Here is a 57,671-nt window from a genome sequence, read left to right as displayed (position 1 = left end):
TATCTGACAGACCGGGTGATGCTCCTGCTGCAAGTCAAGGAAAGGGCCCTGTTCGGAACGGATGCGGGTAATTTCCATACGCAGGTAGGATTGGGAGTCCGCCTTATTATCAACTAATGAAAAGAGAAAGGAGAAACTTAAAAATGAAAAATGTACTATATATATGTATAGGCGCACTCTTTGCGGTGCTGGCCTTCGGTTCCTGCAACGATGATATAGACATCCGGCAGGATTATGATTTCAGCCTCTCGTCATGGTATCTGCAAGAACAGATTGAAACGGGTGAAACGGTGGAGATACGCTTTTATCTTGACCGTGAAGGGGACTATGAAAAGGCGGAGTATGAAATTGGTTACATCCAGATGGAAGGCAAGGGAGAGGTGACGGACAGTGAAGGCGTAAGACTCGTCAACCGGGAAGTGAGACCGTTGGCGGAAGTGCCGGAACTGGATAGGGAAAATCCGGTCAGGCAGGTATTCACCCTCTTTTACCGTTCGACAAGTGCCAGACGCTCGGAACTGAAATTCTTTGTCCGGGACAATTTCGGACAGGAAAGGGAACTGGCAGTAACATTTGACACTGCGAATGATACGGCTGGAGAATAGCCGTTGTCAGGCCGGTCAGGAAAAACGGTGGGGTATCCCGCCGTTCTTGATTTTATGAAATTTGCTTAATGAAAACAAAGGAATGAGTAATTGTTTCCTATTGCACGGAATTTGTTTCTATATTTAGCCGGAAGTTAATTAATCAATCAGATACGTATGAAAACAACACTCAGGATATTCCGCATTTTATTCAAATTGCTTCTGCTCTCTTATGTGGCGGTGGTAAACATTATTTTTATATCGGCCTTTTATGTCCTGCTGCTGGCTGTCGTGGAATGGGTGTTCCCTTCCTTCCTGCCGGGATTGTTTGCCCGATACGGCTTTGCGCATCATCTGGTCTGTTCATTGCCTTTCTATATGGTCTTGCTTTATATTCTGTACAGCCTTTCACCGCTGAACGTATGGCTGATGCGGATGAAAGAGGGTTACAGACCGCTGGGCGGTGAGGAACGGGTACGGCTGGAACGCCTGCTTTCGGAAATGGGGATGGAGAGGAAGCTGAATATCTACTGCAACAGGGACGCACGCACGAATGCCGTGACTTTCGGATTCCATACAATCGGGCTGACAGGCGGTATTCTTCAGACGGCATCGGACGAGGAACTCAAAGGGGTAATCAGCCATGAGGTGGGACACATCTCGCATTATGATTTTGTCTATCAGGTGCTTCTTTTCTCTATGCAGTCGCTGGGCTACCGCTGCCTGTACGGGCTGTTCCTGATTCCGGCCCTGTTTTTCGGATTGGCAGGCAATCTGGTAATCGCCGTGGTCCCGGCTGTCCGTTTCGCCGCGGTGGGGATGGCCAGACTCTGGTGGAGCCTTTATAAACTGTTACATCATACGATTTACGGTATCAGTCGGATAGCAGACGTGAATATCAACAAATATGCCGAATACCGTTGCGACACGTATGCGGTACGTTACGGTTGCGGGGAGGGCCTGCTCTCGTTCCTGCGTCGGCTGGAGGTGGCGGAAACGGGTGGGGAGCGGCCTTCGTTCACCGAATATATCATGAGCACGCATCCATCAACCGAAAAACGGATTGTCCGGCTGGAAAAGTTGTTGTAACCTGCGATAAAGAATAGATGCCTATATCATTTTGCGGATATTGGTACAAGGAGTGGCGGACATGCGTATCCGCTGCATTTCCAAAGAAAAGTCCTCATAATAACAGATGATATGGCCTGCGGCAAGCGCACCGGTGAGGCTGTCTTTCTCTGAAAGCGTCTCCTTGCTGTCCGCCTTCTTTATCAGGTCATCATATAAGGCGCAATACACTTTGTCGGTATCTGCCGGATAGCGTGTGCCGGTGATGACGGCTGAAAGATGTATCTCCGGGCATTTGTCCGCTTCACGGAGCATGATGGCCGTATCTGCCGCCAACAGCCCGATATAGGTATTCAGATTGCAGGAGAACATGCGGTATCCTTCATCATAAAGTGCAAGGATAATACGATAGAGTTCCATACGGATATTGTCTCCCCTGAACCGGTCGTACCGGGTTGTCTTTTCAATGGTACTGCCGGTAATGGCTACATTCCTGTCATACATATTTCCATGAGTTTTTTGTTAATGCCTTGTCCGTAATTACTGTTAAGTGCCGAAAAAAAGCACGGAACTTAACAGGTTCTACTCTCCGGTACGACCAAGCACCCATGCAGGAAACGAGTTAAGACCGTGCCATTAGTGTATGACAAGGACTCCGCCCGTTTATTCTCCTGCTTTGAATTTGGTCGTTTCGAGAGTAAGAACAAACAGCTAAAAGCTATTCTAATATGTTATCATTCAAATTCTTTAATCTTATAACCTTCTTTTTTGATTCGTAAGTATTCGATAAACTCCCCCTTTCATTCTAAAAATGTGATGTTACTTTTGTAGCCAAAGTAAAAAAGCTCAATCGTTATGTCACATCAATGGACCATGGAAGATTTTGAATCTATTTATGCCCGTTTCAAGTCGAGCGGACTTTCAGTTATAGATTTTTGTTCGAATGAATGTATTCGTCCCAAACGTTTCTACGAGTGGCGTTCCAAGCTGTTGCGCAAAGGCGGCTTTATCCCGGTCAAGGTAAACAGTAAGGGGCAGGTCAGTCTTCCCCATAAGGAGAAATCCCTGCTGTCTGCACCTCCGGTCAGCCCGTCGCCAATTCCCCAGCCGCTATGTGAGATCTCCTATCCCAATGGCGTCACAGTCCGCTTGAACAGCCCTTTGTCACCGGAGGTATTGCAAACCCTGATATTTTTGAATTCAAACCGTTAGCCTATGTTTTCTTTGAATGAATCCAACAGATATTATCTTTACCCGTATCCGACAGACATGCGTAAGAGCTTTTATACGCTTAGCGGCATCGTGACCAACCAGATGGGAAAGAATGTACGGGACGGTGACGCTTTCATTTTTATCAATGCGAACTGTACCTGTATGAAAATCCTCCATATGGAATATGGTGGTCTGGTGATATACCACATGAAACTGGAACAGGGGCACTTCCATCTGCCGGTCATAAATACGGAGGAAGGTCGGATTAAAGCGATTGAAACCTTCTGGAATGACCTTGTGATGATGGTCCAGGGAATGGACGGCAGCAAGGTCAGGCGTTATAAAAGAAGTGGTTTCCATGGGTTGTAGTTGTAACAAATTATAACATATACAATGTCGTATTCCGGCTGTTTTTTAGTATCTTGGCATCATAATTAAACGATTATGCCAACCGATAAGGAATTACTGATAAAGGATCTCATGCACAAATGCGACTGTCTGTATAGAGAAAACAGCCGGTTGAAGGAGATGGTGTCCACGCAGCCCCTTGAAGCTGCGGACAAAGAGGCGTATGAGGCTTTATTGTCTGACAAGGATGCCATAATCGCCCAAAAGGAAGCAAAAATCAACAGTCTGGAACAACGTGTATCCTATCTTGAACGGCAGTTGTACGGGAAGAAGGCGGAAAAGTTCATAAAGCCTGACGCCCAGGACCGCTGGCTGGATTTTGAAGGCTTCGACATGCTTCCCCGGGAGGCTGAAGCCGCAGAGGAAGCGGAAAAGGAGCTGAAGGCTACCAGAGAAGCGATCATCGCCCGTAAAAAAGCGAGGAGGCAACATCCTACGAGAAAATCCCTTCCGGAAAATCTTGCGCGTGAGGAGGTTCATATATATCCCGAAGGGTATAATCCGGAGGAGTGGACGCTCCTTCCCGGAGAGGAAGTGACCGAGATCCTTATGCACGAGCCCGAGAAGTTCTATATCCGCAGGATAGTGCGCCATACAGCCAAACGGAAGGGGACGGACGAGTTCAGGACCGGCCCGCTTCCCGTCATGCCGATAGCAAAGAGCTATGCCTCCGCCTCATTGCTGGCAGACATGATGATAGGGAAATATGTGGATCACATACCGTTCCACAGACAACTGGAACAGTTCAAGCGTGTGGGGGTACACCTCCCCGCGTCAACGGTCAACGACTGGTTCAAGGATGTGGCGGATCTGCTAAGACCCCTGTACTTCCGATTATGGGATCTGGTGATGCAGACTGACTACATACAGTCGGATGAGACGACAATCCCCGTGATGAATGACGAGAGACACAAGACGGTCAAAGGTTATATCTGGCTTGTGCGCAGCGTCATGACCGGACGTCAGTTCTTTTACTATGACAAGGGTTCCCGAAGTGGAAAGGTGGTGCTGAAACTCTTCGGCAAGTTCCGGGGAGCCATACAGACGGACGGGTACGAAAGGTACGAGATGCTGGACGCCAAGAAAGGCATTATCCTTCTTGGCTGCTGGGCCCATGCGCGCAGATATTTTTGGGAGGCAAGAAAGAATGACACGCAGCGTGCCGACTATGCGCTCGAACAGATACAGCTGCTTTATGACGTGGAGCGCAAGGCTGACGATGAACGCCTGACCTATGAACAGAGGGCTGAACTTAGGACACGTCTTGCATATCCCATACTTGTGCGCTTCGAGAAATGGCTGGTCAATGAATATCCCAAAGTGATGAAAGGCAGTCCTATCGGAAAAGCCATAAAATATACATACGGAAGGTTCGACAAACTCTCCAGATACCATCTTGACGGTCGCTACAGACCGGATAATAACGAGATAGAAAATAAAGTGCGGCCTGTCGCGTGCGGCAGACGTAATTACCTGTTCTGTGGCAATAATGATGCCGCTGAAGATGCGGCGGTGCTCTACTCGTTCTTCGGCTGCTGCAAGGCTGCCGGGGCTGACTTCCGCACGTGGCTGATCTACTTCCTTGAACATGTACATGATTATGACGATGACTACTCGATGGATCTGGCCGAATTATTACCTGACAATCTGTTATCCGGTGGCAAGATATTATCCGTTACGCCACCGGAATCTCCCAAGAAAGACTCCTGATACCTTCATAAATCCCGCCTAAACACGGGAAAACTACCGTTTTATACCAATCAAGACGGGAAAATAGGGAATAAAGTGCCGTTTTTATCTTCATTATCCCCGATAAATAGGGAAAATAAGGGAAAGAATACCCTTTTATACCAATTATGGCGGGAAAGCAGGGATAAAAATACCGCTTTATCCCATTTATCACAGGAAAATAAGGGAAAAGGGGGGAAACTCCCTTTTATCCGCTCCATTAGTAGGAAAAATATCAACTTCTATAGAACCCTGCACATCTTTTGGTTGAATTGATGTAACAATAAATCATAGAACGATAAAATGAATAAACGATATTATGAACATACGTTACCCATTATACGAGGGAGTTTATCGAATACTTACTTTGATTCAACCCTGCAAAAATAGAAAAAAGCCGGGCAACCGCATAGGGATTGCCCGACTTTTTTGAGAGGAAGTATTCAGGTGTGGGGTGTGGCAGGTCATTCCACCGGCTCGCCGCCATAGCGAAGGCAGCAGATTTCCTTGTGGATTTCACACATGATATGCAGCTGCATCCGCTTGCTGATATGGCGGCTTTGGGAACGCATGAACAGACGGTTTTCTATCAGGCTGCAAAACTTCGTGCCCTCCCTGCTTACAATGCAGACAATCTGATTTTCAAGGAAAAAATCCCTGTCGGTGGAATACTCCACGTCCGGGAACATTCTTATATATTTCATTCGCTGATATTTTAAAAGGTTTTACGGTGGCGATGTGGGTGGGGTCGTCCGGCCCTGCCCTCTGTTCTCTTGGGGCGGTGAAAAAGATGTGCCGGATGTTGTTTCCGGCACATGCTTTCCGCTTGGTGTCAGGCGGCTTTTCCGCTTTCGGGCTTCTCTGTTTTCGGGGCGGTGGTCTTCTTTTCCGTCTTTTCTGCCGTCTGCTGTTTTTCGGCTTCCCTGGCAGCTTTCTTTTCCGCTTTCTTCATTTCCTTTATCCTTTCCTCCAAACGTTCATGCCGTTTCTGATATTCTTCCTCGTGGGTGGCTTTGACAAGTCCGTATTGGTCGGGGAAGTGCATGTTTGCGAAGTCCCTCAGCAGCTTGGATGCGTTGTTGTCTCCGTGGCCGTTCTCACAAAGGAAGTGGCTGATGAAGTCCCGTTTGATTACCGTTTTTTGTGCGTCCGTCAGTTTGGCAACGATTTTCATCCGCTGTTTCTCGTCCAATGCGAAAGGCTGGTCCTTGATGCCGAAAAGCGGGAAATGTCTCCTTTGAAGTTGGGCAAGCATGGCGAAATAAACCATACCGTCTTCGTACTGCGTGAACGGGCTTTCGGGATAGTCGTTCTCACGGACAATCTTTTTCGTATCGGCAACGGTCTTTTCGATGGAAAGCTGTTTGAAACGCTTGTCCCTTTCCTGCAATGTCCCGATAGTGACGGGGGCGGTTTCTTTCTTATTTATCTCCACGTAGCAGAGTTCGGGTTCCGTCTGCCCTACTTTCACGTAGGTCTTTATCCTGCCTTCCTCTTTCTTGCGGTTAAGTTCTTCCACCTTTCGGGCATATTCCTCGTTTCTGCGCTCAAATGTCTGCACCGCTTGTTCGTATTCTTTCGGCTGGGTATATTGCTCTTTCTTAGGTGCTTCGGGGGCTTTGGGGAATTCCCTAGCCGATACGTTGTAGTCGAGTTCCTTGATTTCATGCCCTTTCCTGTCCAACTTTTGGAGTGCCGTTTCGTTACGGCTTCCGTAATAGGGGCGTGCAATAACCAGCTTCGGATCGGATTTCAAAAGTTTCTCCGTCTCTTTTGCCACATGGGCTGCGTTCTTGGCTTCCAGACATTTGCGGTTGGTGCAGTGTCCGCACCCGTTATGCTCGGCAAAAAGGTTGTAATTGGCTGCGTTGTGTACGCATGTATTGCATTCCGTCTTGTCGAACTTGTATTGCCCAAGGTCGGTGGTATAGTATTTTTCAAAGTACCTTTTGAAGAGGTTCAATGTATATCCCGTCCAATCCTCACCGTTCCCCTCTTTGAGGTGCTTCTCGTACACGTCCTTTTGTATATCGGGCTCATAGGTGCTTATCTCCTCGGCTACGCTGACGGTGATTGTTTCATTGTCCAACAGTTCACCGATAGGCGCATAGAGTTCGTTCAGTTTCAATCGGGTATAGATATATTTCTCGCTCCGTCCGAAACGGGCGGTCAGTGAATACATGTCATATCTGCCCTTTTCAAGCAACCGCTTGAACGCTTTTGCTTCTTCAGTGGGGCGTACCTGCTCACGCTGCAAGTTCTCGCTTAACGACATGTCTTCCGCTTCATCGTCCGTCACATTGTTATATATGGTTGCCTTTATGGTCTTTGCTCCTGCAAGCAATGAGGCACGGTAACGGCGTTCACCGTATATGATTTCATAACCGCCTTCCGTGCGTGGGCGTACTGCAATGGCCTGCAAGATTCCCACTTCCCGAATGCTTTCCGCAAGTTCCTGCAATGATGCGTCATTGAACGTCTTGCGGTGGTTGTCCGTGCTTGGGTGTACGGTGGTGATGTCAAGGTCTGTTTCGGCTGTGGCCGTTGCAAGCGGTGTCTTGAACGTGGCCTGCTGCGGTGCTTCTTCCGTAACGGTGGGAACGGTTGCCGTTTCGGGTGCTTCTGTCACTTCGGTAGCCGTGGGCACGTCCTGCGGTGTGAGTAGTGTAATCGGTTTCGGGATGATTGCCAAAGCGGTCACCTTTACTGCATTTTCTTTCTCTGATTTCTGTACGCTGTTCGTCTGTACTTTCTTGTTCGTTTTCATAATGATAAGTTTTAAATGTTGATAATTAATTGAATGGTTTTCCGTCTGAAAGGTATTCCCAACCGTTGGCGTTGCTTTCTTCCGTGAAGTATTCCAAAGTCCGGGTGCTTTCCATATCATCCCGACAAGCACGGAAAAAACTGTCGAGACATTCGTTCATAAGGCTGTCAAACGTGATATTTTCGGTGGGGGATTTCAAGAACTGATAAATCGGATCAAGAATACGGTTATCTATATAAAAGCCCGTAAGGGGACAACAGGCATCTACAAATATCCTGCTTTTTCGTCCTTTCGTCCCTTTCCAAAAATATTTTGGCGTGTACAGGTCGTTCCAATGGTTGTTCATCAGGTAGGTTGCCAACCGCCAACCGCTTAGGCTGTCTATGCAGTCTTCCTGCCTGCTCCGGTAATCATAGCTATAATTACATGCGTCATATCTCCAATTACGGCACACAATGCCGAAGCGTTCACAAAAGGTGTCAAGGGTCTGGCGGTTCTCGTTCGTCCAACCGTAAAAGTATCCATTGCATAACCACTGGTTATACGCCTTTTCTTTGGCTTCCTCGGATAACTCGGTTATCCGATAGAGGGTGTATGTTCTTGTTTCTGTTCTCATGTCGTTACTTTTTTATGGGTTCATTGATAGGTGGGCGGATTGTTCCGCCCTGCCGTTCATGCTGTCATACACGGATGCACGTGGCGAGTGCTTCCCTTACTTTCGTTTCCTGCTTCTTGGAATATATCCACCCTGCACGCCTTTCGCCCTTATAGGTGAGGTTCGCACGGAACAGACCGTTCAAGTCTTTCAGAATGTCCTTTATCGGCCTGGTGTCACCGAATACGGCAATCGCCTTCTCGCTGTATTCCACGATTTCAAGACTGAGGGTTGAAAGGTCTGCGGTTGCTGTGGATTGTTCTGCCATATCGCTGTTTCTCTGCGGTGCTTTCATACAAAGGTTGGCTTCATCCCCTGCGGTGTGCGCATACCGTTCTATGAATTTTTCAAGGTCGTGGATAGGCTCTTTCTCAACCGTCCAACCGCTGTACTTGTTCCTGCCCAGATACATACCGTCTCCCATGCTGTAATTTTCACGGTGTTCGTAATCTGCGTTATATTCCGCCAAATAGGCTGTTCCCTCAAAATTGGCGGCATGCTTGCGCATTTCTGAAAAGAGGTTGCGTGTATGTTTGGAAAAGCCTAAAATGACGGTTCTTGCTATACTGTAGTCGTAATAGTCCGTATAGCTGTCGCACTCGTTTACCCGTAACGTGCCGATAATGACCGCCTTTGCATCCGTCGGGACAAGGGGGCGCAAACGCTCCGCACCGATTTTGGCGATACGTCCGTATTCCTCTCTTGTTTCCTTCGCTTTCTTTTCTTCTTCGGCTTTCTTCTCTTTTGCCTTGGTGAGTAAAGCGGCTGTTTCCAACGGATCTAAAAACCTGGGGTTCGCATCATCGTAATAGATTCCTATTCCGAATTTTTCCGATAACGGCCGGATAAGGTCGGATGTATGAAACTCGTGTGTCCGCAAATTGACAAGATGATAGGTTATTCCCCACCCGTTGCGGCTTACTTCATACACAACATAGCTGTAGCCTTCCAATACTACCACTTGATTGACTGAAACGGTCTGAACGTCTCTGTCATAACTTCTGTTAGCTCCCAATAAATGTACTTTGTTCATAATGATTTGATTTTAAAATGATTTATATTCTGTCAGAGTATCACGCAAAGAACAAGGATGAAAAGAGCGGGCACGCAAAGGATACGCCACACGGCACGGATGAGGAAAACCACCACCGCCAAAACTGCCGACATGGGCAGCATACCACCCAAAAAGGCACATACGAAACGCACCGCCACATAGACCACGAAACCGACCGGCGACCACTTCACCAAATTTTTAATGCCGGTTGGAGCGGAGCCGAAGCCTCGTTTCAAATCCTGCTGTATTTCAATTCTCTTTTTCATAACATTGACTTTTTTTTTATGCCTTGTCGGTGGCTTCACCTTGCTCGTTTCAGGGGGCAGATACGGACGGGGAGAAAATATGCAAGGCTTTTGGTGAAAAATTTTCAACCGCCCGGCTGGACGGATTGAAAAATTTTCGCCAAAACCCGCAGGGCGCGAAGCGGCCTTGCAGATTTTTAGGGGCCCCGTCCGTAGCTTCGCATCCTGAACCCGGCAAGGTGGAGCTACTGACGGGATAAATAAAAACGGGAAAATCGTTATATGGGAAAAAGAGAATTGAAATGCGGCAGGATTCAAGGGCTGTTTAAACAAGCATAACTATCGTATTTATCACAGCTCAATATAATTTTTGGAAAATACATTTATTGTCAGAGTGAAACATATTAATAATTCTATGTTATAAGTTTAGCAGATATGGCTTTGGTAATAAATTGTTAAATAAAGCCATCGCAATACGCAATAGTATTATTTTTAAGGTTAAATAATGTGTGAACATATACTGTATGAATATTAAAATAATTCATATAAAGTAGATAAATTCTTTTGTATTTTAGTTACTTTTGCGTAAAGACTTTCAAATATGAAGTTTTTGATTGATATGTTAAGCTATGAAAAGTATAGTTGTATTTTGGTGTTTTTGTATCGTTGGCATATGTTATGTTTATGCTATAGACAGCAACCGAGTCGATTCTTTATTGCTGAAATTAGATCAGTCAATAAAGGAACGCCCTATATATATGGAACAAAAAGAGTTGAGATTGGCAAAACTGAAAAATCAGTTGCTTCAGTCCATATCAGAGGAAGAACATTTTGCCATTCTTAGTGCGTTATTGGATGAATATCGTTCATTCAATACGGATTCTGCATTTTATGTTGCCGAGGAGAGGGAACAGATAGCTATGCGTCTTGGAAACCGAGAATATATAGATAATGCCCGTATGAATAAAGCTGATGTCTTAGGAATGGCAGGCATGTATAAGGAAGCAATGGATTTGATGCGAAATATTCATATTGAACGGTTGTCGAAAAACCTCCGTCCCTATTATTATCATATCTATCGCACAATCTATGGACTTATGGCTGACTATGCAATTACAAAGTATGAAAGAAAACTTTATACGGAACTTACGGACAAATATCGTGATTCATTGCTACTGGTCAATAAGGATAACCTTTTGATACATACCTTAGTTCAGTCCGACCAATATAATGTACGCAACGAATACGATAAAGCCATTTGCTTACTGACAGATTATTTAGCCCAGCAGAAGGAATATGAACATAATGTTGCAATTTGCGCCTATACTTTATCAGAGTCCTATCGTCTGAAAGGGGATAAAGAAAAAGAAAAAGAATTTCTGATTGTTTCTGCCATAGCAGATATGAAAACTGCTGTCCGGGAATACATCTCTTTGCGTAAGCTGGCTATATTGCTTTATCAAGAGGGGGATATTGAGCGTGCTTATTCTTATGTAAAGATATGCATGGAAGATGCCGCAGTTTGTAATGCTCGGTTGCGCAAATTGGAGATTCTGGAGATATTTCCAATCATCAACGATGCTTACCAACAAAAGACGGAAAAACAGCAGGAACAAATGAAATGGGCATTGGTATCTATCAGCATGCTTTCATTTTTTCTGTTGCTTGCCATATTTTATGTATATAAACAAATGAAGAAGCTGGCTGTCGCTCGCAAGGAAGTAATTGATAGCAATAAACGGTTGAAAGAACTGAATGAAGAACTTCATCTTTCGATGCACAAGCTTAAGGAGGCTAACCACAGTATTGCTGAGAATTCTTATCTGAAGGAGGAGTATATTGGTCGATATATGGATCAATGTTCGGTATATTTGGAGAAGATGGACAATTACCGCCGGTCATTAGGTAAGATTGCTGCTACTGGGAATGTGGAAGAACTCTACAAGAACATCAAGTCTTCCAAATTTATAGAGGTGGAATTGAAGGAATTCTATACGAACTTTGACAATACTTTCCTGCAAATGTTCCCTACTTTTGTGGAGGATTTCAATGCCTTGCTTACCAATGATGAGCGAATATCTTTGAAAACTGGTGAACGGATGAATACAGAGTTACGCATCTTTGCACTGATACGCTTGGGCATTAGTGACAGCGTGAAGATTGCTCAGTTTCTACGCTATTCTGTAACCACCATTTATAATTACCGTACGAAAGTTCGAAATAAAGCCGCTGGTGACCGTAACCTACTAGAACAAGAGGTAATGAAAATTGGAAAATCAAAAGATTAATAGAAGTTTACGATTCAGAATATTCTTATTTTACACTTATATTTTTACTACTTTTTTTAGTTTTACTATATTCTTTTATATTTCTAATATACAGTGATTTACGTGTTTTTTCATTGATATAAATCACTACTTTTTCACTCTTTGATTCATAATTAGTATTTCTTATCTGATATTTTTGCGTTGTCTCTTTTCCCAAGAAAGAGATAGTTTATAATTTATACTTTTTTATCAACTTTAAAATCTTATATTATGTATGCAAAAGAACAATTTAATTAGGAAACAAAGGGTAATAATTCGAATAGCCAACAAGTATCCAGACCCGCGATATGTCGTTCTGCTTAATAGGCTGTTATATTGTAATCAATGACGTTAATCTTTTAATTTTAAAAACTATGAAAGTAAAAACTACTATTCTGGCGCCACTATTTTTGTGGATAGGATTCTTTCCAGTTTATGCTGATGAGTCTATAGCAGAAAGTATTATTGTCCAACAGCAAGTAAAAGGTATTCGAATTAGTGGAACCATACTTGATAAAGAGAAATCTCCACTTCCAGGTGTTAATGTGACAGTCAAAAATGAGTCAGGAGGGGCTATAACTGATGTGGATGGTCACTTCTATATTGAGGTACCGAATAAACAGAGTGTATTAAATATAACTTACATAGGTTTCAAGTCTAAAGAAATCGTGGTTGGAAATGAAATCAACTTCAATATTATACTAGAAGAAGATGTAGAAGCTTTGGATGAGGTTGTGGTAGTAGGTTATGGTAATCAAAAGAAACTTTCAGTTATTGGTTCGGTACAGACTATAGAACCTACCAAGTTGCAAGTCGGGTCCTCCCGTTCACTCAGTAACAATTTAGCCGGACAGTTAGCAGGTGTGATTGCAGTACAGCCATCTGGCGAACCCGGATATGATAACTCAAATTTCTGGATTCGAGGCATTGCTTCTTTCAGTGGAAATACTTCTCCATTAGTATTGGTAGATGGTGTAGAACGTAGCTTAAATGATCTTGATCCTGCTGAAATTGAATCTTTTTCTGTTTTGAAAGATGCTTCAGCCAGTGCTATGTATGGCGTACGTGGAGCGAATGGAGTCATTATTATCAATACAAAACGCGGAACTATAGCCGCTCCTTCTGTTAATGTACGTGTAGAGCAGTCCATTCAGGCTCCCACCAAACTTCCTGAGTTTATTGGAGCTGCTGAATATATGAGCCTGCTCAATACCTTGCAGAGCGACCCCTCGAAACGAATGTTTACCAAAGATCAGATTCTGAAAACATACTACGGTTATGATAAGGACTTATATCCGGATGTAGACTGGATTGACGCTATCACCAAAGATTATGCCAGCTCTACGCGTGCCAACCTTACCGTAAGTGGCGGTACCGAGATTCTTCGATATTCTTTGACGGCATCTATGTATCACGAAAACGGAATTATGGCTGTTGACAAGACATTGCCCTATGATACCTCAAGCAAGTTGAACCGCTATAATATACGTGCCAATGTGGACCTCGACTTGACTAAAACGACATTGGTCCGTTTCAATGTAGGCGGTTATCTGCAAAATCTGCGTAAAAGCCGTAGTGGTACAGACGAAGTGTTTAGTGCGGCTTTCGAGACTCCTCCTTTCGTGCATCCGGCAATCTACTCCGACGGCACCATCCCCGTAGCAAGTACCAATCGTAAGAATCCTTGGGCCATCAGCACACAGAACGGATATTATCATAGCGGACGAAGCAAACTCGAATCACTTTTTTCCGTAGAACAGAACCTGAAAATGATTACTCCGGGACTGAAAGCGAAAGTGACATTTGCATTCGACACATATAGCGAAAACTTTGTGACACGCGGTAAAGAACCCGATTACTATAGTGTAGCCAAAAAACGTGATGACGAAGGTGAATTGGTACATAATATTCTAAAATACGGCAGTGAGTTTTTGGATCATTCCAGCAATGCCAATTATGGCAACCAAAGTGTGTATCTGGAAGCGGCAATCACATACAACCGTACTTTTGCCAACAAGCATGCGGTAGACGCGCTGTTCTTGTACAACCAACGCAGTTATGACTGGGGAGATATCCAACCTAATCGTACGCAAGGTATCGCTGGCCGTCTGTCGTACACATATGACCGACGTTACATTTCAGAATTTAACTTTGGCTACAACGGTTCGGAAAACTTTGCCAAAGGCAAGCGCTTCGGCTTTTTCCCTTCATTGGCATTGGGATGGCTGGTAAGTGAAGAACATTTCATGGAACCTGTACGCGATACACTAAGCAAGTTGAAGCTTCGTGCTTCCATCGGTTCGGTAGGAAACGACAACATTGGTGGACGGCGTTTTGCCTATATCACTACAATCAATTCCAATGCAAACGGATACAACTGGGGATACACTGCCGATACCTATCGTCAAGGTGTGCAAGAAGGAGAAGTGGGTGTGGAAAACCTGACATGGGAAAAAGCACTCAAGGCGAATGTAGGTTTGGAAATCGGACTTTGGGACGAATTGGACTTTCAAGTGGACCTCTTCAAAGAGCGGCGTACCAGCATTTTTATGCAACGAGCCACTATCCCGACACAAGTAGGATTCATTAATAATCCGTATGCCAACTACGGAAAAGTCGACAACAAAGGTGTAGACCTCTCTTTGAATTACAATAAGCGCATCAATAAAGACTGGAATATCAGTCTTCGAGGAACCTTTACATATGCTAAGAATGAAATCATCGAGCGAGATGAACCCGAATCTGTCAAAGGTACTTATCGTTCCATTACCGGACAATCCATTAACACATTGTGGGGATTGCAGGCTGAAGGCCTTTTCACAGAAGACGATTTTGTTGATGGAAAACTGAAAGAGGGAATCCCTGTACCGCAATTAGGCGCGGATGTACGTCCGGGAGACATCAAATATCGCGACATGAACAACGATGGTTACATCACCAACGCCGATGAAGGCTACATCGGCAATACGACAGATCCACGCTTGGTATATGGTTTCGGCGGTAACCTGAACTTCCGTCAGTGGGATTTCAGTTTCTTCTTTCAAGGCACAGGAGATACATATCGCATCATTGGCGGTTCTGACAACTTCATTCCGGGCAGCGGGCAAGGTGTGCTTGGCAATGTCTATACCAACTACACCGACTGCTGGACAGCAGACAATCCGTCGCAAGATGTGTTCTGGCCGCGTCTGTCGGAATCGACCAATAATAACAATAACCGTGCTTCCACATTCTGGAAGAAAGACATGAGCTTCCTCCGACTGAAAACAATAGAATTGGGTTATAGCCTTCCTCAGCGCATCACAAATAAAATCTGCGCCAAAAACATTCGTTTCTTTGCCAGTGGGAATAACTTGTTCTATATTTCCAAGTTCAAATTATGGGATCCGGAACTGGCCACCTCTGATGGTTTAAAATATCCGTCCATGCGTTCTTTGATGTTGGGGGTAGAAGTAAATTTTTAATGTAGAATGAACTAAAGAAAAAGAACAATGAAATTTATAAAAAATATTCTTATAGGATTTATAGTCACAGCTTCATTGATGTCTTGTGTTGACTATCTTGACAAAGAAACTGATACAGAATTAACTCTTTCTTTGGTCTTTGAAGACAAAACTCGTATTGAGGGTTGGCTTGCCAATATCTACTCGGCTATACCTGATCCTTATTGGGATTATACTAACACATTGGGTTGGGAAATCCTTGCTGATGATCAGACTCCGTCTGAACGTTGGCGTCAGTGGGGGTGGAAAGTCATTCCTTATATATTGGGTGAATGGACACCTAACAGTGATTGGGAGGGGAATTATTGGAAACTTCTTCCACAATGTATTCGGGAGGCTAATATTTTCCTTGAGAACATACATCCACTACCGGCACAGGGTATAAGTACAAAAGAAGTAGAATATATGAAAACGGAGTGTAAATTCATGAAAGCCTATTATTATTACTTGCTTGCCAATACTTATGGAGCTGTTCCGTTTGATCCTGATTATATCGCTCCAACTGATTTTGTACTGTCAGACTTGATGAAAGGACAGGCTCCTTATTACACTGTAATAGACTGGGCTGACAAGGAAATGCTTGAGGCTTCTAAGATATTGCCACCTAAATATACTGAAGCACGAAAGTATGGGCGTGTTACCAGTATTATGTGTTTGGCAGTTCGTGCACGTATGTTGCTTTTTGCCGCTAGCCCGTTGGTGAACGGAAACGGTGACTATGCCAACTTCACCAACGATAAAGGTGAAAATATTTTCAGCACTTCCTACGACCCGCAGCGTTGGGTTAAAGCTGTAGAAGCATGTAAATTGCTGATTGATGAGGCAGAAAAGTCCGGTTATAAACTCTACGTAGAGAAAAACGAAGATGGTACCATCGACCCGTTTATGTCATATCAAAATCTGTTCTTGAAGCGTTTTGACGAAGGAAACACTGAAATTCTGTTTGCACGTCCCAGCTGTGACTATGGTTCATACGAAAAGCATGCTACTCCGGCTGCCAGTGGCGGTAGTGGTGGATTGGGTGTCACTCAGTCTTTGGTTGACGCATTTTTCATGCAAAACGGATTGCCCATCGACAATCCGCAAGGAGGTTATCAGGCCGACGGCTTTTCTACGGCCAATGTTTCGCTTGACAACACCATTTGGGATGAAGAGGTGAATGGAGGGGCTGTCACGTATGCCAATACCTATAATATGTATTGCAAGCGCGAACCGCGTTTCTACGTGTCGGTAGCATTCAACAACTCTTATTTCACAACAGAAAAGCGTCTGTTCAACTTCTTCAATGGTTCTGTTGACAACCCGCATACACACGATGCCCCGCAAAACGGATACCTCATCCGCAAACGTGTATCGCCCAAGACAAATGTGAAAGAGGACAATTTTCAATATCGTCCGGGAATTATCTATCGGTTGGGAGAGGCTTACTTGAACTACGCGGAAGCGCTGAACGAATGCGAAGACAGCCATGCCAACCGTCAAGAGGCGTTGGAATATGTCAATAAAATCCGCGAGCGAGCAGGTATCCGACAATACACGTTGGAGGCTGTTGATCCTGTTTTTGCTGATGAAATCCAAGTGGACGATACACAAGAAGCAGTGCGTAAGGCTATTCGTGCCGAACGGCGTGTAGAACTTTGTGGCGAAGGTATACGTTACGACGACCTGCGCCGTTGGAAAGAAGCGGAAAACACACTGAACGGAGCTTTCTATGGAATGAATTATAGCGGCAAGGATGCAGATTCGTTCTATGCGCTGACAGCTTATCAGACTCGTGTTTATAAACCGGCTTTTTACTGGTTCCCGATTCACCAATCGGAGATGGAAAAGAACAATAAGTTGAGACAGCTTCCATACTGGAAATAATCATAAAAAAAGAACAAGAAAATGAAAACCAAATTATATCTTTTATTAGCCATGATTTCCAGCTTTGCCATCAGTTGCAAAGACGAGGATGTGCGCTATGAAATTGCTCGTCCGGAGGACAGCATGCACTTGCAGGTATCTGCCGAGAACATACAGCTTACTCAAGAACTTAGCAGAGAAGATGCCGTGACATTCACTTGGCAAGAATCATCTCGTGCCGGATCGGGAGTCAAAGTGAATTATTACTTTAAAATGGATATTGCCGATAATGATTTTGCTACATCCATAGACAAAGTAAAAATACCGGCCGGCAGCAATAGCATCAGTTTTTCTCATAAGAAACTGAACGCTTTGCTGAAAGCTTGGAAGGTATCTACCGGTGAAAGTGCGGTTTTAGAAGCAGAGATTATTGCTGAGTTTGAAGATGCAAATCAATACATTAAGCCGGAGTTGTCTGTTGTGCGTTTCAATGCAACAGGCTATGAGATACAACCGTATGACATATTTGTAGTAGGTACGGCCATTGGAGGCATGGATGCTGCGAAAGCTCTGAAGATGACGGAAGAGATTCCGGAGGAGAAATACACATGGAATGGGGTGATGAAACAGGGCGATTATAAATTTATTATGAGCAACACAGATTTAACTCCCTCTTATACACAAGGTGCAACACCGGGCAGTGTCATTCTTAACGAATCGGCTGCCGGTGAAACGCTCTTTACTATCAGCAAAGCCGGATTCTATGTGTTGACATTGAACATTGAAACAATGACGCTGGAGGCTTTGTATCCGACAACGGAATATGAAGATATCTGGATGATAGGGGCTGCTACCCCTGCCGGGTGGAATATCATGAATTCTGTGAAGCTGGAGAAGGAACCGGACAACCAAGTGGCATTCTTCTATGACGGATGGCTTAACACAGGTGAAATGAAGTTCCCGTTGGAACTGCGTGAAGACTGGGCTATTGCGGCTCTGATGCCGGTAGAGGCCGGCACCAGCGAAAAGGGAGACAACCGTATGGAACGCATCGAAGCCGGAGGACATGACTATAAATGGAATATCAGCAAAGCCGGCAATTATCGTGTGACGCTGAATACCTACACCATGACGATTCGTTTTGACGAGGTGAATCTTCCCGACGATTTACCATTCAAAGCCGTATGGATGCTGGGTGATGCAACTCCGGGCGGATGGGTACAGGGAAGTCAGCCTTTCAGTTACGACTTCGATGCCGAGAAAGGTACATTCTATTGGGAAGGAGAACTGAAAGCCGGGATATTTAAATGTCCTACAAACATAAATGATGACTGGCTGCTGACTTGCTTTATGCCCAAAGTGGTGAAAGATGGCAAGGCACCTCTCACCATGACAGACGCTAAAGTCGTAGGACCCGGTGGTGATGACGACCAATGGGAGGTGCAGGAAAGCGAGGCCGGCAATTACCGCATCGAATTGAATGTTATCAAAAATACGATTAAATTTATCAAGAAGTAACCCGACAAACCGGAGGGCGCGTAACGCGCCCTCACAATATCAATGACATGAAATATAGAAATCTTATTTTAACAGCATTATTTACAGTCAGTTTTTTCACTCATGTAGGGTGTAAAGAAGAAGGTACCGGATGGACACCGGATATGATTCCGGACGATCCTGTTGTGGAAGAACCGGAAGATACGGAATACCATCAATACAAAGCTCCTCTCTATTGGAGTGTGTATGAATATTGTAAAAAACTGGAGGATGCCGGTCAACAGAAGATAGATATGAGTGAAGGCACGTGGCAAATGGTCATCGATTTTGTTGCCGAACACATGAAACCATACGGATTCGATATGATTTGCACCGATGGATTCATTGCAATGGACGGAACTACGGAACCTTGCGAGGGAGGATATATGACCCGATACGGTGATATGCGGTTGGATAAACTGGCTGCTATGTGCAAGGCTAAAGGATTGAAACTGGGTGTGTACGACAATCCTCTTTGGATACATGGCCCGCACGACATGTTGGTGAAAGGTACCAATATACCTCTCGGCGATCTTTTGTATAAACAGGGAGAAGACGAGGTTAAGCACCCGGAAGCATCCGATCTCTTTCCATGGCTGGTAGCTTCGCACAACGGTGCTAAGGAGTACATTGACGGATTCTTTGAATATTTCAAGAACATGGGCGTGGACTATATCCGTATGGACTTCCTCAGTTGGTATGAAGACGGATATGACAGATATATGGGAACTTCCGGACGTGGATATGGCCGTGAGGAATACCGACTGGCGCTGAAGTACATCTGTGAAGCAGCTCATAAGTACGGTGTCTTTGCTTCTTTGGTAATGCCTCATTTATATCAAGATGCGGAAATTGAAAAAGAATACGGTCACATGGTGCGCATCGTATCAGACACTTCTATGGGAGGCTGGGAACATTTTTCACGTGGCTCGCGAGGTACGGTGTATCAAGAATGGCCCAATTGTATGAATATGTTTGATGGATTTGTACATTGGTCGCACATCAGTGGACGGGGCAAAGTGATTTTGGATGGTGACTTTACCCGCTTGAATACTTTCTTCGGAGAAGGAGAGAAGCAAAGTGTTATCTCTTTGCAGCTTATGGCTGGCGGCCCCATAGCCATTACCGACATGCCGGGAGACAGTTTCAGCCTGGATGATTTGAAATATATTCAGAATCGGGAAATATTGGCACTCAATAGTGATGCTTTTGTGGGGAAACCGCTGAGCGACACGGGAGGAAGCTGGGATCCGAAAACACAAATCTGGTGGGGACAAATGAAAAACGGCGATTATATTGTGGGTTTGTTCAATCGGGAAGATGATAGGCAAAATCGTACTATCGACTTCAGCGAGATTGGCATTGAAGGAGAGATGAATGTGCGCGACCTATGGAAACAACTGGATGAAGGAACAGCCTCACAGATAAGCGTTGATTTGGAAGCACACTCTTGTAAAATCGTAAAACTGACTCGATAAAAGCTTTAAGCAATTCAGTTACAAAAAAACAGATCATTTGTCATGAAGAAATTATTATTAGGAATCAGCCTGTTATTTGCCACGTTGGTGGTAAATGCAGAAGAAGTAACTTCTCCGTCCGGACAATTAAAACTGGAGTTCTCGCTCAATGAAAAAGGCGTTCCCACTTATCGGATTACTTACAAAGGAATAGCTGTTGTCAATCCCAGCACGTTGGGAATCGAACTGAACGAAGAAAATTCGCTGATGGATTCTTTCCGAATCAACAACAGCACCACTTCCACGTTCGATGAGACATGGGAACCGGTATGGGGAGAAAACAGTCACATCCGCAATCACTATAATGAACTCTTTGTAGAATTGGAAAAACCGTCAAACGGGCGTTTCATGAATCTGCGTTTTCGCGTATATGACGATGGGGTAGGTTTCCGTTACGAATTCCCTCAGCAGCAATATCTGCCTTACTTCATCGTAAAAGAGGAGCATACACAGTTTGCTATGGCAGGCGACCACACTGCATGGTGGATTCCGGGAGATTACGATACACAAGAATATGATTATACGGAGTCTAAACTTTCCGAAATCCGCGGGTTGCTGCAAGGCGCTGTCAGCGGTAATGCTTCGCAGTCTGTTTTCTCGCCTACCGGTGTGCAGACTTCCCTTCAGATGAAAACGGCCGAAGGACTTTATATCAATTTGCACGAGGCTGCGTTGGTTGATTATTCATGCATGCATCTTAATCTGGATGATAAGAATTTAATATTCGAATCATGGCTGACTCCGGATGCGGTAGGAAACAAAGCATATATGCAGAGTCCTTGCCATACTCCTTGGCGTACGGTGATGGTGAGTGACGACGCACGGAAGATATTGGCATCGAATCTTATTCTTAACCTGAATGAGCCTTGTAAATATGAAGATACTTCTTGGATTAAGCCGGTGAAGTATATCGGTGTGTGGTGGGAAATGATTGCCGGTGGAAAGCCATGGGCGTATACTTGGGATATTCCTTCGGTGAAACTCGATGAAACGGATTATACCGGGGTGAAACCCAACGGGGTTCATCCGGCTAACAATGCTAATGTAAAGAAGTATATTGATTTTGCCGCCGAACATGGCTTCGACCAAGTATTGGTGGAAGGCTGGAATATTGGTTGGGAAGATTGGTTTGGCAATTCTAAAGATTATGTTTTCGACTTCCAAACTCCTTATCCCGATTTTGATATTAAAATGCTGAATGAATATGCTCATTCAAAAGGGGTGAAACTGATGATGCACCACGAAACATCATCCTCTGTACGTAACTACGAACGGCATATGGAAGCGGCTTATCAGCTGATGAATAAATATGGATATAACTCGGTCAAGAGTGGTTATGTGGGGAATATGATTCCCCGCGGAGAACATCATTACGGACAGTGGCTTAATAATCATTATCTGTATGCTGTGACTGAAGCTGCGAAGCATCGTATCATGGTTAATGCCCATGAGGCAGTACGTCCTACGGGACTTTGCCGCACGTATCCAAACCTGATTGGTAATGAGTCTGCCAGAGGTACGGAATACGAGGCTTTTGCCGGTAACAAACCTTTTCATACCACTGTGCTTCCGTTTACTCGTCTGCAAGGCGGTCCGATGGATTATACCCCTGGTATTTTCGAAATGGATATGAATAAATTGAATCCCAACAGTCATTCTCATGTAAACTCCACCCTTGCGCGTCAACTGGCATTGTATATCACTATGTATAGCCCTTTGCAAATGGCTGCCGACCTTCCGGAGAATTACGAACGTTTTATGGATGCTTTTCAGTTCATCAAGGATGTAGCGGTAGATTGGGATGAAAGCCGTTATCTTGAAGCCGAACCGGGACGTTATATTGTGGTTGCCCGTAAGGCTAAGGGAACGGATAATTGGTTTGTAGGCTGCACCAGTAACGAGGACGGTCATATTTCAGCATTGAAGTTGGACTTCCTTGATAAGGATAAGAAGTATATTGCCACTGTCTATGAAGACAGTAAGGATGCCCATTATCGAACTAATCCTCAAGCTTATACCATTCGGAAAGGAATTGTATCGGCCAAATCTGTATTGAAAATGAAAGCAGCGCCGGGTGGCGGTTATGCTATCAGTATCATGGAAATTACGGATAAGGCTGCAATGAAAGGAGTGAAGAATCTGAAATAATATTTTAATTGAAACATTGAATGCCCAATGAATGGATTTAAGAAATCTTCTTCTCAAAAGAAACCCTTGTTGCAAGGGTTTCTTTTGAATTTTAAAAAGGGGAAAACAATTATTTGTTTGGTTGCCCTACTAATGCTGGCAACCGCAAAGACTTCAGCGTCCGATAATAATCCGGTTGCCAATCCTGAAGCGGTGGTGATTTGCGGAAAAGCGCGCTTCACTGTTCTTACACCGGAGATGATTCGCATTGAATACAGTGCTAAAGGTATATTTGAGGACCAAGCTACGTTTACCGTAACCAATCGTAGACTGAAGGTGCCACGTTTCAGGAAGAGAGAAGACAATACGTATTTGTATATAGTTACCGATAAGGTAAGGTTGAAATATCGCAAAAGTACAAATCCGGTGACAACTCCTGCGTCTCCTGAAAATCTGACCATAACTATCGATAACAATGGATGTGAGTCTGTGTGGTATCCCGGTAAATCAGATTCGTTGAATCTTAAAGGTACCTGCCGCACTCTTGACGGAAGTAATGGAGATAATAAGCGTGCCGAAATGGAGAACGGATTGATATCACGTTCCGGATGGGCTGTCATAGACGATTCATGGGCTGCCATACGCTCTGACGGTGGGCGTTCTTATGCTCTCCGGCCCAATGCGGATATGGAGTTTGACTGGTGGGCGGAACGCTCCGATACGGATGCTCTTGACATCTATTATCTGGGTTATGGTAATGATTATAAGAAAGCTATTTCCGACTACACTAAAATTGCGGGTAAGATACCATTGCCGCCCGATTATGTATTCGGATATTGGTATAGCAAATACTCTGCTTATTCGGCAGATGACTACCGCCGGATTATGTCTGAAATCAAGGATAATAAGATTCCTGCCGATGTAATGATTCTGGATATGGATTGGCACTGGAACGTAGGAAATGGACAATCCGGAGATAAAGGTGGTTGGACAGGATGGTCGTGGAATACCAATCTGATTCCGAATCCTAAGGGCTTGCTCCGGAATATCCATGATAATAATTTTAAGATTGCCCTTAATCTTCATCCTGCCGACGGTATAAACAAGAATGAATCGCCTGTCTATTTCGCGGCAATGAACTCGGAACTTAACGGTAAGTATCTTAACGACAAAAAAGATAATATCTCTTGGAGCATTGACTATACGGATTTTACAAAATCATTCTTTAAAAATATCATCCGTAATCACGAAAGTGAGGGAGTTGACTTCTGGTGGATTGACTGGCAGCAACATCTTACAAGCAATGATACTTACGGATTGAGTGAAACATTCTGGTGCAATCATATATTCTTTAACGATATGGTGAGAAAACGTACAGACCGCAGACCTGTAATTTTCCACCGTTGGGGAGGATTGGGAAGCCACCGTTATCAGATTGGTTTTTCGGGTGATGCTTTGATAAATTTCCCAACCTTGGCTTTTCAGCCTTATTTTACGGCTACAGCCTCAAATGTGGGATATGGCTATTGGGGACATGATTTAGGAGGACATGCTTTTACAGATGAGGTTACGGTAAATAATCCGGAACTACTTCTTCGCTGGATTCAATTTGGAGTGTTTACTCCTATCTTTCGTACCCATGCCACTAACGACTCACGTATAGAACGTCGTATATGGAAATTTAGTAATTTTCCGATAATGCTCAAAGCTGTGCGTTTACGTTACTCGTTATTTCCATACATTTATACGATGGCTCGTAAAACATATGATACAGGGATTTCTATTTGTCGTCCACTTTATTATGAATATCCTAATGCAGAGGAGGCATATCTTTATGAGGGAGAGTACTTTTTTGGTGATGATATTTTGGTGGCTCCTATTACTGAAGCTTCCGAAAACGGTAAAAGTACCAAAACTATTTGGTTCCCTGAAGGGAAATGGTGGAGTGTGGCTACAAATGAATTGATTGAAGGACCATGCAGAAAAACAATGTGTTTTACGCAGGAACAAATTCCGTATTTCTTTAAACAAGGTGCAATTATTCCTTATAATCCTCCTACTGTAATGAATGTGACAGAACGTCCCGGACATCTGATTTTAAACTTCGTGTCAGGTTGCAAGGGTGAGGGGGTATTGTATGAAGATGATGGTGATAATAATGATTATAGTACCGTTTTTGCAACAACAATCTTAAGACAATCATTCAAAAATAATAAAGGAGAATATGTCATTACTCCTCGTCAGGGAATTTATACGAACGGTGTCAATGCTCGTTCATATACTTTTCGTATCTATAATACGACGCAACCTGTAGCGGTAAAAGTGAATGGAGTGGAAACTTCTAATTATTCTTATGACGTAAAAAGAAAATGTACGAACATTGATATACCTTGCACTGACTGTACAACCGAAGTAAAGGTCCGTGTCGTTTATTCCAAATAAATGAATTTATAAAAAGAAAGATAGTTATGAAAATAATAATAGCAGCCTTTCTGCTTTTATCGTGCTTTATGGCAAAAGCAGAAAGCATCTCTTCTCCGTCGGGCAATATTACACTTGAGTTTTCAATAAATGAGAGAGGAATCCCAACTTATCAGGTAACTTATAAGGGCATTCCTGTGATTAAGCCTAGTACACTAGGGATTGAATTGAACGAAGAAAATTCGTTAATGGATTCTTTCCGGATAAATAATACATCTACATTGACTTTTGATGAGACTTGGGAACCTGTATGGGGAGAAAACAGTCATATCCGTAACCGCTATAATGAACTTTTTGTGGAATTGGAGAAACCATCGAACGGACGCTTCATGAATCTCCGTTTTCGTGTGTATGATGACGGCGTGGGATTCCGCTATGAGTTCCCTTCGCAACAATATTTGCCCTACTTCGTTGTGAAAAAAGAACATACTCAATTTGCCATGACCGGTGATCATACAGCTTGGTGGATTCCGGGAGATTATGATACACAAGAATATGACTATACCGAGTCGAAACTGTCAGAAATTCGTAGTTTGCTGAGCGGTGCTGTTGACGGGAACCTGTCGCAAAGTATTTTTTCATCCACAGGCGTACAGACTTCCTTGCAGATGAAGACAGCCGAAGGTCTTTACATCAACCTGCATGAGGCTGCTTTGGTGGATTATTCTTGCATGCATTTAGTCCTAGATGACAAGAATTTTGTATTTACTTCGCAACTTACTCCTGATGCACAAGGAAATATGGCTTATATGCAGACTCCTTGCCGTACTCCCTGGCGTACTGTCATGGTGAGTGATGATGCACGCGATATTCTTGCTTCAAACCTTATCTTGAATTTGAATGAACCTTGCAAATACAAAGATACCTCCTGGATTAAACCGGTGAAATATATCGGTGTATGGTGGGAAATGATTGCCGGTGGAAAGCCTTGGGCATATACCTGGGATGTACCTTCTGTGAGATTAGGAGAAACGGATTATAATAAGGTCAAGCCCAACGGACAACACCCGGCTAATAATGAGAACGTAAAAAAATACATAGACTTTGCTGCTAAGCATGGATTCGACCAAGTGTTGGTGGAAGGATGGAATATCGGGTGGGAAGACTGGTTTGGCCATTCCAAAGATTACGTGTTTGACTTTGTGACTCCTTACCCGGATTTTGATATCAAGATGCTGAACGAGTATGCCCAGTCTAAAGGGGTGAAACTAATGATGCATCATGAAACATCGGCTTCTATCCGTAACTATGAACGTCATATGGAAGCCGCTTATCAATTGATGAACGATTATGGATATAATGCTGTGAAGAGTGGATATGTGGGCAATATGATTCCGCGTGGCGAACATCATTATGGACAATGGTTGAACAACCACTATCTATATGCCGTAACCGAGGCTGCCAAACACCATATCATGGTAAACGCACATGAAGCCGTACGTCCTACCGGACTGTGCCGTACATATCCGAACTTGATCGGCAACGAATCCGCTCGTGGTACGGAATATGAGGCGTTTAGTGGAAACAAACCGTTTCATACTACCGTCTTACCGTTTACCCGCCTGCAAGGTGGTCCTATGGATTACACTCCGGGAATCTTTGAAATGGATATGAGTAAACTCAATCCAAATAGTAAATCACACGTGAACTCCACACTTGCCCGCCAACTCGCGCTTTATGTCACCATGTATAGTCCGCTCCAAATGGCAGCCGATATACCAGAAAACTACGAACGGTTCATGGATGCTTTCCAATTTATCAAGGATGTACCTGTGGATTGGGATGAGAGTAAATATTTGGAAGCCGAACCAGGACGCTATATTGTAGTGGCACGTAAAGCAAAAGGTTCAAATAATTGGTTCATAGGTTGTACCAGTGGTGAAGAAGGACATTTATCCACGCTGAAACTTGATTTTCTTGACAATGACAAGAAATACATTGCAACTGTTTATGAAGATGGTAAAGATGCGCATTATCGGAACAATCCGCAATCTTATGGCATTCGTAAAGGTATTGTAACTGCCAAATCGGTCTTAAAGATGAAAGCTGTGGCAGGTGGTGGCTACGCCATCAGTATTATTGAAATAACTGATAAAACTGTTCTGAGAGGCTTGAAGAATTTGAAATAATTTATAAATATTTATTAAATAATCCTTGCGTAAGTTGTGCTAAAACCTAGGTAGGGATTATTTTTGTATTTATATTACAGGCCAGTAATTGATTTACAGGTTCGGATGATGTATAATCATGTGGTTAAAGTTAAAAAAAACGGTTATGTCATTTAGGGCCTACTGTCAACCTTTATTATCTATCAGTTCCGCCGGAATGAAAAGGGGCTGGTGACGTATATCGTTTGACGGAAAATAGTTATATCGACTTGCTGGACCTTTCCACTCATGCGGAGATTGCCGTCACATGGGATGATGACAACCTGAAAGAATACAGCCGCAAATGCCATAGGGGCTGTGACAATCTGCAACTTCTGAAAGAATATGTTCATACTCCGTTACAGAAAAAGCATATTGATTCGTTGTGTCTTCTTCTTTGGAATAAAGAACTACTTCTTTCCAAAGCGATGCATACTTTCGAGGAATTGCAGGGTATAGGTGATATAGTACAGGAAAGTATCCCGTCCATTGTATCAATAGCTCGGAAACAAGCTGTGCAGCAAAAGAAAAATGTAAACGATAATCCTTGTCCGCTTTCTCTTCAACTGGGACAACAATACGTATGCTCCGTTCCTTTAAATGGAAGGAGCATTTTGGGGCAGGCTGAAAGACAGGAACGGCTGCTGGTATAGATGGACACCTATACACTGGCAGCGTGGAACTGAACGAAAGAATGAGCATAGTTCCCGAATTCGAACGGGAGAGCAACGAACATTTTACTGAACATTACCGGGCCTTTATCCTTGAATGGGACAATTCCTACTATATGGTAGCCAGCTTTGCCCTGTTTGTTTTATTGCTGGCGGTAGTTTCACAAATGGACAGACTAGGTATTGCGGCTATCATGGAAGGTGAGGAATATGTTGAGGAAATGCTAGATATTTTTATAGAAGACACTACGAAGGAACTTTCTGAAATGCGGGATGCTTCTTCCATGAGAAATTATGTGAAGTTGGAAAATATCATACACGAGACCGCACCGCTTTGGGAAATGATCCATATAAACATTTCTCGATGTGAACTGAAAGGAACGATCGCCATGCCTTCTGAAAAATGGAGCGGGATATCGGACGAAAGAATAGAAAAACTGATTGAGGCCGTGGAACAGGCCGTAGAGAAAGTAAAAAAATAAAGGAAAAAACATATGGAAACCGTATTGGTAGTGGAAGATGACCGCGCGTATGCGCGTATCACCACAAACTGGCTGGTGAAAAACGGTATCAATGCCCGTTATGTATTATCGGTGGATTCGGCGAAGGGCTTTTTGGAAGGCTATGAGGTAGATCTGGTATTGTCGGATTTACGCCTGAATAACAGTAACGGTGTGGAACTGTTAGAATGGATGAAGGCACAGGGCTATCGTATGCCTTTCCTCATCATGACAGGCTACGGAGATATCCTCAGTGCGGTGGAAGCGATGAAGAAAGGTGCCGCAGACTATCTACCAAAACCTGTTCAGACGGAAAGGGTACTTGGTATTATCCGTGGGTTGTTGGACTGTGGAAATAGAAAGAAAGTCAAAGGATGGGCTTTTTACGTTGGTAAAAGTCCTCTAGCGGTGAAACTTCAGAACATTGTGCGTGTGGTGGCTCCTGCCGACAGCTTGTCCATACTGATACGTGGCGCATCAGGGACAGGCAAGGAATATGTGGCCCGGCAGATACATGTGTTGAGCGGTCGGTCGGATGCATCTTTCATCGCAGTGGATTGCGGGGTGCTTCCGAAGGAACTGGCGGCATCGGAACTGTTCGGTTATGTGAAGGGTGCCTTTACCGGAGCGACGGAAAACAAGACGGGCATGTTTGCCGCTGCCAACCATGGAACACTGTTTCTGGACGAGGTGGGCAATCTGAATGCCGAAGTACAAAGGGCACTGTTGCGTGCCTTACAGGAAAAACGTTACCGCCCCGTAGGCGGTAAAGAGGAGATTCAGACAGATATCCGTCTGGTAGCCGCTACCAATGAGGATCTGGAGAAGGCGATAGCCGAAGGACGTTTCCGGGAAGACCTGTTCCATCGTCTGAACGAATTTCCGGTGCATGTACCATTGCTGGCAGAGTGCATTGAGGATATAATTCCGTTGGCGGAATTCATGCTGGATGCCGCCAACCGGGAATTGGGAAGGAGTGTGAAAGGCTTTGACCGCGAAGTACAGAAACGGTTGAAATCTTATTCGTGGCCGGGAAACATACGGGAACTGAGGATGGTTGTCAGACGGGCCACCTTATTGGCTAAAGATGACTGGATAACCACCGGGGAGATAGACATTCCCGATAAAGGCAGGCAACCGGGAGAGTATTCACTTAATGACGAGCGGACGGAACGGGCAACCATTCTGAAAGCATTGGAGGCAACGGGCAATGACAGGAAAGCTGCCGCACGGTTATTGGGCATCAGCCGGAGCACGCTTTATCTGAAACTGAGGAAGTATCGTCTGGATTAGAATATGTCCGAAATTCGGACACATCATGTCCAATCCACAATGCTTTTATGTACACATCATTTTTACTACTTTCTATATGGTTTATTTCCAATGTTTTATCTGTGTACTGTTTCAGGCATGGCACTTGTCTTTATTCCGGCAGGATGAGTGGAGAGTTGAATTGTGGAACCTAAAAACATGATACGATGAAGACATTGGTGGAAACCTCTCTTTTTAATCTGTTCGCCTCTTATACAAACGGTGCCGGACCTGTGGCAGGTGAGTTGCCGGCCGCCTATGACGATTTCGTGAACTGCCTTGCTACGCTTTCACCGGCAGGGGACCTGACGGGACAGCTACGTTGTCTGAACTACACAAAAATAGAGCTGGCCTTTATGCGGCAGGCCTGCAACGGAATGGCTGAAGATTGCCGCAATATCCTGTATGACGTGTTTATTGACAAGACGTTGGCGTTGCTGGATGCGGAAGCGGAAATACTGAAGGAGATGCTCCGTCATGGTACCGTGTCTGCCGGATTCCATGCGGAAGCAGTGCGGGGGAGCGGAAGCAAAAGTTCCGTCACACTGACATGGAACGGTACGGACAGCGACCTGATTGAACTGGTGGCCGCACTGATGGCAGCCGGTGCGATAGGTACGGCTGAAGGCCGGAATTTGAAAATTGTGGATGTTATCCGCGTTTTCGAGGAAGTGTTCCATCTGAAAATCAATGCGCTGTACACCAAGCGTGGCAAGGTGTTCGACCGTTGTACGGACACCACTCCGTTCATCGACTCCCTGCGCAAAAGTTATAACCGGATGCTGGACGCACGGCTGGCGTAAAGGTTGTACGCCAACAGCCGCCAACGGATGACTCGTATGTATGAGGTATTGCAGATTGGCGGCTGAATGCTTTTCTTTGTCACCGGTTATCATGTCTAAAAATACAAGCTATGTCAATCCTGAATGATATTTGGAACCGCATTGTCCGGAAACCGGACAGGCGGAAAGCGGCGGTAACGGAAACTTCCGGGACGGAAAACCGGGTATATGCGGTGGTTACGGAAGAGGGCGTGATACTGTTTTCCGACACCCCCAAGGGTATGAAGGCACGGAACAGCTATCTGCAACATCTGGCCGACGGCTTCTTCAACGTGACCAAAGTACCCGAAACTTTGCGGATATATGAGATTGACCTGCCTACCAAACGGGTGGCTGGGCTGGCGGACAACTGCATCGAAAAGCTGTCCAAAGCGGATGTGCGAAGTACAGAGGCACAATTGCGCAGGTCGGTGGTGAACTTCACCTCCGACAAGTTTGCGGATAGAAGTGTGCTGGACGGCGGGGTGTGCAGGGCAAAGTTCGACCTGCGGCCCGATTTCCATAACTTCGACCGGCTGACAAAAGAATTCGGTTTGGGTATCTCGCCCCGGAACTATGATGTAGCGTCATTGCTGTATATTTCGGAAAACGGGTACGCCGGGATTGTTGCGGCAGACAAGGTGCATCCGTTCAGCTATGAGTATGAGTTCAGGGAACTGGCGGAGAAGCTGGGAGACAGCATGAGGGCACGGATGAACGCGCCTTTGTCGGCACACGACTTCGGCTATGCGGCCTTACAGAAAGAGGCAAAGGAGATGGCGGTGGATTTGTTACAATCGGAGTTCCATATTACGGATGGAGAGTTCAGGTTGGGCGCACGGATAAGCCGAATAGAAAGGATGGAAATGTCACATCCGGTGTCGTATCCGCATTCGGAAGAGGAACAGACCGGCGGGTTACCGGAAACATACTACAGGCAGGAAGCTCCTGAACAGCGGATGTCTGACAGCCAACGGCAGGTGAAGCATGCAGCTTCCATTACCCCACAGAAGAAGGAGAAGAAACAATTAATCCTATAGAATCTATGGAAGAAAAGAAAAAGCAAGCGGTGGAAAGCGGCAGTCTGTATATGACATTGGACGCCTTTTACAGACCCGTGTATCTGAGTATGCGCGGACAGGGGGAAGAGGGATTTTCCCGTTATATCAGTAACAACGTGCGGTCTCATACGACCGGTCGGGAATTTATTCCCGACCACTGAATGTTCCGTTTCGACTTTAAAGACAAAAGTCTGATTCCTCCCATATTCGGTACGGACAATGCGGATTATCTGGAACGGCTCTGTCCTGTACTGGAACGGGAGAATATATATCCGTCGGGGGTGGTGAGACTCCGGGATGCGGCATTCTGTGAGGAACGGGGGATTGTACATCTGTCATTATCAGCGGAACATACGGCTTTGCTGGAAAATGAGGATTACAGGCGGCTGCGACATCGTTTCGGAATGGACGGGGATGTGATACGCAGCGGGCTGGCTGCTTTTCCCACCTACATGGCGGTGGAACACGGGCGGAAGGTATTGCTGTTTGACAAGACAGACGGTGGGGACAGGATGCTGGATGAGTTTCTGAGTGGGCTGGCCGAACGTTTTTTTGACGGCAAGCGGAAACCTGAGAGCTTGAGGTTTTATGAGGTGGCTCCGCTGAATGCCGCATGCCGGGCAAAAATAGGTGACGGGCAGACGGTTTCTTCGGATATGGTGAGATATGGGATTTGTGTGGCATGTTGCGACATGGCACCTACGCTGAGGAACTTTAACAGGCTGAGAAATTTGCAACGGTAGCCTATGCCGCTGACCGGAGAACAGGAACGGATAGTCTCGTCACTGGTGGCACGACCGGATAATGTACGGTTCCCGAACGTGGAAATGAGGGTGCGGATTCCGGCAAAGAGAAAAGGACAAGGAATGAACATTTAATTTTTTGATGAATGGAAAAAGAGAATACGAACAGTGGCAGTGTGTATGTCACAGTGGACGGACATCTCAACCCGGTGCATGTCAGTATGAAAGGTACGGGTGAGGAAGGTTTTCTGGAGTTTATGCTGGAAGATGTGGAGAAAGCGCTCAAGGAAACGGAAATGCCTACCATGGGCATGATGTACTATAATGTGCCTGATATGAGGATTATTCCGCGTTTGCGGGAAGGGAATAATGATGATTATCTGCGAAGACTGGAAAAGGCGATGGACGGACATGGGATTAAGCCGCATAGATACCTGGCTCTGTCGGAAGTAGTGTATTGCCTGTGAAAGTACATGGACCCGCTTTCAAGGGACGAGAACTATCCCCGACAACTTACACCGGAGATGTGGCGGGAGATAAAGTCCGCACCACCCGAAGTGATAGCGGAGATGCAGGATGATTTGAAGCATGGGAACACGTATTATACAGGTGTTGAGACGGGTAAAGGGGTGCTGCTGTTCGGTAGGGATTACGTAGGAAACCGTCAATACGGGGATTTTATGGCAACGAATATAGAGAAGCGTTTCTTTGAACCGGACTTTGATGAAAAGTATCTGAATGTGTATGAGTTACGGGGATGGCCTTCATTGATGGAAGGGAAAGTAAACCGCTGTTGCGATGATTACGGCTGTTTGTTGCCGTTGGAGAAGATTCCGGCAGATGCTTTTGTGGACAAATCGGCATTGAAAAGTATAACGGACAGTGAGCGTTATGATCTTGCTCCTACATGGGAGAACTATTATAGGCTGACTGATTCCGGAAAGGGGCTGGGCCTTACTCGGAGTCCGTATAATTATGACCGGATGACACTGCTGTATATCATGGATAAGGGCTATCCGAGAGACGGACTGATAGATGAATACCCGGACAACTTCAGTTTTTGCGATAAATTCGAGAAGATAGAAAACAAGCTGCTGGGCCGCAACAGATGGGATGTGTATGATGTGATGCAGGATAGGGCGAAGAAACTGGCAGGGAAATTGTTGAAAGAGCACTTTCCGGAAATACGGCAGAAAGCGGACATGAAGGAAAAGGCGGCTGTGCGGAAAAGCAAAGGCATGAAGATGTAGGATTATGGAAAACAAGTAAGGGGATGGAAGGCCCGTTGCCGCATAGATGCAGGTGACGGGCCCTTCTCTTTTATCGTTGGATACGCCAATGCACGCCAACGGAAGACTCTGATACGATCTGTTTGGATAGGATATAGGATATGCTTTACTTTGCCTCATATTCAGAAACTTAAAAAGAATTTTAGTATGGAACTGACAATTATTGAAACAAGCGCGTATCAGGAGTTGAGAAAACTGGTCAGCACGCTGGCCGTACAAATGAGTGACTTCCAGAAAAAGATTGCACCGCCTGCGCCGGACAAGTGAATGGATGCGCAGGACGTATGTCTGGCTTTGGGCATATCGAAACGGTGCCTGCAAAACTACCGGGACAACGGGCTAATCCCCCACTCGAACGTAGGGGGAAAATTCTTCTACCGGGAAACGGATATTCAGGAGATACTGGAAAACGGACTGTTCAAAAGGAAGTAAGGTATGGCGGAGATTATCACAAGGGATTCGGAAGAGTTCAAGGAACTGGCCGGATGGATAAAAAAAGCGGGGAAAGCGGTGGAAGAGGCTACGGCACGGATACGCCCGACGGTTGCGGACGAGCATTACATGACGGGGGATGAGATATGCACCCTATTGCATATCTCACGACGGACGTTGCAGACGTTGAGAGACGAAAGGCTGGTGCCTTATACCACTATCGGGGGGAAACTGCTCTACCCGGAGAGTGCCCTATACGAAGTGTTGAAAAAAAATTACAGAGATTTCAGACGGTTCAGAAAATAGACAAGTAGGTAATAAAAAAGCGTCCTTCGGCCTATCGGCTTCCGGACGCTTTTTTTATTGTCGTGTTACATGGCAAGTTTGTAAACGTGACCGATTTTCTCGCAAATTCTGTCGGTGTCCTCGCCTACCTTCGGGTTAATCAGTTCGGCATAAACCTGCGTGGAGAGGATGGACTTATGCCCCAACACTTTCTGAAGGGTTTCCAACGGCATCCCCTTGAGTATGGCTAGAACGGCAAACGTGTGGCGTGCTACATGCGGGGTGACCTCGACCCGGCAGTTGCATTTCCTGCCTATGATTCCAAGACTGAGCCGCATGGCATTGTATTCACCTACCGGAAAGACACATTCGGGAGAGTCTTTCTTTTCATCCGTACCCCGGTATTTTTCAATCAGCTCGATGGCAATGGGCAACAATTTTACGACATACGCCACTCCCGTTTTTATACGGTTGCCCATCAGCCATGTACCGCCGTCGGAGTCAGTATGAATATTATCGTAGGTTATAGTTTTCAGGTCTGCGTAGGAAAGACCGGTGAAACACATGAACAGGAACATGTCGCGCATGGCACGCTGGCGTTTGTATCTCAGTTCCAGACGGATTATCCTTTGCAGTTCCTCTTCGGAAAGGAAGGATCGCCTCTTGTATTCGGGCATACACTCGAATGATGCGAACGGATGAACTCGTATCCAGCCTTTTTCCTGCGCGATATACATCAGCCATTTCAAGGTATTGACACGCCCGAAGGCAGTGGAGTTCGCCAAAGCACAGGTACCGAGCATCCAGTTGTAGTAATCCTCGATGAATGATTTCTCAAGTTCTTCGATGACAATATCCTCTGTATTCTTCTTGCTTTTCATGAAAAGCAGGAGATTCTTGTAATCGGCAACCAGACCGCGATAAGTGCTTTCGGCTTTCTCTATGCCGACTTTCTTTTTATACGATTCCAACTGTTCCCTGAAAAGGTTCATAAGGGTATGGCATTCCTCTGAGAAACCGGCATAGCGGTTGTAGACTTTCTTAGCCGTGACAAAATTGTCGTGGTCGCAGATATACTGGTAGTGCCTGGTGATTTGTGCCTTGATATTGTCAAGTTCCTGATTGAGTGTGCGGGCTTCTTCGGACTTGCCTCTGGCCCGGTTGGCTTTGACATCCCACAATGCGAGGGATACTTCTTTCTTACAACTGAAACCGGCTTGGGTTCCATTGATGGTGATACGGCCCATTATCGGTGCCTTTCCGTTTTTTACAGACTGTTTCTTCACGTAAAATAATACTTTGAATGTACTTTTCATAACTCAACTTTTTTTAGTTACAAATTTAATTACTATTGAGTTATTTAAGATTATGCAAATTTGCGCAAGTTACTGTAATATAGCATATTAAGAGTATGTTTGAAGTTTTTTTGGGCTGAGTTACGATTTGGTAACTTAACTCTCACCCAAATATGCTTTTTCTTGCTTCCTTTTCTACCCTTGCTAAGAAAATATGTTTTATAACTATTTGATTTTTAGCAAGGTTACATTATCTTTGCGCATCTGTTTGAAATATTTAGTTTCCAGCCTTAAAACAATAGCATTACTTAGTGGAATTGGTTGGATCGGTAAAAATAATCTGCTTATTACCCCTGAGTATGGATCGGCACAATGTCTTGGTACGGTTTTAACAGATGCACCGCTGAAGACCATAATACATGAACCCCTTTTACCAAAATGTGGTAACTGTGTTGCCTGTATAGATATATGTGAAAAGCATGTATTGAAGAGAGGTGTTTGGAGTATAGGAGTATCAAGAGATGAGATAATCGATGTATTCGGATGTAGTACTTGCTTGAAATGTCTTGTACATTGCTCCGTAACACAAGCATATGTGAAAAGGCATCTGCTAAAATGAAAGTTGTATTTTGAAATATGTTTCTGAGTGATCAGATTCTTTTAACAAACATATTATTGTCGTTTTTGGACAAAAATATGGCTTAATTTTCAATTTACTCAATCTCCTTAAACTTTATCTTTGTCAACGAAACGTAAATGTATAACTATTATAAAATGGTATGCGAAATAAACTGATTATTGCCGGAGGGGGATTACTGATAATACTTGCCTTGTTTCATCTTTCATTCTGGAGCTTATTCAATTGGCAGGAAGAATTACCTAAGTTGAGTGCCGAAAATAGTGGAATTATGCAAATGTCTGCTATCGGATTTGTGTGTCTGTTTTTATCTTTAGGAATGATCTTTATAAGTTTTCGCAAAGAAATTGCTAATACCAAATTAGGCCAAGCATTATTATTTACTCTGGCTATCTTTTTTCTTATAAGGACTATTGCTGAATTTATATTTCCGGGAAGTTCAATTGAATTAGGTGTTTTTCTGGCTATATGTACTCTTGTTTTCTTGATACCAGCAACTGTAAAGAAGATATGATGAACAGCATGATAATGTGGATACTAATTGAATGTTATTTCTTTAGATGATTGATTAATACAGCTGATATATAGGTCATCTTTCGATTACCTTATCATTACTGTTAGGAATCGTTGTTGTATCTTTTCTTATGATAATATCAATGAACAGAAAAGATTCATGAAAAGGATATTGGACATTTAAGAAAAGTATATTTGGACTTTTGGAAAAAACATAATAATATTTTTTAGCGTAACTTTGCATCGAAAATTTTTAAACATAAAAAGTTATGGCTAAGTTAAATCCCCCAACAATAGGGCTGCTCAGTAGTTTTTTGATAATTCTATTCGGATGTGTTAAAAAATCATTCTGAATGTAAAATTTATGTGAATGATGAATTTGGTGAAAGATTAGAACTTGGTAAATAAAACGGGTATGAAAAATTTTAATTATTATACTCCAACAGAAATCGTTTTCGGGAATGATTCAGAAAGCAAGATAGGGTATCTTGTCAGACGATATGAAGGTACGAAAGTTCTTATACATTATGGTGGAAAGAGTGCAGAGCGTTCCGGATTACTCAACGATATCTGTCGGCAATTAGATGCGGAAGGTATTTTATATGTAAAGCTGGGAGGTGTTGTGCCTAATCCTCGTCTGTCAAAAGTGTATGAAGGGATAGAGTTATGTCGCAAGGAAGGGGTGAATCACATCCTTGCCATTGGTGGTGGGAGCGTCATTGATTCGGCGAAAGCCATTGCGTACGGTCTTGCTTATGATGGTGATGTGTGGGATTTATTTGACGGAAAAGCCGAGGCGAAAGCTTGTTATCCTATAGGAGTGGTCCTTACGATTCCTGCTGCCGGAAGTGAGATGAGTAACGGTTGTGTGATAACTAATGAAGTAGGCTCAAGAAAACGAGCTTATAACAATGATCTTGCCCGTCCGAAATTTGCGATAATGAACCCTGAACGTACCTTTTCATTATCTACATATCAAACAGCGTGCGGTATTGTAGATATTATGATGCATACAATGGAACGATATTTCTCACAGGAAGATGATATGATACTTACTGATGAATTGGCTGAATCTCTACTGCGTACCGTAAAAAACAGTGCATATAAAGTTATGCTTACTCCGGAAGACTATCGGCACAGAGCGCAAGTTATGTGGGCTGGAAGTCTTTCGCACAATGGCTTGACAGGATGTGGGACTGTGGGGGATTATGCCACCCATATGCTTGAACATGAATTGAGTGCATTGTTCGATGTTGCTCATGGTGCGGGATTGGCTGCTTTATGGGGAAGTTGGGCACGTTACGTTTTCAAAGAAAATATTTCTCGATTTGTTCGTTTTGCAGTAAATGTAATGGGGCTTCCGAATGATTTCACGAATCCGGAATCTACAGCATTGGCTGGTATTGAGGCTATGGAGCGATTCTATCATGATATGTCTATGCCTATTTCTATTCAAGAACTCATCGGACGGGATATTGCCGATGATGAAATACGGCTGATGGCGGAAAAATGTAGTTTGGGAAATACGAGTACTATCGGGAATTTTAAAAAGCTGAACATGGAAGATATGGAAGAAATATATCGAATGGCAAGATGAAATAGGGATAATATGGCAGGATACAATTAATAATTCTTATATTAATGATTTAGTATAATTCAAATATGGCGAAATTTAAAATAAACGAAGGCAATGTAGAAAACTTCTTTTGTTGTACTACTATTTTTGACAGAATTTGTGAAGGTGTAGTAGACGAACACATGCTTGGTTTTGTTTTATCTGGAGAACTTACATTGCAGACGAAAGAAAAGAAAGTCAATATTCGTAATGGGGAAGCTGTATTCATCCGTCGTAATCATCTTGTAACTAAGTTGAAACAGCCTGCTAAAAATGGACAACCGTTTAAAGGGTTGTTCTTGCGGATTAATGTCCCATTTCTTAAAAGCATTTCCAAACAGATCGTGTTACCTATACACCCATTATCTGATTCTTTATCTAATTCGTTGCATTTCTATTTGCCGCAACATCCTTTCTTAACAGGTTTATTCCAGTCATTGGATGCTTATTTCACTACAGGACAACTTCCTTCCCCCACGATTATAGAGACTAAACTTAAAGAAGCCGTATTGGTTTTATTGGAACTTAAGCCTCAATTGGCAGGTGTCTTATTCGACTTTGAAGAACCGTGGAAAATAGATTTGCGGGAATTTATGAATCGAAATTATACTTGTGATTTGACTCTTGAACAACTTGCACATTATACAGGGCGAAGCTTGTCTGTATTTAAACGTGATTTTGCAGATACTTTTGAAGGCGAGACACCTGCCCGTTGGATAATAAGACGGCGATTAGAGGAAGCAATGATATTATTGAAAAAAGGGGTGCCGGCATCAAGTGTATATCTCAAAGTAGGTTTTAAAAACTTATCACATTTTTCAACAGCGTTCAAACGACAGTTTGGTATATTGCCAACCCAAGCCAAATCTATACAAAACCTATATTTTTAATTGAATTATTTAATAATTATCTCATTACAAAATATGGTATGTTACGAGAAGAATAATATATGCTGTGAGAACCACACATACATCTCACATATTTTCCTTAATTTGTAATAAGTTGACAACTTTTTCCTGCTTTCTTCTCCACTTAAGTAGTACATACATGTACGGGGCTTACATTTGTTCTGGTTGTACTGATTAAGAGGCATTGTATGCCTCCTCTGTTGGGTAGTGCGGGTTCTGCCTGAGTCCAATACACAACTGAGTTATGGGCTTAATCAGTTTGCTGGTTGAGGTTTGATTCATCGCAAGAATAAGTGTAAATGCAAAGTGTAAAAGATTACATATCGGTAGATAGTGCCGAATATTCGAGTGGGCACCCGTCTGGGCTCCCAAAAAGAAAAAGCCTTGTAAGTTCTTGTCTTACAAGGCTTTTTTCTTTCGTTTGTGGTGCCACCAGGAATCGAACCGGGGACACAAGGATTTTCAGTCCTTTGCTCTACCAACTGAGCTATGGCACCTTTCTTATTTGCGATTGCAAAGGTAGCGAAAGTTTTTTTATCTTGCAAGAGAAGGAGAAATAAAAAACACTGATAAATAGCTACAGTGTTTATTATCAATTATCTATTTGATGAAAATATTTCATTTTATTGAAAAGAATATTTGGTTTATGGCTTATTCATTGAGTATATTACTTGTTGTGTTGTAGGTTATCGGAACGGTAACTATATTTTTCTATAGTCTCCTAATGAGATGCTACTGATATATGTATAAGGGAGATAAATCATTGGATAATTCATTTATATATAAGATATTGTAATGTCACTATGTTTATAGAAGAAAAGTAATATTCATTGTCTTTTATAACATTATCCATAAGAGGGAAGGCTATCCCAAAATTCAATTTTAAGATAGCCTTTTATTTACTAGTGTAGAATTTCTTTCTGGCTATAAGAATCAATGCCTAATAAGTTTTTAGTAACTCCTTAAAATACCATTGTATTTTTCCAAAATTCTCTAATGATATATATTCGTTCTCATTATGTATTGTACGTTGTTCGTACTGGTTTAGACATATAGGCATGAAACGGTAAATGTCCTTGCTTACTGCCTGATATTTATAAGAATCTGTACCTCCGATTGTTATATAAGAAGTTACTATTGCTTCGGGGTAGATCTTATTTACTTTTTCTTTTATAATTTCGAAACCTCTTACATTTTCTGGAGAAATATTTGAGGGGGCACGTTGAGAAATTACTTTTAAATCGATATCGTAACCTTCACATAACTTTTTCACATGTTCTATGACACCAGAAACTGAATCTCCTGGTAAGATGCGGAAGTTTACTGTTACTTCTGCTTCAGACGCTAAAACATTTGCAGCATCACTACCTTTGGCCATGGTTATAGCTGTAGTCGTACGAACCAATGCATTGGATGCAGGAGATTTTTCCATTGTACTCAGTAATAATGGTCTGAGTAACCATTGATTTGCTATTGTCATACGAGAAAAGAATCCCATTTCATTTCCGACGTTATCAAAAAATGCTGCGATAGGGGAAATAATTTGTGCAGGAAATTGATTATTGTTCAGCTTTTCAATGATTTCTGCTGCATAGATTAACTAACTTTTTTCAGGAGGCATAGAAGAATGTCCTCCCATTCCTTTTATTGTAAGACGTAAAGTCAGGAAACCCTTTTCTCCAGTACCAACTAATCCTAATGGAACTTTAATAGACTCTATAGCTGAACTTGGAGCAGCAATAATACCCCCTTCGTCATAAATAGCGTCAAAATTCAGTTCTTTATTTTTGAAATACTCTGCTATTTTTACAGCTCCTTGACGTCCACTTACTTCTTCATCATGTCCGAAAGCAAACCAGATATCTCTTTCTGGTTGAAAACCTTCAGCAATTAAATTATCAGCTCCTTCCATTAATGAAAAGAGCATACATTTCATATCGAGCGTTCCACGTCCATAGATACGGCCATTTATTACAGCTCCTGAAAATGGTGGATAATCCCATTTTATAGCATAAGACTGAATTGGAGGTAACGGTTTGTCATTCAATTGAAAAATAGTATCAGTTATAATAGATTGATCATAACCAATTACTGGAACAACATCGTAATGTGATAAGAATAAAACAGGTTTTAAAGTACTGTTCTTTCCCTTCCAATGAAAGATCATTCCATATGTATTAATAGTATCTGTGTCCATTACTTTATATACTTCAGGATAAGAATCGGACAGATATCTCATGAATTCTTCGAAGGGGCCGAAATTGGTTTCTTCATAGAATTCATTGCTGATGGTTGGAATACGTATTCCACCGGCAAAACGACGTATGGCTTTTTCTGAAGGAGCAGTAAGCACTACTTCATTATCTCCGGTTTTCTCTATTTTCTTAAATTGATAGGTAAAGGTTCTTACTATTAACACAAGGATAAGTGTGAGAAATGATAATAGTAAAAGTGTAATAAATTTTTTCATATTTTCTACTTTCTTTGATTATATATTTTTGAAATGGATTATGATATTTTTAAGAAAAACAAGTTACAGGAATTGTAAAAAAACAAATGGCCGAGTACTAAAGTGCTTAATTCGATCAAAATATAGTTGATGATTAATTTTGGAATAGCCGTTTTTTGCAGGTAATCATTCAGCTCGTTCGGAAAGCTATTAATGGAAAAACTGTTTCTATATGGATTTGTTCGTGGGAACAAATTCATAAAAGAAGATGCAAATATAATTGAAAGGTTACTCAATATCATAATCATTATTTTCTGAATACTTAATTATATAACAACAGAGTTAGAAAAAATATTCTGATTTTTTTATTTATTTTTCTTTTAGAAAAGAGAAATTGCTTTTTAGTCTTTCGTTTTTTTACATATTTACTGAGAGAATATTAGAATTCAATAACTTAATTCTAATGTTTGTTGATAAACTTTTTTGTTCTTATTACGAATGATGGTTATGTTTTATAATATGTATTTGATGTGTATTAATAGCCAATATATGAATCATTAATAAAAAAAATTATGTGTACAAGAGTAGTTTATTCAGGAACAAATGGGATGGTAGCAACCGGTCGCTCTATGGACTGGAAAACAGAAATGCATAGTAATCTTTGGGCATTTCCAAGAGGAATGATGCGTAGTGGAGAAGCTGGAGAAAATTCGTTGAAGTGGACGTCGAGATATGGAAGTGTAGTGACCTCTGCTTTTGAAATTGCCAGTACGGATGGAATGAATGAGAAAGGGTTAGTTGCCAATTTACTTTGGCTACCTGAAACAAAATATCCCTTAAGAGATAAAAATAAACCGGGACTTGCTATAACGGCGTGGGTACAATATATGCTGGATAATTTTGCAACAGTTGAAGAGGCCGTTTCTTATACTGACGAGGATACCTTTCAGGTGGTATCAGATATGATGCCGGATGGGTCTCGTTTAGCAACATTGCACTTATCTATATCCGATGCTGTGGGTGATTGTGCTATCTTTGAGTATGTAGGTGGAAGACTTACTGTATATCATAATAAAGATTATAAAGTAATGACTAATTCTCCTACTTATGACAAACAGCTGGCACTAAATGAATATTGGAAAACGATAGGAGGTTTGAGCTTTTTGCCCGGAACGAATCGCGCAGCTGATCGTTTTGCCAGAGCCAGTTTTTATATTAATGCATTACCGAAAACTGATGATGAAAGGATAGCCGTTGCCAGTGTATTTAGTGTCGTTCGTAATGCCTCTGTGCCTTACGGTATATCAACTCCTGAAAGTCCTGAAATTTCTACTACACAATGGAGGACTGTTTCGGAAAGTAAAAGTCTGAGATATTTTTTTGAGTCAAGTCTGACTCCAAATACTTTTTGGGTGGATTTGCGGGATTTGGATTTCTCAGAAGGAGCTCCTGTACTTAAATTGTCTATTGCTAATGGAGAAATGTATCATGGGAATACGGCTAAAGAGTTTAAGATAGCGTTACCTTTCAAATTTATGGGAGTTAGAGGATAAAAGAATTCTGTGAAATAAAAGTGGGTTATTATAGAAGACTCTTTCGAAGAAGCTTATTTAAAAAAAATTGAAGGTGTGTCAAAATGCACACCTTCTGTTTTTTACGCACAAAGCCCCGACTTTCACAAGCTGGGGCTTTGTTATTACCTAAAGATTTTGTATCTTTAGGCATAAGAATTTCACTATGACAAAGATACATTTTCGTCCTTACAATCCCAACCAAACCGTTCTTTTTCCTCAAAGAATTGATGAGGATATTGCAGAAAACGATCCGGTACGCATGGTTGACGCCCTGGTTGAGGGCTTGAATCTTGAAAGTTTCAGAAAGCTGTATAAGGAATGCGGGCGCAGCCCTTACCACCCCAGGATGATGCTCAAGGTCATTCTGTATGCCTATATGAACAACATCTACTCCTGCCGGAAAATTGAAAAGCTCCTTCACCGTGACATCCATTATATCTGGCTGGCCGGATATGAGAAACCGGATTTCATTACCATCAACCGTTTCCGCAACCGGGTGAAGAAGGAAATCAACGAGGTGTTTACGCAAACCGTAGTTCTTCTCTCTTCCAAAGGCTTCATCAGCCTGAATGTGGAATACATTGACGGGACAAAGATCGAATCCAAAGCCAACAAGTACACTTTCGTCTGGCGAAAAACGGTTGAGCGGAACCGTGAACGCCTGATGAAGAAGATACATGTCCTGTTAGGGCAGATAGACGATGTCATTGCCCGGGAGAAGTCATCAGAGAACAATGAGGAGGTTGGGTTCACTCCGGCCATGCTGACTGAAATGGCAGGAGAATTGCGTCATGCACTGGAACAGGTTTCCGAGCCATCCGCGAAAGAGGAAAAGACTGAACTGAAAAAGAAACGCAAACAGTTGAAGGAACTGGAAGAACACAGGGACAAACTGCAGGAATACGACTGCCATCTGGAAACGCTGCAAGAGAGGAATTCCTATTCCAAGACGGACAAGGACGCTACTTTTATGAGAATGAAGGAGGATGCCATGCGCAACGGACAGACGAAGCCCGGTTACAACCTTCAAATCGGCACCGAAAATCAGTTCATCACCGATTTTGCACTCTTCCCGAACCCTACGGATACACTGACCCTGATTCCTTTCCTGCAATCTTTTTCAAACAGGTATGACCGGATGGCCCATACGGTGGTTGCTGATTCCGGCTATGGCTCCGAAGAGAATTACCGCTTCATGTCCGAAAACGGCATGGAAGCCTACGTAAAGTACAACTATTTCCACATGGAGCAGCGGCCGAGATTCAAACCGGACCCGTTCAAGGCCGAAAACTTCTACTACAATGAAGAACATGACTTCTGCATCTGCCCTATGGGGCAAAGGATGCGGAGGATAGGCACCAGGAATGTGAAAACCGCATCCGGATATGTCAACGAAAATGCACGGTACAGAGCTGTCAGGTGTGAAGGCTGTCCCCTGCGATGCCGCTGTTTTAAAGCAAAAGGAAACAGGACGATAGAACTGAATCATAGGCTTAGACAATACAAGCGGAGAGCCAAAGAACTGCTCTGCTCTGAGAAAGGACTGAAACACAGAGGGCAGAGATGCATAGAACCGGAAGCCGTGTTCGGACAAATTAAAAACAATATGAACTACAAACGTTTCCGACATTTTGGAAAGGACAAGGTCTTCATGGACTTTGCCTTCCTAGCCATTGCCTTCAATATAAAAAAGATGTGTGCAAAACTGACAAAAAAGGGTATGAACTGGCTGATTAGACTGTTTTATGAGCTTACAACTGCTGTTTTTAGATGCTGGGAACACATAAATCAAAGAAATCTTCAAAAGATCGCAGCTTAAAGAAAGTGAACAGATTTGTATAGTGATGAACAAAAAAAGAGGTGCATCGTGCATTACGACACACCTCCAAATTTTATTATCAAAGATCTTTTACTTGTTTGATATTCAACTAATAATGTTAATTGGGAATTAAATAAATATCCACTGAATGTTTTTTATTACTTTTCCTGCAATGGATTCCAGCCTTGTGCCTTTAGCTCAAACTCCTGTCCGTCTCGGGTTATTAGTGCACAGCCAAGTTCAGGTTTAGTAATATGTCCTATTAATCGTATACCTTCCATTTCTGAAATCTTTTCATGGTCTGCAATAGGAACAGTGAAAAGTAGTTCATAATCCTCGCCACCATTCATGGCACAAGTAGTGAGGTTCATATTAAATTCTTCTGCCATAACGGCCGTTTGATAATCAATAGGGATATGTTCTTCATAGACACGGCATCCGGTGTTACTTTGAGTACAAATGTGTAGCAATTCGGAAGATAACCCATCGGAGATATCCATCATAGAAGTTGGAACAATGTTGGCAGCAGATAGCTTTTCGATAATATCTTTGCGGGCTTCAGGCTTAAGCTGACGTTCAAGCAGATATTCTTTACCGGAAAAATCCGGTTGAGCATCTTGTTCACCTTTAAAAACGGTTTTTTCACGTTCCAGCAATTGTAAACCCATATAGGCGCCACCAAGGTCGCCACTGACACAGATGAGATCTGTTTCTTTGGCACCGTTCCGATAGACTATTTTATCTTTGTCTGCTTCTCCGATACAAGTGATACTGATAGCCAGCCCTGTCAGTGAAGAAGTAGTATCACCACCCACAATGTCTACATGATATTGTTGGCATGCCAGGCGAAGTCCGGCATAAAACTCATCCATATCTTCTACGCTGAAACGCTTGGAGAGGGCGAGGGACACGGTTATCTGTTTCGGAGTTCCGTTCATTGCATAGATATCGGAGAAGTTTACGATAGCAGATTTGTATCCGAGATGTTTGAGAGGTACGTAGGTAAGGTCAAAATGTACGCCTTCCATAAGCAGATCGGTGGTGACCAATACCTGCTTATCTGAAGGATAGGAGAGGACAGCGGCATCATCGCCTACTCCATATTTGCTTGATTCATTTTTTAGTTCAATACCTTCAGTGAGATGTTTGATTAAACCAAACTCACCCAAGGTTGCTATTTCTGTTCGCATCGATATATTTATAATTTACGATTTATTTCCAGTGTTTATAACCATTATTGGGTCATAAACACTGGAAGTTGTTACAATTTATGATTGAAGTGACTTTGGTATTAAGCGCGGTTGATAAGCTCACGCATGATAGTTGTCATTTTGGGTTGAGCTGCATCTGCTGCTTTCTGAACTTCTTCATGTGATACTTCTACAATCTTTCCTTCTACCCCCAGGTCAGTTACAACTGAAATTCCAAATACTTTGATACCACAATGGTTAGCTACAATTACTTCAGGAACGGTAGACATACCTACAGCATCAGCTCCGAGAATATGGAACAGTTTATACTCTGCGGGGGTTTCAAAGGTAGGTCCTTGTGTACCGATGTATATACCATGTTGCACTTTGATACCTTTTTCTTTAGCTATTTCATTGGCTTTACGGATAAGCTCTTTATCATATGCTTCGCTCATATCCGGGAAACGGGGACCATACGGAATATTCTTGCCACGAAGCGGATGTTCGGGGAAATAGTTGATATGATCTGTGATGATCATCAGATCACCGATTTCAAAAGCGGGATTAGTACCACCACTGGCATTGGATACAAACAGTGTTTTAATTCCTAACTCACGCATTACACGTACGGGGAAAGTTACTTCCTGCATGGAGTAGCCTTCGTAGTAATGAAAGCGACCTTGCATTGCCATGATATCTTTGTTACCCAATTTGCCAAAGATTAACTTTCCGCTATGCCCTTCAACAGTAGACACAGGGAAATTGGGAATATCTTCGTACTTTATCTCATACTTCTCAGTGATTTCATTTGCCAAACTACCAAGTCCGGTACCCAATATGATTGCTGTCTCAGGACTTGTATGCATCTTTCCTTTTAGGAAAGCTGCTGTTTCTTGTATTTTCTCTAACATAGCCAATAATGTGTTGGTTAAAAATATCTTGTTGATTTTGTAATATCTCTACTTCAATGGGGAGCGCATAAATATGTCTTTTTAACTCCGCATCTAATATGGGATGATGTACCAACCGGGTAGCATCTTTTTCTGTGGTGATAATCAACCGTTGTTCACCTTTCAGCTTGTCAAACCGCTGTTTAATGAGTTGCATATCATGCTGATTAAAATGATGATGGTCATCAAATGACAGCAAATCGATATGCGATGTATATCTTTCCAATTCCTGAATGATAGTAACAGGTGAGGCAATACCGGTAAGGAGCAACACCTGTGTATCTGTTTGCAGGGAAGATAATTTTTGCTCCGCTTTTCCCGCTACCTCCGGAAATACCGGTTGTAGATTTCCGTAACGAAATGACGAGAAGAACAACATCTGGTATGGGAATAGGTTCAACCTTTTAGCAATGATATTGAAATCAATGGGTTTGATGTCAGGTGGGCACTTGGTAACGATAACTATTTGTGCCCGGTTTTTCCCTTGAATAGATTCGCGTAGACGGCCTGCTGGTAATAATGCATCGTCGCAAAACAGACGGTGATAATCCGTCAATAAAATATTGAATCCTGCCTTAACATAACGGTGTTGGAAAGCATCATCAAGCAAAACAACTTCTACAGGGGGATTGTCCAATGTGCAGAGCTGTTCAATGCCATGACAACGATCTTCATCCACAGCTACCCGTATATCGGGAAATTTAGATTTTATCTGAAATGGTTCATCTCCGATACTGCGTACATTACTTTCAGGAGTAGATAGTATATATCCCTTTGTACGACGTTTATAACCCCGGCTTAATACGGCAACCTGGTATTCACGGTGAAGTAACTTTATCAGATATTCGGTATGTGGCGTTTTACCTGTTCCTCCTACGGCAATGTTGCCGATGCAGATGACAGGAACGTCAAAACTCTTTGACCGGAGGTATCCCCAGTCAAAGAGTTTGTTTCGTAAGGCTACTCCTGCTCCATAAAGGAACGAAAGAGGGTAGAGCCATTTATGTATCTTGATAAAGCTTTCTTCCATGCAGAATGATTTACTTAATATTCAGTTCAAACGGAACACGGGCTTGTATCATAGAGCGTTCACTTAAATTTTTCAGTAGACTGAAGTCTTTATAATAATCACCCAGTTTGCTTTTCATCAATTGTGATTCTACGTAATTGGTCGGTTTCGTATCAAGCAGAGTCGAAAGGAAATCTTTCTTTTCCGGATAAGAAACAACGGTATAACCATTGAGATTAGCTTTCTTTACAGCGATGTCGAGTGCCTTGTCTATACCACCTAGTTCGTCAACAAGACCAAGCTTTTTTGCTGTCTCACCTGTCCATACACGGCCTTCGGCAATCTTTCCAATTGCCTCTTTTGTCATATGACGGCCTTCGGCACAGCGGGTAAGGAATGTATCATACCCTTCGGTTATCATCATTTGCATGAGTGCTTTTTCGTCATTATTGAAAGGACGCATGAGGTTTCCGAAGTCGGCAAATTTATTGGTTTTTACTACATCATAAGTTATCCCTACTTTATCAGCAAGTTCCTTCACATTGGGAACCATACCAAAAATTCCGATAGAACCGGTCAGGGTGGTGGGTTCGGCAACTATTGTGTCGGCTACACAAGAAATATAGTAACCACCTGATGCAGCATAATCACCCATTGAAACGATAACCGGCTTTTCTGCTTTCAACTCTTTTACAGCATGCCATATTTGTTCGGAAGCAAAAGCACTACCACCTGGAGAATTTACGCGTAATACAACTGCTTTTACATCTTTATCGTCCTTAAGCTTACGTAAGTCGCGGATCACTTTGTTACCTACAATGCCATCTTCGGAAGCGGCTGAACCTGACTGGTCTGTGATCTCTCCTGATGCATAGTAGACAGCTACAATATCACCGCTTTTATCTTTAGGAACATTCTTTTTTACGTTGATCATATCATCGAGTCCTAATATCGGCAGACGGTCGTCTTTATCAACATTGGCAAGTTGCTTGAGATAGTCACGTACATTATTTTTATAAATAAGTGTATCTGCCAGACCGCATTTTACACTTTCTTCGGCGGGATAAAACATCAGCATACGGTCTGCATAAGCATTCAGTGAGTCTGGTGATATATTACGAGAGTCAGATACACCACTCACAACCTGTCCCCAGATAGAACCGATAAATTCAGTTACTTGCTCACGGTTGGCCGGGCTCATTTCAGTTGCGATAAACGGTTCGACAGCCGATTTGTAAGTGCCTACCTTGAATATTTGCATTTCGATGCCTACCTTTTGCAATAAGTCTTTGTAGAATATTGGGGCGGAGGCAATTCCTCTCCATTCAATCATACCTTTGGGATTCAGGATTACTTTATCAGCTACGCTGGACAGGTAATAAAGTCCTTGTGTATATCCATCGCTATAAGCTACGATAAATTTTCCGCTCTCTTTAAAGTCGGTCAATGCATTGCGAATAGCCTGTAAAGAAGCATATGGAGAGCCTAATGCAGAAGCCTGAATGTAGATTCCTTTGATATTTTCGTTCTCTTTTGCTTTTTTAATGGAAGCAAGGATATCATCGAGACCATAGACATTTGAATTGTCTCCTGTGAGCATGGAGAGTACATTTTCCAGACTTTCCTGAGTACGTTCTACCAATATACCATTTAGGTCGAGCATCATTACTGAGTTTTTCTTCACTACTGTTTCTGTATCGGAAGAAGAAACAATTCCGAAAATCACCATAATACCGATGAAAAACAGAACAATGCTTGACAGTATGATACCTGTAACTGTGGCAAGCGTAAATTTAAAGAAATCTTTCATTGTATTTATTGTTTTTTATGCTAGCTCATCTTAAAGCTAACAAAGATAAATAATTGAGTTGATATTTATCCCATAAGTCGCATAGTTTTTTGTTTTGTCACAGATATAAAGGAAATTAATGTTGTTTTCGGGTGATTCTTCCGCTTTTAAATGTGATGTTGATATTATATAATCCAGTTCTCTCTCTCTTATATATTCTGTAAGTGATAAGTACTGATTCAAAATTAGTATACTCTATAAATATGAATTTATTAAAACGCAAATGATCGCAGATTTTTGCGAATTAGATTGTTGCATTATATTTGAAAGCAATATCCCTTTTGCGAAAATCTGCGTTCAGCGGTTCAATAATACCCTGGCCAATAATCATTTATATTGTGATGTATTACTTATAGAAAAAAGAGGGACTATTCCTTTTACAGAATAACTCCCTCTTCCCACTCTTAAAGAAACTACTACTTATTTCTTCAGAAAAGATTCTTTCATTTTGGCAATGTCGTTCAGATAATCCTGCAAATCCTGTTCATGGTCTTCCTCCTCAGCTAAAATATGCTTGGCGATATCACATGTAGTATAATCTTTACCATTGGTAAAGTTAGCAATTTCCTGATAGCGAAGGATGGCACAACGTTCTGAGGCTACATTCTGATTTAGTAAACTAACTGAATCAAACTCGGTTGGTGTGTCATACTTGCATCTGGCCAATTCAAACCTTACAGGATTTTCACACTTTCTTTAGCCATAATTTTAAGTTTAGGTTATAAATATTAAGTTGCTTAAGTAACAGGGGGTAAAGAATTTTGTTTTCGGATGTATTTGATTTAACAATAACAAAAACACTTATTTGTTAAATGGAAACTAATTTACTTTTTTGAAGCATTTCCATGTATTCACTCGGAGACATTTTTTCGATATTGGAGAAATAACAGATAAAGGATCTTTTTTTTGATTCTACTGTGGTGGCTGATGTTGATTTGCCACTTTTGATTGAAGAACGTTCTATTGGTGGATTTAGTATTTTGCTCATTCGTTGTATTATAAATGAAGTTTCCTATCAGCGCCTGGGTGGTGAGAATCGGTTAACTATGAAGAAATCTCTTTGAGTTGTTTCTTTGTTTGAGGTCTTTCGTATACATTTAATGGGGAATATATTAGCTCCTTGTTTGTGGATATTTATTCCTTTGTTTTTCTTTTTGTTTTCATCCCTTCCTTCTTGTTTTTCAATAAAATAAGTGTACAATCTTTTATTTTTGTAATTCTTTGGTTTTCAATTAATTGCCTTTTTGATTTTTTTCTCTACGAGAAACGCCCCGTTTCTCTACGGAGATCGTTCCGTTTCTCTACGGAGATCGTTCCGTTTCTCTACGATGATCGTCTTGTTTCTCTACGAGTCTTTCTCCGCTTGTTTCCAATATTTTACACCCGCTTTTTCTCCCTCTGCCTCTTCCTTCCTGTTTTGTCAAAATCTCTCCCGTTTCATCTTAAGTATCTCCTTCTTCCTCTTTCCTTTTTATCCTTCTTCTTTTTTTTCCTCTCTCGCGCATTCATATGCGCGCGTATATATTATAATGTGCCTCCTTTTTTCTTCTTTTTCTCTTCCTTTCATTTTTATGTTTTACAACACCTTTGCAAATCAGCGTCTTACAAAAAAGTTTCCTTTTTATTCCAAAATAATTCCTGATATATTTTGCTTATATTGTAAAAAGGTCTACTTTTGCATCCGCTTAGCCAGAGGAGCTAAGTTATTAAGCTTGACATGATTGAAAGCGCGGATTGCCGGCTAAGTTATTAAACAAAAAAACTTCCAAAAAGATTTGGTTTCAATGTTTAAAAGTTCTTATCTTTGCAGTCCGATTCGCAAATGAAAAGGCGTTTTTTTCTTTGTAGGTTTTTTCTCCTTTCGCAAGAGAGCTGTTAGAGAATCCTCGGAAAAAAAAAACTAAAAAAAAACTTCCAGAAACATTTGGTAGTTATAAAAAAGTCCTTTACCTTTGCACCCGCTTTTGAAACGAAGCGATTTAAAAAAACGAAGCGTTCTTTGAAAAATTGATAAACAATACAAGTAGTACAAGTCCAAAACAGTAAAATGTTTTGAGAAATTAGAACCGTCAATACTTATATATATAGGTATTTGAAATAAGGTCAATAAATAACGGTATCCTGAACAGAGCAACGACTTTGCTATTGTCTTTTGGTAATTTCAATCGTAAATTTCCAATCGTCTAATAGTAAATCAACAATACTTTTACAATGAAGAGTTTGATCCTGGCTCAGGATGAACGCTAGCTACAGGCTTAACACATGCAAGTCGAGGGGCATCAGGATGTAGCAATACATTGCTGGCGACCGGCGCACGGGTGAGTAACACGTATCCAACCTGCCTTTTACTCGGGGATAGGCTTTCGAAAGAAAGATTAATACCCGATGGTATAATATTTCCGCATGGGATTATTATTAAAGAATTTCGGTAAAAGATGGGGATGCGTTCCATTAGGCAGTTGGCGGGGTAACGGCCCACCAAACCTTCGATGGATAGGGGTTCTGAGAGGAAGGTCCCCCACATTGGAACTGAGACACGGTCCAAACTCCTACGGGAGGCAGCAGTGAGGAATATTGGTCAATGGGCGAAAGCCTGAACCAGCCAAGTAGCGTGAAGGATGACTGCCCTATGGGTTGTAAACTTCTTTTATAGGGGAATAAAATGAGCCACGTGTGGCTTTTTGTATGTACCCTATGAATAAGGATCGGCTAACTCCGTGCCAGCAGCCGCGGTAATACGGAGGATCCGAGCGTTATCCGGATTTATTGGGTTTAAAGGGAGCGTAGGTGGACATGTAAGTCAGTTGTGAAAGTTTGCGGCTCAACCGTAAAATTGCAGTTGATACTGTGTGTCTTGAGTACAGTAGAGGTGGGCGGAATTCGTGGTGTAGCGGTGAAATGCTTAGATATCACGAAGAACTCCGATTGCGAAGGCAGCTCACTGGACTGTTACTGACACTGAGGCTCGAAAGTGTGGGTATCAAACAGGATTAGATACCCTGGTAGTCCACACAGTAAACGATGAATACTCGCTGTTTGCGATATACGGCAAGCGGCCAAGCGAAAGCATTAAGTATTCCACCTGGGGAGTACGCCGGCAACGGTGAAACTCAAAGGAATTGACGGGGGCCCGCACAAGCGGAGGAACATGTGGTTTAATTCGATGATACGCGAGGAACCTTACCCGGGCTTAAATTGCATTTGAATGTTGGGGAAACCCAACAGCCGTAAGGCAAATGTGAAGGTGCTGCATGGTTGTCGTCAGCTCGTGCCGTGAGGTGTCGGCTTAAGTGCCATAACGAGCGCAACCCTTATCTTTAGTTACTAACAGGTCATGCTGAGGACTCTAGAGAGACTGCCGTCGTAAGATGTGAGGAAGGTGGGGATGACGTCAAATCAGCACGGCCCTTACGTCCGGGGCTACACACGTGTTACAATGGGGGGTACAGAAGGCAGCTACACGGCGACGTGATGCTAATCCCAAAAGCCTCTCTCAGTTCGGATCGAAGTCTGCAACCCGACTTCGTGAAGCTGGATTCGCTAGTAATCGCGCATCAGCCACGGCGCGGTGAATACGTTCCCGGGCCTTGTACACACCGCCCGTCAAGCCATGGGAGCCGGGGGTACCTGAAGTACGTAACCGCAAGGAGCGTCCTAGGGTAAAACTGGTGACTGGGGCTAAGTCGTAACAAGGTAGCCGTACCGGAAGGTGCGGCTGGAACACCTCCTTTCTGGAGCGATACCGCGATTTTAATTGACAGTTGACAATTGACAGTTGACAATTCAACTCTGATTGTTCATACAATTAAAGACATATGACTTTATTAAGGTTCTAACTGTACTACTGGTACTTGTTTATTTATAGATATAGATCAACCATCTATAGAAGTATAGATAGAGATAAACAAGAGAAAACAGAAGCCGGGTCTAATAATAGGCTCAGTTTGAACTAGTCCTATAGCTCAGTTGGTTAGAGCGCTACACTGATAATGTAGAGGTCGGCAGTTCAACTCTGCCTGGGACTACTTCTCGAATTGAAAGTTGAAAGTTGAAAATGATAAATCCTTGTGATTAAGTCGTTCTTGATTCTTTCTTCTCAATTCTTCGAAGGGGGATTAGCTCAGCTGGCTAGAGCATCTGCCTTGCACGCAGAGGGTCAACGGTTCGAATCCGTTATTCTCCACTCCGATCTTGATTTTTGGTTTGTAATTTCACTTGTAAATTGTAAACCTTCCAATCGTAGATCCCACGATCTTTGACATGTTGTACATAAAAAAAGTAAATTTAGTAAAGAGCTAAAAGTATATATCGAACCGTACGCTGTTGTTTTAACAGTATAAAGGCAAGATAATGAAAGTAAGAAAGGGCGCATGGCGGATGCCTTGGCTCTCGGAGGCGATGAAGGACGTGATAAGCTGCGATAAGCTGCGGGTAGGTGCAAATGACCTTTGATCCGCGGATTTCCGAATGGGACAACCCAATTGGTTGAAGACCAATTATACTGCACTGCAGTAGGCTAACGCAGGGAACTGAAACATCTTAGTACCTGCAGGAAAAGAAAATAAATAATGATTCCCCTAGTAGTGGCGAGCGAACGGGGAATAGCCCAAACCAATTATGTTACGGCATAATTGGGGTTGTAGGACCACGTTTTGGGACGAAAGTTGGTGAGTGGAATGATCTGGAAAGTTCAGTCATAGACGGTGATAACCCTGTACACGAAGCCATCTGAACCCTAGTGGTATCCTGAGTAGCGCGGAGCACGAGGAATTCTGCGTGAATCTGCCGGGACCATCCGGTAAGGCTAAATACTCCCGAGAGACCGATAGCGAACCAGTACTGTGAAGGAAAGGTGAAAAGCACTTCGAATAGAAGAGTGAAATAGTCCCTGAAACCGTGCGCCTACAAGCGGTCGGAGCAGCTTTTTGTTGTGACGGCGTGCCTTTTGCATAATGAACCTACGAGTTACTTTTTCCGGCAAGGTTAAGCGTCTGAAGACGTGCAGCCGAAGCGAAAGCGAGTCTGAACAGGGCGTTATAGTCGGAAGGAGTAGACGCGAAACCAAGTGATCTACCCTTGGGCAGGTTGAAGGTTAGGTAACACTAACTGGAGGACCGAACCGATAAGCGTTGAAAAGCTTCCGGATGACCTGAGGGTGGGGGTGAAAGGCTAATCAAACTTGGAGATAGCTCGTACTCCCCGAAATGCATTTAGGTGCAGCCTTGTGAATTACTAATGTGAGGTAGAGCGACTGATAAGATGCGAGGGCTTCGCCGCCTATCAAGTCTTGATAAACTCCGAATGCGCATTAGTTCAATCACAGGAGTGAGGGCATGGGTGCTAAGGTCCATGTCCGAAAGGAGAAGAATCCAGACCATCAGCTAAGGTCCCCAAATAAACACTAAGTTGAACTAACGAAGTCAGATTGCTAAGACAGCTAGGATGTTGGCTTGGAAGCAGCCATTCATTTAAAGAGTGCGTAACAGCTCACTAGTCGAGGAGTTTGGCGTGGATAATAATCGGGCATCAAGTGTTTTACCGAAGCTATGGGATCAGTAATGATCGGTAGGGGAGCATTCCACTCTGCGTTGAAGGTGTACCGTCAGGTATGCTGGAGCGTGTGGAAAAGCAAATGTAGGTATAAGTAACGATAAAGGGGGTGAGAAACCCCCTCGCCGAAAGACTAAGGTTTCCTGATCAACGCTAATCGGATCAGGGTTAGTCGGGTCCTAAGGCTCAGCCGAACGGTGATGCCGATGGCAGAACAGGTTAATATTCCTGTACTACCTTTAGGAGTGACGTGGAGACGGAGGCGTGACAGCGCCGCGAACTGACGGAATAGTTCGTTAAAGGGTGTAGATGTTGATTGCGGCAGGCAAATCCACCGCAAGAGTCGAACCTGATAGTATGGAGCGTTCTTCTGAACAATCCAATAGTGCGTGTAAACATACTCCCAAGAAAATCCGCTAAACTTAATCTTAAAGGTACCCGTACCGTAAACGGACACACGTAGTCGGGTTGAATATACTAAGGCGCTTGAGTGAATCACGGTTAAGGAACTAGGCAAATTGACCCTGTAACTTCGGGATAAAGGGTCCCCGTCAGTGATGGCGGGGCGCAGAGAATAGGTCCAGGCAACTGTTTAACAAAAACACAGGGCTGTGCAAAATTGAAAGATCACGTATACAGCCTGACACCTGCCCGGTGCTGGAAGGTTAAGAGGAGATGTCATCGCAAGAGAAGCATTGAATTGAAGCCCCAGTAAACGGCGGCCGTAACTATAACGGTCCTAAGGTAGCGAAATTCCTTGTCGGGTAAGTTCCGACCTGCACGAATGGTGTAATGATCTGGACACTGTCTCAACCGTGAGCTCAGTGAAATTGTAGTATCGGTGAAGATGCCGATTACCCGCGATGGGACGAAAAGACCCCGTGAACCTTTACTATAGCTTAACATTGAATTTGGGTAATTGATGTGTAGGATAGGCCGGAGACTTTGAAGCAGGTACGCCAGTATTTGTGGAGTCGCTGTTGAAATACGGCCCTTTGATTATTTGAGTTCTAACTCGTTGTTACGAGGACACTGTTTGGTGGGTAGTTTGACTGGGGTGGTCGCCTCCAAAAGTGTAACGGAGGCTTCTAAAGGTGCCCTCACGCCGATTGGTAACCGGCGGTAGAGTGTAATGGCATAAGGGCGCTTGACTGGGAGACTCACAAGTCGATCAGGTAGGAAACTAGAGCATAGTGATCCGGTGTTTCCGCATGGAAGGGACATCGCTCAAAGGATAAAAGGTACTCCGGGGATAACAGGCTGATCCCTCCCAAGAGCTCATATCGACGGAGGGGTTTGGCACCTCGATGTCGGCTCGTCACATCCTGGGGCTGGAGAAGGTCCCAAGGGTTGGGCTGTTCGCCCATTAAAGTGGCACGCGAGCTGGGTTCAGAACGTCGTGAGACAGTTCGGTCTCTATCTATCGTGGGCGTATGAAATTTGCGTGGCTCTGACACTAGTACGAGAGGACCGTGTTGGACTGACCGCTGGTTTACCAGTTGTGCCGCCAGGTGCATTGCTGGGTATCTAAGTCGGGATTGGATAAGTGCTGAAAGCATCTAAGTACGAAGCCAGCCACAAGATTAGATTTCTTAGGGTCGTCATAGACGATGACGTTGATAGGAGGCAGGTGTAAAGGTAGTAATATCATAGCCGAGCCTTACTAATTGCCCGTTGACTTTTGTTTTCTTTCCTTTTTGTATGGTTTATATATACGTTTAGTTCTTTTTGACTGAATTGCTTTTTGTACACATGTCTACCTTCTTCAGGTGACTATAGCATCAGGGTTCCACCTCTTCCCATTCCGAACAGAGAAGTTAAGCCTGATCACGCCGATGGTACTGCGTAACAGTGGGAGAGTAGGTAGTCGCCGTTTTTTGAATCCCCCTTTCGTCAAGATGATTGATGGAAGGGGGATTCTTTTGTTGGTGGTGGTGAAACTCTGTGGTGAACCAGCGTAAACACCGCTTGGCGAACTTCCCCGTGCGGGAAGCACTATATTCTGTTATCGGCTCCC

Annotated in this window: 38 protein-coding genes, 3 tRNA genes, 3 rRNA genes and 5 pseudogenes (2 of these 49 running past the window's edge); 34 read left to right on the top strand and 15 right to left on the bottom strand. The window is 43.1% G+C overall.

Annotated features, from left to right (window positions below; translation table 11 throughout):
* From K8P02_RS14380 to K8P02_RS14370, 3 genes are all read left to right on the top strand, one after another.
* A protein-coding gene (locus K8P02_RS14380; protein ID WP_008781898.1) for a conjugal transfer protein TraO crosses the window boundary here: on the top strand, positions 1-117 show its end. Its footprint begins 474 nt before the window's first position; only the last 117 of its 591 coding nucleotides appear in the window; the start codon falls outside the window, past its left edge; it ends in the stop codon at positions 115-117.
* Positions 118-143: 26 nt separating this feature from the next.
* On the top strand, positions 144-605 hold the full coding sequence (locus K8P02_RS14375) for a TraQ conjugal transfer family protein (protein WP_025868269.1): 462 nt from the start codon (positions 144-146) through the stop codon (positions 603-605).
* Positions 606-761: 156 nt separating this feature from the next.
* Positions 762-1,673 carry a M48 family metalloprotease gene (locus K8P02_RS14370; protein ID WP_223381423.1) on the top strand — a complete coding sequence of 304 codons (912 nt, stop codon included), beginning with the start codon at positions 762-764 and terminating at the stop codon, positions 1,671-1,673.
* 21 nt (positions 1,674-1,694) lie between these two features.
* Here the strand turns inward: K8P02_RS14370 and K8P02_RS14365 are convergent, their stop codons facing one another.
* On the bottom strand, positions 1,695-2,156 hold the full coding sequence (locus K8P02_RS14365) for a hypothetical protein (RefSeq protein WP_025868268.1): 462 nt from the start codon (positions 2,154-2,156) through the stop codon (positions 1,695-1,697).
* 351 nt (positions 2,157-2,507) lie between these two features.
* On the opposite strand from K8P02_RS14365, the gene tnpA reads away from it, so the two are divergent.
* The 3 genes from tnpA to tnpC all read left to right on the top strand — a co-directional run bounded on the left by tnpA (position 2,508) and on the right by tnpC (position 4,982).
* Entirely contained in the window at positions 2,508-2,864 is a 357-nt protein-coding gene (tnpA, locus tag K8P02_RS14360; RefSeq protein ID WP_025868341.1) for an IS66 family insertion sequence element accessory protein TnpA, read from the top strand.
* A gap of 3 nt (positions 2,865-2,867) precedes the next feature.
* Positions 2,868-3,233, top strand: a complete 366-nt coding sequence (gene tnpB, locus K8P02_RS14355) for an IS66 family insertion sequence element accessory protein TnpB (RefSeq protein ID WP_025868342.1) — start codon at positions 2,868-2,870, stop codon at positions 3,231-3,233.
* A 75-nt stretch (positions 3,234-3,308) separates the two neighbouring features.
* Positions 3,309-4,982 (top strand): IS66 family transposase, encoded by a 1,674-nt coding sequence (gene tnpC, locus K8P02_RS14350; protein ID WP_032542125.1) that lies wholly within the window; start codon positions 3,309-3,311, stop codon positions 4,980-4,982.
* Positions 4,983-5,464: 482 nt separating this feature from the next.
* On the opposite strand, the gene K8P02_RS21850 is transcribed toward tnpC, so the two are convergent.
* From K8P02_RS21850 to K8P02_RS14325, 5 genes are all read right to left on the bottom strand, one after another.
* The gene (locus tag K8P02_RS21850; protein WP_317197242.1) at positions 5,465-5,704 is read right to left on the bottom strand and encodes a hypothetical protein; all 240 of its coding nucleotides are present in this window, start codon (positions 5,702-5,704) and stop codon (positions 5,465-5,467) included.
* 128 nt (positions 5,705-5,832) lie between these two features.
* Positions 5,833-7,767, bottom strand: coding sequence for a ParB/RepB/Spo0J family partition protein (locus tag K8P02_RS14340; RefSeq protein WP_025868028.1), 1,935 nt, complete (start codon positions 7,765-7,767; stop codon positions 5,833-5,835).
* Positions 7,768-7,792: 25 nt separating this feature from the next.
* A complete protein-coding gene (locus K8P02_RS14335; protein WP_223381419.1) occupies positions 7,793-8,383 on the bottom strand; it encodes a hypothetical protein in 591 nt (196 codons plus the stop codon).
* 64 nt (positions 8,384-8,447) lie between these two features.
* Positions 8,448-9,455: a fusion protein gene (locus K8P02_RS14330; RefSeq protein WP_223381417.1), complete on the bottom strand. Its 1,008-nt coding sequence runs from the start codon at positions 9,453-9,455 to the stop codon at positions 8,448-8,450.
* Positions 9,456-9,487: 32 nt separating this feature from the next.
* Positions 9,488-9,742 (bottom strand): hypothetical protein, encoded by a 255-nt coding sequence (locus K8P02_RS14325; protein ID WP_025868029.1) that lies wholly within the window; start codon positions 9,740-9,742, stop codon positions 9,488-9,490.
* A 608-nt stretch (positions 9,743-10,350) separates the two neighbouring features.
* On the opposite strand from K8P02_RS14325, the gene K8P02_RS14320 reads away from it, so the two are divergent.
* The 17 genes and pseudogenes from K8P02_RS14320 to K8P02_RS14230 all read left to right on the top strand — a co-directional run bounded on the left by K8P02_RS14320 (position 10,351) and on the right by K8P02_RS14230 (position 34,317).
* On the top strand, positions 10,351-12,009 hold the full coding sequence (locus K8P02_RS14320; RefSeq protein WP_025868030.1) for a DUF6377 domain-containing protein: 1,659 nt from the start codon (positions 10,351-10,353) through the stop codon (positions 12,007-12,009).
* Between the two features lie 392 nt (positions 12,010-12,401).
* Positions 12,402-15,491 carry a SusC/RagA family TonB-linked outer membrane protein gene (locus K8P02_RS14315; protein WP_223381415.1) on the top strand — a complete coding sequence of 1,030 codons (3,090 nt, stop codon included), beginning with the start codon at positions 12,402-12,404 and terminating at the stop codon, positions 15,489-15,491.
* A 27-nt stretch (positions 15,492-15,518) separates the two neighbouring features.
* Complete coding sequence (locus tag K8P02_RS14310; RefSeq protein WP_025868031.1) at positions 15,519-17,396, top strand: RagB/SusD family nutrient uptake outer membrane protein; 1,878 nt, start codon at positions 15,519-15,521, stop codon at positions 17,394-17,396.
* 21 nt (positions 17,397-17,417) lie between these two features.
* A complete protein-coding gene (locus tag K8P02_RS14305) occupies positions 17,418-18,893 on the top strand; it encodes a SusE domain-containing protein (protein ID WP_223381413.1) in 1,476 nt (491 codons plus the stop codon).
* A gap of 47 nt (positions 18,894-18,940) precedes the next feature.
* Entirely contained in the window at positions 18,941-20,389 is a 1,449-nt protein-coding gene (locus K8P02_RS14300; RefSeq protein ID WP_223381411.1) for a glucan 1,6-alpha-isomaltosidase, read from the top strand.
* A 42-nt stretch (positions 20,390-20,431) separates the two neighbouring features.
* The gene (locus tag K8P02_RS14295; RefSeq protein ID WP_025868032.1) at positions 20,432-22,576 is read left to right on the top strand and encodes a glycoside hydrolase family 97 protein; all 2,145 of its coding nucleotides are present in this window, start codon (positions 20,432-20,434) and stop codon (positions 22,574-22,576) included.
* 27 nt (positions 22,577-22,603) lie between these two features.
* The gene (locus tag K8P02_RS14290; RefSeq protein ID WP_223381409.1) at positions 22,604-24,997 is read left to right on the top strand and encodes a glycoside hydrolase family 31 protein; all 2,394 of its coding nucleotides are present in this window, start codon (positions 22,604-22,606) and stop codon (positions 24,995-24,997) included.
* Positions 24,998-25,023: 26 nt separating this feature from the next.
* A complete protein-coding gene (locus K8P02_RS14285; RefSeq protein WP_044158533.1) occupies positions 25,024-27,165 on the top strand; it encodes a glycoside hydrolase family 97 protein in 2,142 nt (713 codons plus the stop codon).
* Positions 27,166-27,327: 162 nt separating this feature from the next.
* Positions 27,328-28,377 (top strand): annotated as a pseudogene (locus tag K8P02_RS21910) (hypothetical protein).
* Positions 28,349-29,647 carry a sigma-54-dependent transcriptional regulator gene (locus K8P02_RS14270; RefSeq protein WP_223381404.1) on the top strand — a complete coding sequence of 433 codons (1,299 nt, stop codon included), beginning with the start codon at positions 28,349-28,351 and terminating at the stop codon, positions 29,645-29,647. Before K8P02_RS21910 ends, K8P02_RS14270 begins: the two are co-directional and overlap by 29 nt.
* Positions 29,648-29,832: 185 nt before the next feature.
* Entirely contained in the window at positions 29,833-30,468 is a 636-nt protein-coding gene (locus tag K8P02_RS14265) for an RteC domain-containing protein (RefSeq protein WP_025868036.1), read from the top strand.
* Between the two features lie 110 nt (positions 30,469-30,578).
* The gene (locus K8P02_RS14255; RefSeq protein WP_025868037.1) at positions 30,579-31,526 is read left to right on the top strand and encodes a DUF6047 family protein; all 948 of its coding nucleotides are present in this window, start codon (positions 30,579-30,581) and stop codon (positions 31,524-31,526) included.
* A gap of 182 nt (positions 31,527-31,708) precedes the next feature.
* Positions 31,709-32,425 (top strand): annotated as a pseudogene (locus K8P02_RS14250) (DUF6047 family protein).
* Between the two features lie 11 nt (positions 32,426-32,436).
* Positions 32,437-32,757, top strand: coding sequence for a hypothetical protein (locus K8P02_RS14245; protein WP_002562199.1), 321 nt, complete (start codon positions 32,437-32,439; stop codon positions 32,755-32,757).
* A 6-nt stretch (positions 32,758-32,763) separates the two neighbouring features.
* Positions 32,764-33,540, top strand: coding sequence for a DUF6047 family protein (locus K8P02_RS14240; RefSeq protein WP_025868038.1), 777 nt, complete (start codon positions 32,764-32,766; stop codon positions 33,538-33,540).
* Positions 33,541-33,846: 306 nt separating this feature from the next.
* The gene (locus tag K8P02_RS14235) at positions 33,847-34,011 is read left to right on the top strand and encodes a helix-turn-helix domain-containing protein (protein ID WP_081768158.1); all 165 of its coding nucleotides are present in this window, start codon (positions 33,847-33,849) and stop codon (positions 34,009-34,011) included.
* Positions 34,012-34,014: 3 nt separating this feature from the next.
* Complete coding sequence (locus tag K8P02_RS14230; RefSeq protein ID WP_002562202.1) at positions 34,015-34,317, top strand: helix-turn-helix domain-containing protein; 303 nt, start codon at positions 34,015-34,017, stop codon at positions 34,315-34,317.
* 65 nt (positions 34,318-34,382) lie between these two features.
* Here K8P02_RS14230 and K8P02_RS14225 read toward each other — a convergent pair whose 3' ends face one another.
* Positions 34,383-35,612 carry a site-specific integrase gene (locus K8P02_RS14225; RefSeq protein WP_025868040.1) on the bottom strand — a complete coding sequence of 410 codons (1,230 nt, stop codon included), beginning with the start codon at positions 35,610-35,612 and terminating at the stop codon, positions 34,383-34,385.
* Positions 35,613-35,883: 271 nt separating this feature from the next.
* Between K8P02_RS14225 and K8P02_RS14220 the strand changes: the two are divergent.
* From K8P02_RS14220 to K8P02_RS14205, 4 genes and pseudogenes are all read left to right on the top strand, one after another.
* A pseudogene (locus K8P02_RS14220) lies at positions 35,884-36,210 on the top strand (epoxyqueuosine reductase); the annotation flags it as partial.
* Between the two features lie 160 nt (positions 36,211-36,370).
* Positions 36,371-36,742, top strand: coding sequence for a hypothetical protein (locus tag K8P02_RS14215; protein ID WP_007487294.1), 372 nt, complete (start codon positions 36,371-36,373; stop codon positions 36,740-36,742).
* A gap of 414 nt (positions 36,743-37,156) precedes the next feature.
* The gene (locus K8P02_RS14210; protein WP_025868042.1) at positions 37,157-38,338 is read left to right on the top strand and encodes an iron-containing alcohol dehydrogenase; all 1,182 of its coding nucleotides are present in this window, start codon (positions 37,157-37,159) and stop codon (positions 38,336-38,338) included.
* A gap of 65 nt (positions 38,339-38,403) precedes the next feature.
* Positions 38,404-39,246, top strand: a complete 843-nt coding sequence (locus K8P02_RS14205) for a helix-turn-helix domain-containing protein (protein WP_007487296.1) — start codon at positions 38,404-38,406, stop codon at positions 39,244-39,246.
* Between the two features lie 442 nt (positions 39,247-39,688).
* Here K8P02_RS14205 and K8P02_RS14200 read toward each other — a convergent pair.
* A tRNA-Phe gene (locus K8P02_RS14200) sits at positions 39,689-39,761 on the bottom strand.
* A 443-nt stretch (positions 39,762-40,204) separates the two neighbouring features.
* A pseudogene (locus K8P02_RS21845) lies at positions 40,205-41,734 on the bottom strand (M20/M25/M40 family metallo-hydrolase).
* A gap of 551 nt (positions 41,735-42,285) precedes the next feature.
* Here K8P02_RS21845 and K8P02_RS14185 point away from each other — a divergent pair.
* Positions 42,286-43,266 (top strand): linear amide C-N hydrolase, encoded by a 981-nt coding sequence (locus K8P02_RS14185; protein WP_025868043.1) that lies wholly within the window; start codon positions 42,286-42,288, stop codon positions 43,264-43,266.
* Positions 43,267-43,450: 184 nt separating this feature from the next.
* Positions 43,451-45,106, top strand: coding sequence for an IS1182 family transposase (locus K8P02_RS14180; RefSeq protein ID WP_004312012.1), 1,656 nt, complete (start codon positions 43,451-43,453; stop codon positions 45,104-45,106).
* 158 nt (positions 45,107-45,264) lie between these two features.
* On the opposite strand, the gene thiL is transcribed toward K8P02_RS14180, so the two are convergent.
* From thiL to K8P02_RS14155, 5 genes and pseudogenes are all read right to left on the bottom strand, one after another.
* The gene (thiL, locus tag K8P02_RS14175) at positions 45,265-46,296 is read right to left on the bottom strand and encodes a thiamine-phosphate kinase (RefSeq protein ID WP_002562172.1); all 1,032 of its coding nucleotides are present in this window, start codon (positions 46,294-46,296) and stop codon (positions 45,265-45,267) included.
* A 101-nt stretch (positions 46,297-46,397) separates the two neighbouring features.
* Positions 46,398-47,207 (bottom strand): purine-nucleoside phosphorylase, encoded by an 810-nt coding sequence (locus tag K8P02_RS14170; RefSeq protein WP_002562171.1) that lies wholly within the window; start codon positions 47,205-47,207, stop codon positions 46,398-46,400.
* The gene (gene lpxK / locus K8P02_RS14165) at positions 47,146-48,276 is read right to left on the bottom strand and encodes a tetraacyldisaccharide 4'-kinase (RefSeq protein WP_002562170.1); all 1,131 of its coding nucleotides are present in this window, start codon (positions 48,274-48,276) and stop codon (positions 47,146-47,148) included. Before lpxK ends, K8P02_RS14170 begins: the two co-directional genes overlap by 62 nt.
* A 10-nt stretch (positions 48,277-48,286) precedes the next feature.
* Positions 48,287-50,065, bottom strand: a complete 1,779-nt coding sequence (gene sppA, locus K8P02_RS14160) for a signal peptide peptidase SppA (RefSeq protein WP_002562169.1) — start codon at positions 50,063-50,065, stop codon at positions 48,287-48,289.
* A gap of 459 nt (positions 50,066-50,524) precedes the next feature.
* A pseudogene (locus K8P02_RS14155) lies at positions 50,525-50,776 on the bottom strand (ferritin-like domain-containing protein); the annotation flags it as partial.
* A gap of 1,536 nt (positions 50,777-52,312) precedes the next feature.
* Between K8P02_RS14155 and K8P02_RS14150 the strand changes: the two are divergent.
* From K8P02_RS14150 to rrf, 5 genes are all read left to right on the top strand, one after another.
* A 16S ribosomal RNA gene (locus K8P02_RS14150) occupies positions 52,313-53,835 on the top strand.
* A gap of 220 nt (positions 53,836-54,055) precedes the next feature.
* Positions 54,056-54,129, top strand: a tRNA-Ile gene (locus K8P02_RS14145).
* An 84-nt stretch (positions 54,130-54,213) separates the two neighbouring features.
* Positions 54,214-54,287, top strand: a tRNA-Ala gene (locus tag K8P02_RS14140).
* A 167-nt stretch (positions 54,288-54,454) separates the two neighbouring features.
* Positions 54,455-57,341, top strand: a 23S ribosomal RNA gene (locus K8P02_RS14135).
* Between the two features lie 78 nt (positions 57,342-57,419).
* Positions 57,420-57,530, top strand: a 5S ribosomal RNA gene (rrf, locus tag K8P02_RS14130).
* The 16S, 23S and 5S rRNA genes sit together here with 2 tRNA genes alongside, the layout of an rRNA operon.
* Before the next feature lie 119 nt (positions 57,531-57,649).
* Here rrf and K8P02_RS14125 read toward each other — a convergent pair.
* A protein-coding gene (locus tag K8P02_RS14125; protein WP_002562592.1) for an NAD kinase crosses the window boundary here: on the bottom strand, positions 57,650-57,671 show its 3' portion. Its footprint extends 851 nt past the window's final position; the window shows 22 of its 873 coding nt (coding positions 852-873); the start codon falls outside the window, past its right edge; its stop codon occupies positions 57,650-57,652.

Source organism: Bacteroides nordii, assembly GCF_019930665.1.
GTDB lineage: Bacteria > Bacteroidota > Bacteroidia > Bacteroidales > Bacteroidaceae > Bacteroides > Bacteroides nordii.
Note: the sequence above shows the minus strand (reverse complement) of the source record. Positions and strands in the feature narration are given on the sequence as shown.

Bases quoted from the DNA above. Each gene is read 5' to 3' on its own strand.
- K8P02_RS14375 (WP_025868269.1), top strand. From the start codon at position 144: ATGAAAAATGTACTATATATATGTATAGGCGCACTCTTTGCGGTGCTG.
- K8P02_RS14370 (WP_223381423.1), top strand. From the start codon at position 762: ATGAAAACAACACTCAGGATATTCCGCATTTTATTCAAATTGCTTCTG.
- K8P02_RS14365 (WP_025868268.1), bottom strand. From the start codon at position 2,156: ATGTATGACAGGAATGTAGCCATTACCGGCAGTACCATTGAAAAGACA.
- tnpA (WP_025868341.1), top strand. From the start codon at position 2,508: ATGTCACATCAATGGACCATGGAAGATTTTGAATCTATTTATGCCCGT.
- tnpB (WP_025868342.1), top strand. From the start codon at position 2,868: ATGTTTTCTTTGAATGAATCCAACAGATATTATCTTTACCCGTATCCG.
- tnpC (WP_032542125.1), top strand. From the start codon at position 3,309: ATGCCAACCGATAAGGAATTACTGATAAAGGATCTCATGCACAAATGC.
- K8P02_RS21850 (WP_317197242.1), bottom strand. From the start codon at position 5,704: ATGAAATATATAAGAATGTTCCCGGACGTGGAGTATTCCACCGACAGG.
- K8P02_RS14340 (WP_025868028.1), bottom strand. From the start codon at position 7,767: ATGAAAACGAACAAGAAAGTACAGACGAACAGCGTACAGAAATCAGAG.
- K8P02_RS14335 (WP_223381419.1), bottom strand. From the start codon at position 8,383: ATGAGAACAGAAACAAGAACATACACCCTCTATCGGATAACCGAGTTA.
- K8P02_RS14330 (WP_223381417.1), bottom strand. From the start codon at position 9,455: ATGAACAAAGTACATTTATTGGGAGCTAACAGAAGTTATGACAGAGAC.
- K8P02_RS14325 (WP_025868029.1), bottom strand. From the start codon at position 9,742: ATGAAAAAGAGAATTGAAATACAGCAGGATTTGAAACGAGGCTTCGGC.
- K8P02_RS14320 (WP_025868030.1), top strand. From the start codon at position 10,351: ATGAAAAGTATAGTTGTATTTTGGTGTTTTTGTATCGTTGGCATATGT.
- K8P02_RS14315 (WP_223381415.1), top strand. From the start codon at position 12,402: ATGAAAGTAAAAACTACTATTCTGGCGCCACTATTTTTGTGGATAGGA.
- K8P02_RS14310 (WP_025868031.1), top strand. From the start codon at position 15,519: ATGAAATTTATAAAAAATATTCTTATAGGATTTATAGTCACAGCTTCA.
- K8P02_RS14305 (WP_223381413.1), top strand. From the start codon at position 17,418: ATGAAAACCAAATTATATCTTTTATTAGCCATGATTTCCAGCTTTGCC.
- K8P02_RS14300 (WP_223381411.1), top strand. From the start codon at position 18,941: ATGAAATATAGAAATCTTATTTTAACAGCATTATTTACAGTCAGTTTT.
- K8P02_RS14295 (WP_025868032.1), top strand. From the start codon at position 20,432: ATGAAGAAATTATTATTAGGAATCAGCCTGTTATTTGCCACGTTGGTG.
- K8P02_RS14290 (WP_223381409.1), top strand. From the start codon at position 22,604: ATGAATGGATTTAAGAAATCTTCTTCTCAAAAGAAACCCTTGTTGCAA.
- K8P02_RS14285 (WP_044158533.1), top strand. From the start codon at position 25,024: ATGAAAATAATAATAGCAGCCTTTCTGCTTTTATCGTGCTTTATGGCA.
- K8P02_RS14270 (WP_223381404.1), top strand. From the start codon at position 28,349: ATGGAAACCGTATTGGTAGTGGAAGATGACCGCGCGTATGCGCGTATC.
- K8P02_RS14265 (WP_025868036.1), top strand. From the start codon at position 29,833: ATGAAGACATTGGTGGAAACCTCTCTTTTTAATCTGTTCGCCTCTTAT.
- K8P02_RS14255 (WP_025868037.1), top strand. From the start codon at position 30,579: ATGTCAATCCTGAATGATATTTGGAACCGCATTGTCCGGAAACCGGAC.
- K8P02_RS14245 (WP_002562199.1), top strand. From the start codon at position 32,437: ATGGAAAAAGAGAATACGAACAGTGGCAGTGTGTATGTCACAGTGGAC.
- K8P02_RS14240 (WP_025868038.1), top strand. From the start codon at position 32,764: ATGGACCCGCTTTCAAGGGACGAGAACTATCCCCGACAACTTACACCG.
- K8P02_RS14235 (WP_081768158.1), top strand. From the start codon at position 33,847: ATGGATGCGCAGGACGTATGTCTGGCTTTGGGCATATCGAAACGGTGC.
- K8P02_RS14230 (WP_002562202.1), top strand. From the start codon at position 34,015: ATGGCGGAGATTATCACAAGGGATTCGGAAGAGTTCAAGGAACTGGCC.
- K8P02_RS14225 (WP_025868040.1), bottom strand. From the start codon at position 35,612: ATGAAAAGTACATTCAAAGTATTATTTTACGTGAAGAAACAGTCTGTA.
- K8P02_RS14215 (WP_007487294.1), top strand. From the start codon at position 36,371: ATGCGAAATAAACTGATTATTGCCGGAGGGGGATTACTGATAATACTT.
- K8P02_RS14210 (WP_025868042.1), top strand. From the start codon at position 37,157: ATGAAAAATTTTAATTATTATACTCCAACAGAAATCGTTTTCGGGAAT.
- K8P02_RS14205 (WP_007487296.1), top strand. From the start codon at position 38,404: ATGGCGAAATTTAAAATAAACGAAGGCAATGTAGAAAACTTCTTTTGT.
- K8P02_RS14185 (WP_025868043.1), top strand. From the start codon at position 42,286: ATGTGTACAAGAGTAGTTTATTCAGGAACAAATGGGATGGTAGCAACC.
- K8P02_RS14180 (WP_004312012.1), top strand. From the start codon at position 43,451: ATGACAAAGATACATTTTCGTCCTTACAATCCCAACCAAACCGTTCTT.
- thiL (WP_002562172.1), bottom strand. From the start codon at position 46,296: ATGCGAACAGAAATAGCAACCTTGGGTGAGTTTGGTTTAATCAAACAT.
- K8P02_RS14170 (WP_002562171.1), bottom strand. From the start codon at position 47,207: ATGTTAGAGAAAATACAAGAAACAGCAGCTTTCCTAAAAGGAAAGATG.
- lpxK (WP_002562170.1), bottom strand. From the start codon at position 48,276: ATGGAAGAAAGCTTTATCAAGATACATAAATGGCTCTACCCTCTTTCG.
- sppA (WP_002562169.1), bottom strand. From the start codon at position 50,065: ATGAAAGATTTCTTTAAATTTACGCTTGCCACAGTTACAGGTATCATA.